Annotated in this window: 46 protein-coding genes and 2 pseudogenes (1 of these 48 running past the window's edge); 27 read left to right on the top strand and 21 right to left on the bottom strand. The window is 73.6% G+C overall.

Going from position 1 to position 57,671, the window contains the following annotated elements; translation table 11 throughout:
• Both FB457_RS16435 and FB457_RS16430 read left to right on the top strand, forming a co-directional pair.
• Positions 1-196: the 3' portion of a hypothetical protein gene (locus FB457_RS16435; RefSeq protein WP_047016910.1), read on the top strand. Its footprint begins 11 nt before the window's first position; 196 of the gene's 207 nt are visible here — the last part of the coding sequence; its start codon lies beyond the left edge, outside the window; the stop codon is at positions 194-196.
• Positions 197-2,114: 1,918 nt separating this feature from the next.
• Positions 2,115-3,815, top strand: a pseudogene (locus FB457_RS16430) (ATP-binding SpoIIE family protein phosphatase); the annotation flags it as partial.
• Between the two features lie 84 nt (positions 3,816-3,899).
• Here the strand turns inward: FB457_RS16430 and FB457_RS16425 are convergent.
• Both FB457_RS16425 and soxR read right to left on the bottom strand, forming a co-directional pair.
• Complete coding sequence (locus FB457_RS16425; RefSeq protein ID WP_052770362.1) at positions 3,900-5,213, bottom strand: PP2C family protein-serine/threonine phosphatase; 1,314 nt, start codon at positions 5,211-5,213, stop codon at positions 3,900-3,902.
• Between the two features lie 255 nt (positions 5,214-5,468).
• Positions 5,469-5,981, bottom strand: coding sequence for a redox-sensitive transcriptional activator SoxR (gene soxR / locus FB457_RS16420; RefSeq protein ID WP_047016909.1), 513 nt, complete (start codon positions 5,979-5,981; stop codon positions 5,469-5,471).
• Between the two features lie 54 nt (positions 5,982-6,035).
• Between soxR and FB457_RS16415 the strand changes: the two genes are divergently transcribed.
• Entirely contained in the window at positions 6,036-7,577 is a 1,542-nt protein-coding gene (locus tag FB457_RS16415) for an MFS transporter (RefSeq protein ID WP_145782276.1), read from the top strand.
• Positions 7,578-7,670: 93 nt separating this feature from the next.
• Positions 7,671-8,207 (top strand): SRPBCC family protein, encoded by a 537-nt coding sequence (locus tag FB457_RS16410; RefSeq protein ID WP_047016907.1) that lies wholly within the window; start codon positions 7,671-7,673, stop codon positions 8,205-8,207.
• Here FB457_RS16410 and FB457_RS16405 read toward each other — a convergent pair.
• Both FB457_RS16405 and sigJ read right to left on the bottom strand, forming a co-directional pair.
• Positions 8,191-9,369, bottom strand: coding sequence for an NAD(P)/FAD-dependent oxidoreductase (locus FB457_RS16405; protein ID WP_047016906.1), 1,179 nt, complete (start codon positions 9,367-9,369; stop codon positions 8,191-8,193). The two genes, FB457_RS16410 and FB457_RS16405, sit on opposite strands and share 17 nt — an antisense overlap.
• Before the next feature lie 75 nt (positions 9,370-9,444).
• Entirely contained in the window at positions 9,445-10,326 is an 882-nt protein-coding gene (sigJ, locus tag FB457_RS16400) for an RNA polymerase sigma factor SigJ (RefSeq protein WP_047016905.1), read from the bottom strand.
• A 167-nt stretch (positions 10,327-10,493) separates the two neighbouring features.
• Between sigJ and FB457_RS16395 the strand changes: the two genes are divergently transcribed.
• On the top strand, positions 10,494-11,003 hold the full coding sequence (locus tag FB457_RS16395) for a MarR family winged helix-turn-helix transcriptional regulator (RefSeq protein WP_047016904.1): 510 nt from the start codon (positions 10,494-10,496) through the stop codon (positions 11,001-11,003).
• Between the two features lie 53 nt (positions 11,004-11,056).
• Here the strand turns inward: FB457_RS16395 and FB457_RS16390 are convergent, their stop codons facing one another.
• The gene (locus tag FB457_RS16390; RefSeq protein WP_145782275.1) at positions 11,057-11,953 is read right to left on the bottom strand and encodes an imine reductase family protein; all 897 of its coding nucleotides are present in this window, start codon (positions 11,951-11,953) and stop codon (positions 11,057-11,059) included.
• A 58-nt stretch (positions 11,954-12,011) separates the two neighbouring features.
• Here FB457_RS16390 and FB457_RS16385 point away from each other — a divergent pair, with 58 nt between their 5' ends.
• On the top strand, positions 12,012-12,362 hold the full coding sequence (locus tag FB457_RS16385; RefSeq protein WP_047016902.1) for a winged helix-turn-helix transcriptional regulator: 351 nt from the start codon (positions 12,012-12,014) through the stop codon (positions 12,360-12,362).
• Between the two features lie 157 nt (positions 12,363-12,519).
• On the opposite strand, the gene FB457_RS16380 is transcribed toward FB457_RS16385, so the two are convergent.
• On the bottom strand, positions 12,520-13,161 hold the full coding sequence (locus FB457_RS16380; protein WP_047016901.1) for a hypothetical protein: 642 nt from the start codon (positions 13,159-13,161) through the stop codon (positions 12,520-12,522).
• A gap of 47 nt (positions 13,162-13,208) precedes the next feature.
• Positions 13,209-16,223 (bottom strand): ATP-binding protein, encoded by a 3,015-nt coding sequence (locus tag FB457_RS16375; protein WP_253911318.1) that lies wholly within the window; start codon positions 16,221-16,223, stop codon positions 13,209-13,211.
• A 484-nt stretch (positions 16,224-16,707) separates the two neighbouring features.
• On the opposite strand from FB457_RS16375, the gene FB457_RS35245 reads away from it, so the two are divergent.
• Positions 16,708-16,941: an SDR family NAD(P)-dependent oxidoreductase gene (locus tag FB457_RS35245; protein ID WP_186461991.1), complete on the top strand. Its 234-nt coding sequence runs from the start codon at positions 16,708-16,710 to the stop codon at positions 16,939-16,941.
• Positions 16,942-16,967: 26 nt separating this feature from the next.
• On the opposite strand, the gene FB457_RS16365 is transcribed toward FB457_RS35245, so the two are convergent.
• Entirely contained in the window at positions 16,968-17,906 is a 939-nt protein-coding gene (locus tag FB457_RS16365; RefSeq protein WP_145782274.1) for a sigma-70 family RNA polymerase sigma factor family protein, read from the bottom strand.
• Between the two features lie 144 nt (positions 17,907-18,050).
• Positions 18,051-18,689, bottom strand: a complete 639-nt coding sequence (locus FB457_RS16360; protein WP_047016899.1) for a hemerythrin domain-containing protein — start codon at positions 18,687-18,689, stop codon at positions 18,051-18,053.
• Positions 18,690-18,873: 184 nt separating this feature from the next.
• Between FB457_RS16360 and FB457_RS16355 the strand changes: the two genes are divergently transcribed.
• From FB457_RS16355 to FB457_RS16340, 3 genes are all read left to right on the top strand, one after another.
• On the top strand, positions 18,874-20,523 hold the full coding sequence (locus FB457_RS16355; RefSeq protein ID WP_047016898.1) for an FAD-binding oxidoreductase: 1,650 nt from the start codon (positions 18,874-18,876) through the stop codon (positions 20,521-20,523).
• A 7-nt stretch (positions 20,524-20,530) separates the two neighbouring features.
• Positions 20,531-21,118, top strand: coding sequence for a short chain dehydrogenase (locus FB457_RS16350; protein WP_145782273.1), 588 nt, complete (start codon positions 20,531-20,533; stop codon positions 21,116-21,118).
• A gap of 304 nt (positions 21,119-21,422) precedes the next feature.
• On the top strand, positions 21,423-22,088 hold the full coding sequence (locus FB457_RS16340; RefSeq protein WP_145782271.1) for a hypothetical protein: 666 nt from the start codon (positions 21,423-21,425) through the stop codon (positions 22,086-22,088).
• Positions 22,089-22,160: 72 nt separating this feature from the next.
• Here the strand turns inward: FB457_RS16340 and FB457_RS16335 are convergent, their stop codons facing one another.
• Positions 22,161-23,081, bottom strand: a complete 921-nt coding sequence (locus tag FB457_RS16335; RefSeq protein WP_145782350.1) for a glycoside hydrolase family 19 protein — start codon at positions 23,079-23,081, stop codon at positions 22,161-22,163.
• 403 nt (positions 23,082-23,484) lie between these two features.
• Here FB457_RS16335 and FB457_RS16330 point away from each other — a divergent pair, with 403 nt between their 5' ends.
• Positions 23,485-24,795: an SGNH/GDSL hydrolase family protein gene (locus FB457_RS16330; RefSeq protein ID WP_253911317.1), complete on the top strand. Its 1,311-nt coding sequence runs from the start codon at positions 23,485-23,487 to the stop codon at positions 24,793-24,795.
• 151 nt (positions 24,796-24,946) lie between these two features.
• Here the strand turns inward: FB457_RS16330 and FB457_RS16325 are convergent, their stop codons facing one another.
• Positions 24,947-25,813 carry a D-alanyl-D-alanine carboxypeptidase family protein gene (locus tag FB457_RS16325; RefSeq protein WP_164492636.1) on the bottom strand — a complete coding sequence of 289 codons (867 nt, stop codon included), beginning with the start codon at positions 25,811-25,813 and terminating at the stop codon, positions 24,947-24,949.
• A gap of 453 nt (positions 25,814-26,266) precedes the next feature.
• Here FB457_RS16325 and FB457_RS16320 point away from each other — a divergent pair, with 453 nt between their 5' ends.
• On the top strand, positions 26,267-27,493 hold the full coding sequence (locus FB457_RS16320) for a lipase family protein (RefSeq protein ID WP_047016893.1): 1,227 nt from the start codon (positions 26,267-26,269) through the stop codon (positions 27,491-27,493).
• A gap of 112 nt (positions 27,494-27,605) precedes the next feature.
• On the opposite strand, the gene FB457_RS16315 is transcribed toward FB457_RS16320, so the two are convergent.
• Both FB457_RS16315 and FB457_RS16310 read right to left on the bottom strand, forming a co-directional pair.
• Positions 27,606-28,409, bottom strand: coding sequence for an SAM-dependent methyltransferase (locus FB457_RS16315; protein WP_486589049.1), 804 nt, complete (start codon positions 28,407-28,409; stop codon positions 27,606-27,608).
• A 160-nt stretch (positions 28,410-28,569) separates the two neighbouring features.
• Positions 28,570-29,892 (bottom strand): MFS transporter, encoded by a 1,323-nt coding sequence (locus FB457_RS16310; protein ID WP_145782269.1) that lies wholly within the window; start codon positions 29,890-29,892, stop codon positions 28,570-28,572.
• A gap of 201 nt (positions 29,893-30,093) precedes the next feature.
• Between FB457_RS16310 and FB457_RS16305 the strand changes: the two genes are divergently transcribed.
• Positions 30,094-30,702, top strand: a complete 609-nt coding sequence (locus FB457_RS16305; RefSeq protein ID WP_145782267.1) for a CGNR zinc finger domain-containing protein — start codon at positions 30,094-30,096, stop codon at positions 30,700-30,702.
• A gap of 113 nt (positions 30,703-30,815) precedes the next feature.
• Positions 30,816-33,440 (top strand): ATP-dependent Clp protease ATP-binding subunit, encoded by a 2,625-nt coding sequence (locus tag FB457_RS16300; RefSeq protein WP_047016889.1) that lies wholly within the window; start codon positions 30,816-30,818, stop codon positions 33,438-33,440.
• 87 nt (positions 33,441-33,527) lie between these two features.
• Here the strand turns inward: FB457_RS16300 and rho are convergent, their stop codons facing one another.
• Positions 33,528-34,802 carry a transcription termination factor Rho gene (rho, locus tag FB457_RS16295; protein ID WP_486589044.1) on the bottom strand — a complete coding sequence of 425 codons (1,275 nt, stop codon included), beginning with the start codon at positions 34,800-34,802 and terminating at the stop codon, positions 33,528-33,530.
• A gap of 325 nt (positions 34,803-35,127) precedes the next feature.
• Here rho and FB457_RS16290 point away from each other — a divergent pair, with 325 nt between their 5' ends.
• Genes FB457_RS16290 through FB457_RS16280 form a run of 3 tightly spaced genes read left to right on the top strand, consistent with a single transcriptional unit; the run spans position 35,128 to position 39,128 of the window.
• Complete coding sequence (locus FB457_RS16290; RefSeq protein ID WP_145782266.1) at positions 35,128-38,544, top strand: AAA family ATPase; 3,417 nt, start codon at positions 35,128-35,130, stop codon at positions 38,542-38,544.
• A gap of 54 nt (positions 38,545-38,598) precedes the next feature.
• Positions 38,599-38,799, top strand: a complete 201-nt coding sequence (locus FB457_RS16285) for a hypothetical protein (protein WP_027746122.1) — start codon at positions 38,599-38,601, stop codon at positions 38,797-38,799.
• A complete protein-coding gene (locus tag FB457_RS16280) occupies positions 38,796-39,128 on the top strand; it encodes a type II toxin-antitoxin system PemK/MazF family toxin (RefSeq protein WP_347611973.1) in 333 nt (110 codons plus the stop codon). The genes FB457_RS16285 and FB457_RS16280 overlap by 4 nt, the downstream gene beginning before the upstream one ends.
• Positions 39,129-39,314: 186 nt before the next feature.
• Here the strand turns inward: FB457_RS16280 and FB457_RS16275 are convergent, their stop codons facing one another.
• Positions 39,315-40,442 (bottom strand): helix-turn-helix domain-containing protein, encoded by a 1,128-nt coding sequence (locus FB457_RS16275; protein ID WP_486589043.1) that lies wholly within the window; start codon positions 40,440-40,442, stop codon positions 39,315-39,317.
• 177 nt (positions 40,443-40,619) lie between these two features.
• Here FB457_RS16275 and FB457_RS16270 point away from each other — a divergent pair, with 177 nt between their 5' ends.
• A complete protein-coding gene (locus FB457_RS16270) occupies positions 40,620-41,018 on the top strand; it encodes an ATP-binding protein (RefSeq protein ID WP_047016886.1) in 399 nt (132 codons plus the stop codon).
• Positions 41,019-41,053: 35 nt separating this feature from the next.
• Here FB457_RS16270 and FB457_RS16265 read toward each other — a convergent pair whose 3' ends face one another.
• Positions 41,054-42,394 carry an MFS transporter gene (locus FB457_RS16265; RefSeq protein WP_486589048.1) on the bottom strand — a complete coding sequence of 447 codons (1,341 nt, stop codon included), beginning with the start codon at positions 42,392-42,394 and terminating at the stop codon, positions 41,054-41,056.
• Positions 42,395-42,637: 243 nt separating this feature from the next.
• Here FB457_RS16265 and FB457_RS16260 point away from each other — a divergent pair, with 243 nt between their 5' ends.
• A complete protein-coding gene (locus FB457_RS16260) occupies positions 42,638-43,420 on the top strand; it encodes a helix-turn-helix transcriptional regulator (protein WP_047016885.1) in 783 nt (260 codons plus the stop codon).
• Positions 43,421-43,465: 45 nt separating this feature from the next.
• Here FB457_RS16260 and metG read toward each other — a convergent pair whose 3' ends face one another.
• Positions 43,466-45,082 (bottom strand): methionine--tRNA ligase, encoded by a 1,617-nt coding sequence (gene metG / locus FB457_RS16255; RefSeq protein WP_145782264.1) that lies wholly within the window; start codon positions 45,080-45,082, stop codon positions 43,466-43,468.
• Between the two features lie 183 nt (positions 45,083-45,265).
• On the opposite strand from metG, the gene FB457_RS16250 reads away from it, so the two are divergent.
• Together FB457_RS16250 and FB457_RS16245 are read left to right on the top strand one after the other, a co-directional pair.
• Positions 45,266-47,374 carry an alkaline phosphatase PhoX gene (locus FB457_RS16250; protein ID WP_145782263.1) on the top strand — a complete coding sequence of 703 codons (2,109 nt, stop codon included), beginning with the start codon at positions 45,266-45,268 and terminating at the stop codon, positions 47,372-47,374.
• Positions 47,375-47,553: 179 nt separating this feature from the next.
• Positions 47,554-47,826: a hypothetical protein gene (locus FB457_RS16245; protein ID WP_486589052.1), complete on the top strand. Its 273-nt coding sequence runs from the start codon at positions 47,554-47,556 to the stop codon at positions 47,824-47,826.
• Between the two features lie 425 nt (positions 47,827-48,251).
• On the opposite strand, the pseudogene FB457_RS16235 reads toward FB457_RS16245, so the two are convergent.
• The 4 genes and pseudogenes from FB457_RS16235 to FB457_RS16220 form a co-directional block, all read right to left on the bottom strand.
• Positions 48,252-48,830, bottom strand: a pseudogene (locus tag FB457_RS16235) (MFS transporter); the annotation flags it as partial.
• Between the two features lie 235 nt (positions 48,831-49,065).
• Complete coding sequence (locus FB457_RS16230) at positions 49,066-49,926, bottom strand: ABC transporter permease (protein ID WP_047016880.1); 861 nt, start codon at positions 49,924-49,926, stop codon at positions 49,066-49,068.
• Entirely contained in the window at positions 49,923-50,921 is a 999-nt protein-coding gene (locus FB457_RS16225; RefSeq protein ID WP_047016879.1) for an ATP-binding cassette domain-containing protein, read from the bottom strand. Before FB457_RS16225 ends, FB457_RS16230 begins: the two co-directional genes overlap by 4 nt.
• 48 nt (positions 50,922-50,969) lie before the next feature.
• Positions 50,970-51,620, bottom strand: a complete 651-nt coding sequence (locus tag FB457_RS16220; protein WP_047016878.1) for an NADPH-dependent FMN reductase — start codon at positions 51,618-51,620, stop codon at positions 50,970-50,972.
• A gap of 327 nt (positions 51,621-51,947) precedes the next feature.
• On the opposite strand from FB457_RS16220, the gene FB457_RS16215 reads away from it, so the two are divergent.
• The 6 genes from FB457_RS16215 to FB457_RS16190 form a co-directional block, all read left to right on the top strand.
• A complete protein-coding gene (locus FB457_RS16215) occupies positions 51,948-52,985 on the top strand; it encodes a PstS family phosphate ABC transporter substrate-binding protein (RefSeq protein WP_145782261.1) in 1,038 nt (345 codons plus the stop codon).
• Positions 52,986-53,212: 227 nt separating this feature from the next.
• Positions 53,213-53,929: a response regulator transcription factor gene (locus FB457_RS16210; RefSeq protein ID WP_047016876.1), complete on the top strand. Its 717-nt coding sequence runs from the start codon at positions 53,213-53,215 to the stop codon at positions 53,927-53,929.
• 73 nt (positions 53,930-54,002) lie between these two features.
• On the top strand, positions 54,003-55,142 hold the full coding sequence (gene pstS / locus FB457_RS16205) for a phosphate ABC transporter substrate-binding protein PstS (RefSeq protein WP_047016875.1): 1,140 nt from the start codon (positions 54,003-54,005) through the stop codon (positions 55,140-55,142).
• Between the two features lie 119 nt (positions 55,143-55,261).
• On the top strand, positions 55,262-56,260 hold the full coding sequence (gene pstC / locus FB457_RS16200; RefSeq protein WP_145782260.1) for a phosphate ABC transporter permease subunit PstC: 999 nt from the start codon (positions 55,262-55,264) through the stop codon (positions 56,258-56,260).
• Positions 56,257-57,324: a phosphate ABC transporter permease PstA gene (pstA, locus tag FB457_RS16195; protein WP_047016873.1), complete on the top strand. Its 1,068-nt coding sequence runs from the start codon at positions 56,257-56,259 to the stop codon at positions 57,322-57,324. Before pstC ends, pstA begins: the two co-directional genes overlap by 4 nt.
• A gap of 24 nt (positions 57,325-57,348) precedes the next feature.
• Positions 57,349-57,671 (top strand): ATP-binding cassette domain-containing protein (locus FB457_RS16190; RefSeq protein WP_145782259.1); only part of this gene is annotated, 323 nt, incomplete at its 3' end.

Below are 57,671 nucleotides of genomic sequence, written 5' to 3'. Positions count from 1 at the left end.
ACGAGACAACGACCGGCTGGCCGCGCGCCTCGTGGCGGTGGGGGCACTGGGGTTCGTCCTGGTGGTGCCACCGCTGCTGGCGCAGTTCGACCGCGTGGACCGGGTCTTCGGTGTCCCGGTCCTCTGGGCGTACCTGTATCTCGTCTGGGCGATCGTGATCGGCCTGGTCGCCCTCATCGGCACCAGATCAAGGTAGTGCTGTGCTCCGGGCCGAGGTCATCGTCGCCGCTTCGGTGGTATACCTCGGTCTGCTCTTCGCTGTGGCCTTCTACGCCGATCGGAGGGCGGACTCCGGCCGGAGCCTGATCAACAACGCCACGGTCTACGCCCTGTCCCTCGCGGTGTACGAAACCGCATGGGCGCTCTACGGCAACGTGGGCGGGGCCGCCGCGACCGGTGTCGGCTTCCTGGGCCTCTATCTGGGGCCGGTGATCATGTTCGCGCTCGGCTGGCCGGTGCTGCTCAGGATCATCCGGATCAGCCGCCGGCACCGGGTCACGTCACTGGCCGACTTCGTCTCCGCCCGCTACGGCAAGAGCGCGGTGCTGGGTGGTCTGGTCACGGTCATCGCCGTGGTGGGGATCGTTCCCTACATCTCGCTCCAGCTCAAAGCGGTCTCCGACACCTTCGAGATCATTCGCCGGTATCCCGAGATCACCGCTCCCTCGGAGATGGGCCAGGTCCCGCTCCTCCAGGACACCGGGCTGTACGCGGCGCTGCTGCTCGCCGCGTTCACCATCCTCTTCGGCACCCGCCACCTGGACACCGCGGAACGCCACGAGGGTCTGGTCGCCGCCGTCGCGTTCGAGTCCGTGGTGAAGCTCGCGGCACTCCTCACGGTCGGGATCTTCGTGACCTTCTGGATGTTCGGGGGGTTCGACGACCTGTTCTCCCAGGCGGCGGAGGCCGACCTCACCCAACTGTTCACCCTGCACGGGCACACCAGCTACGGCACCTGGGTCTGGATCATGGTGCTGTCCATGCTGTCGATCGTGCTGCTGCCCCGGCAGTGGCAGGTCACCTTTGTCGAGAACGTCGACGAGAAGCACCTCAAACGCGCGATGTGGCTGTTCCCCGTGTACCTGCTCGCGAACACCTTCTTCGTGCTTCCGCTCGCGGCGGGTGGCCTTCTGCGGCTCGGCGGGGTCACCGATGCCGACACCTATGTGCTGGCCCTCCCCATGGCCGCGGGCCAGCAGGCACTCGCGCTCTTCGTCTTCATCGGCGGCCTCAGCGCGGGCGCCGCCATGATCGCCGTCGAGAGCATCGCACTCAGCACCATGGTGTCCAACTCGCTCGTGCTGCCGCTGCTGCTGCGCGGCAAGTCCCGGCTGGCCCGCCGGGACGATCTCACCGGCCTGGTCCTGGGCATCCGCCGCACGACCGTCGTGCTGATCGTGCTGCTCGGCTTCGCGTACTTCCGGCTCGCGGGCGAGGGGCGGGCGCTGACGTCGTTCGGACTGGTGTCGTTCGCGGCCGTGGCACAGTTCGCGCCCGCGATCATCGGCGGCCTGTTCTGGAAGGCCGGCACCCGCCGGGGCGTGCTGGTGGGTCTCGTGGCGGGGTTCGTCATGTGGGCCTACACCTTGCTGCTGCCGAGCTTTGCCGAATCCGGGCTGCTGCCCGCCTCGTTCCTGGATGAGGGCCCGTTCGGCATCGGCCTGCTCCGGCCGCAGCGGTTGTTCGGCCTGGCGGGAATGGACCCGGTCGGCCACGCGATGTTCTGGAGCGCCCTGGTGAACATCGGCGGGTATGTGGCCGTCTCGCTCGCCGACCGGCCGAATGCCGCCGAACAGGCACAGGCGGTGCAGTTCGTCGACATCCTCGCCGAGCCCGCCAGCGAACGGCGCTGGCGGGCCCATGCCACCGTCGGCGCCGTGCAGACGATGCTGGAGCGCTTCCTCGGGCGGGAGGGCGCCGAGCGGACGCTGCGCGCGTACCCGGGGGAGAAGCCCGACTCGCCGAAGGCCGAGGCGCCCCCGGAGCTGATCCATCACGCGGAAGCCCAGCTCTCCGGCACGGTCGGGGCGGCGTCCGCGCGGCTCGCGGTCGACGCGGTGGTCGGGCAGGAACCCGTCCGCACCGACGAGGTGATGGAGATGATCGGCGAGGCGTCGCAGCGGGTCGAGCTGGTCCGGCAACGGCTGGAGTTCCTCTACGACGCGACCAGCAGCGTCGGCACCACCCTCGATGTGACGCATACGGCCGAGGAGTTGGCCCAGGTCTCGGTCCCGGGCTTCGCCGACCACGTCACCGTCGACCTGCCCGAGGCCGTGGTGCGCGGTGACGAACCCGGGATCGCCGGCGGCGGGGACACCGGTCCGCGGATACGGCGCACGGCCGTCAGCCATATCCATGACGACACCCCCTTCTTCCCCATCGGCGACCTGATCACCTTCGCGCCGTCCTCGCCACCCGCCCGCAGCATCGAGACCGGGCAGGCGATCCTGGTGCCCCGGCTGCGTGAGTCCCTGGGGTGGCGGGAGGTCGATCGCACACGGGCCTCACGCATCCTGGACTACGGAGTCCATTCGCTCATCACGGCGCCGCTGCGCGCCCGCGGTGTGCTGCTGGGCGTCGTCAACTTCTGGCGCTCGGAGAACCCCGAGCCCTTCGAGCAGGACGATCTCTCCCTCGCGGCCGAACTGGCCGCCCACGCCGCCGTCTCCCTCGACAACGCACGCCGCTACACCCGCGAGCACGGCATGGCCGTGGCCCTCCAGCGCAGCCTGCTCCCCCGCACCCTGCCGGAACAGAACGCCGTCGAAGTCGCCTACCGCTACCTCCCCGCACAGGAAGGCGTCGGCGGCGACTGGTTCGACGTGATCCCCCTGTCCGGCGCCCGGGTCGCCCTGGTGATGGGCGACGTCGTCGGGCACGGACTGCACGCCGCCGCCACCATGGGACGGCTGCGCACCGCCGTGCACAGCTTCTCCTCCCTCGATCCGCCACCCCACGAGCTCCTCGGCCACCTCGACGAACTGGCCACCCGCACCGACCAGGAACTGGTCGCCGCCGGCGGCGAGACCACCATCACCGGCGCCACCTGCCTGTACGCCGTCTACGACTCCGTGACCCACCGCTGCGCCATCGCCAGAGCCGGCCACCCGGCACCGGCCCTCGCCCGCCCCGACGGCACCGTGGAGTTCCTGGACGTCCCCTCGGGCCTCCCCCTCGGCATCGGCGGACTGCCCTTCGAATCCGTCGAACTGCACCTGCCCGAGGACAGCAGACTCGTCCTCTTCACCGACGGCCTCGTCGAACGCCGCGACCAGGACATCGACACCGGACTCGACATCCTGCGCCAGACCCTCGCCACCGCCGGTCACACCCCCGAGGAGACCTGCGACGCCGTACTCGACGCACTCCTCCCGCCCGTCCAGAGCGACGACATCGCCCTGCTCGTCGCCCGGACCCGCGTGCTGGGAAGCGAACAGGTCGCGCAGTGGGACGTCGAGCCCGACCCCGCGGCCGTCCACCGCGTACGCGCCGCCGTCTCCGAGCTCCTCGCGGAATGGGAGCTGGAGAACCTCCAGGAGAACACCGAGCTGATCCTCAGCGAACTGATCACCAACGCCATGCGCCACGGCGTCGGGCCCATCAAGGTACGGCTGCTGCGCGACCACACGCTCACCTGCGAGGTCTACGACCACAGCCTCACCTCGCCGCACCTGCGCTACGCCGCCACCATGGACGAAGGCGGACGAGGTCTCTTCCTCGTCGCCCAGCTCACCTCACGCTGGGGAACCCGCTACACCCAGGACGGCAAGGTCATCTGGGCCGAACAGGCCGCACCGGGGCCACACGGCACCTGACCGGCCCGGCCGTCGCCACCGCTGGGGTCCACGTGGGGATCTGCACCGGCCCGCAGCGGTGGGGAAGAACCTGCCCGGACCAGGTCAGTCTGCTGGTGATGCCGTGTTCTCGGGGCGGCCGGCTCGCGGGAGGCGCAGGGCGAGGAGGGCGACGTCGTCGGCGCTGTCGGGGGCGAGGCCGGCCAGAAGTTCGTCGCAGAAGTCGCCGGGTGTCTCGCGGGCGAGGGCTGCGGCGTGCTGGCGCAGGCGCCTGAGGCTTCGGTCGAGGGTCTCGCCCCGGCGTTCGATGAGCCCGTCGGTGTAGAGCAGGAGGGTGGACTGGGCGGGCAGCGATGCGGTGGCGCTGGGGCGGGGCAGGTCGGTGGTGGCGCCGAGGAGGTGGCTGCGCCCGCCATTGAGGTAGCGGGTGTCGCCGTCGTGGGTGACCAGGAGTGGCGGGGGGTGGCCGGCGACGGCGTAGTCGAGTTCCCAGGGGCCGGCCTCGGATCCGTGGATGACGGCGAAGATGCAGGTGGCGGTGGTCCCGGGATAGAGGGTGTGCTGGGCTACGTCCATCCGGTGCAGGATCTTCTCCGGGGGTTCCTGGCGGTCGCTGGCGATGCCGCGGAGCATGTTGCGCAGGTGGCTCATGGTGACGGCGGCTTTGAGGTCGTGGCCGGTGACGTCGCCGATGATCAGCGTGGTGCTGCCGGTGGGCAGCACGAAGCTGTCGTACCAGTCCCCGCCGACCTCGGCGGTGGTGTGCGAGGGGGAGTAACGGGCCGCCATGTGCAGGTCGTCGACGTGCGGCAGTTCGGGCAGCAGCGAACGCTGGAGGCGTTCGGCGATCCGCTGCCGCTGACGGTGCAGACGCGCGTTGTCGATGGCGAGGCCGATGCGCTGGACCACATCTTCGATGAGGGGCAGGTCGTGCTCGGTGAGCGGAGGGTGGTCTCCCGAGCGGCTGACGGTGAGGGCGCCGATGGCCTCCCGCCTGGCCCGCAGCGGGGCGATGACGGCGCTGGTGGCGCCCGCGACGATTCCGGCCTCCCCCGTCTGCGAGGTTTCCCGGCCCTCGGAGGTGAGATCGCTCCCCGTCAGCAGCAGGGGGCCGGCGCCGCGTAGCGCGCGGACCAGGGGATCGGCGGCCGGCCCCGGCGGCAGGGGCAGGAAGGCATGCTCCTCGTGCGGCTGTGGACCGCTCTCCGTACGGGAGGCGCAGAAACGCTCGATCCGGCCCTTCTCTGCCAGCAGGTCGACGGCGCACCAGTCGCCCAGCCGGCGGGCCGCGATCCGGGTGACCCGCCGCAGCCCCTCGTTCATCTCCAGGGTCCCCGCCAGCGCCGCATTGATGTCGGCCAGCACCGTCAGCCGGTCAAGCGCCTGCTGCAGGATCGCATCCACGTCGTACTCGTCCACTTCGGAGCCATTCCCCCGAGGGACCGCACAGACCGTCACCGTGCCGCGAATACCGCCGCCTGGCCCATCGCTCTCGCCCGGCAGGGGGCCGCCTGCTACTCCCTGCGGCGGCCGGGGAGCGGTTGCAGCAGTCGGCGCAGCCCGGAGCCGTTCGGCCACGCGTCCGGACCGGACGGTGCGCCGGAGGTACGGGCACGTCGGAGTGAGGGTCCCGGGCCTCCGTGCGTCCGGCCAGGACCGTACGCTGACGCGCCGTCAGTCGCCTTCGCCGTCCTCCTTGCCCGCCGGCGGGACCCGGGTCTCCTGGGCCAGCCGGCGGGTGAGGAGCCGGCGCGGGCCGGGTCCCGTGTCGCCGAGGCGGTCGTCACGGTTGCGGAGCAGGCAGCGCTCCAGCGACAGGCAGCCGCAGCCGATGCAGTCGGTCAGCCGGTCCCGCAGCCGCACCATCTGGTCGATGCGGATGTCGAGTTCGTCGCGCCACGCCGCCGACAGCCGCGCCCAGTCCTCCTGCGTCGGCGTGCGCTCGTCGGGGAGCGTCCGCAGCGCCTCGGCGACCGTGCGCAGCGGGATGCCGACCCGCTGCGCGGTGCGGATGAACGCCACCCGGCGCAGCGTGTCCCGGGTGTAGCGGCGCTGGTTGCCGGGGGTGCGGCGGCTGCGGATGAGGCCCTTGCCCTCGTAGAAGTGCAGGGCGGTGACGGCGACGCCGGAGCGGGCGGCGAGCTGGCCGACCGTGAGCTCCTTCGCGTCGAAGGGTGGCTTGTCCATTCCGGCAGGCTAGCCCTTGACCTCGATTATGGTCGAGGTCTGAGACTGGCCGCCATGACCACTTCCCGCGCCCCGGCACCGGGGCAGGAGCAGGGCCGGCGGCGGCGCCGGCTCGGGCTCGCCGTGCTCGCGCTGCCCGCACTGCTCGCCTCCCTCGAACTGACCGTCACCAACCTCGCGCTGCCCGCCATCGGCCGCGACCTCGGCGCCGGCAGCACCCAACTGCTGTGGACCGTCGACATCTACGCCTTCCTCCTCGCCGGCTCCCTCATCACCATGGGCGTGCTCGGCGATCGCGTCGGCCGCCGCCGGCTGCTGCTCTACGGGGCCGCCGGCTACGGCGCCGCCTCGCTGCTCGCCGCGTACGCCGTGAACGCGGAGATGCTCATCGCCGCCCGCGCCCTCATGGGCGTCGCGGGCGCCACCCTCATGCCGTCGACGCTGGCGCTGGCGGCGGCGCTCTTCCCCGGGCCGCGGGAGCGGACGACGGCCATCGGCGTCATCGTGGCCAGCGTCTCGGGCGGCACGGCGATCGGGCCGCTGGTGGGCGGCTGGCTGCTGGAGCGGTTCTGGTGGGGTTCCGCGTTCCTCCTCGGCGTGCCCGTCATGGCGGTGCTGCTGGTGCTGCTGCCCGTGCTGCTGCCGGAGTCGCGCGGCCCGGCGGGGCGGCGGGTGGACGTGCTCAGCTCGCTGCTGTCGCTGGCCGCGGTGCTGCCGGTGGTGTACGGGCTGAAGCAGATCGCCGCCGAGGGCGCGGGCGCGGTGCCGGTCGCGGCGGTGGCGGCGGGGGTGCTGGTGGCGGTGGCGTTCGTACGCCGCCAGCGGGCGCTCGCCGACCCGTTCGTGGATCTGCGCCTCTTCGCGGACCGTACGCTCGCCACCGCCGCGGCGACCCTGGCCGCCGGGATCTTCGTGCTCTGGGGCTCCAACTACGCGCTCGCGCAGTACCTCCAGCTCGTGGAGGGTCTTTCGCCGCTGGACGCGGGGCTGTGGACGGCGCCGTCCGCGCTCGGCGTGATCGCCGGCTCCACGCTGGCGCCGAGGCTGGCCCGCCGGTACGAGCCCGCGCGGATCATCGCCGCCGGGCTGGCGCTCTCCGCCGCCGGATACGGGGTGCTGACGCAGGCCGGCGGCGCGCACGCGCTGCCGGTGCTGGTCACCGGCGCGGTGATCGTGTCGGCGGGACTCGGGCCGATGATGGCGCTGGCCACCGACATGGTCGTCGGCGCGGCCCCGCCGGAGCGGCAGGGCGCGGCGGCGGCGATCTCGTCCACGGCACCGCAGTTGGGCGGCGCGCTGGGCATCGCGCTGCTGGGCAGCGTGATCACGGCGGTGTACCGGGGGCGTACGGACGGGGCGGTCCCCGAGGGCGTACCGGCGGACGCGGCCGGGGCGTTCGAGGACGACCTGAGCGCGACGGTCACCGCGGCGGAGCGGCTGCCGGGGCCGGCGGGCGACGCACTGCTGGGCGCGGCGCGGGGGGCGTTCGAGACGGGGTTCCAGGTGGCGGCGGGCGTGTGCGCGGCGCTGACGGTGGCGACGGCGGTGCTGGTGGCGCGGGCCGGCGTGCGGGGGAAACGACGCGTAAGTCCGTAACCATGCGTTACGCTCGCAGCCCGCCCGCGCGGGGGAACGCCGCGCGGAGCGCGCGACCCGGGGGCCGCACTCGACACCGTACGGAGGACCACCGTGACCGTCGGCGACAACGCAACCGAAGCCCCCCGCGAAGCCCCCCGCCCCACCGGCGTACTCAGGCGCACCGCGGAGGGGCACGACCTCGTGCTCAGCCGCACGTTCCGCGCCCCCGCCGCCGACGTCTGGTCCTGGCTCACCGAGCCGGAGCGCACCGTCCGCTGGTTCGGCCAGTGGGAGGGCGACGCCGCGCCCGGCCGTACGGTCCGGGTGCGGATGGCGTACGAGGACGGTGCGCCCTGGTCCGACCTGCGCATCGACGCCTGTGAAGCGCCGCACCGCCTGGCCGTGTCCATGGTCGACGAGGCGGGCGACTGGCGCATGGAGGCGCTGCTCGCGGAGGCCGGCGGCGGGACGCGGCTGGAGCTGATCCACCACCTCGCGTCCGTCGAGGGCGTCGGCGAGGTCGGCCCCGGCTGGGAGTACTACCTGGACCTGCTCGTCGCCGCGCGCGACGGCGCCGCGGACACCGCGGCGCCGTCGTTCGACGACTACTACCCGGCGCAGCGGGACTACTTCACCTCGCTGACCTGACCGCCGCGGGTGCCTCCGGCTCGTCCTCCCGCGGGAAGAACGGCAGGTCGATGCAGACGCGGTCGGCCGCCGCCAGGATCTCCCCGGCGTCGTCGACCGGCGGGTGGATGTACCCGTTGATCTGCTCCTTGACGAACGCGCCGTCCGCGCCGGTCGCCATGACCGCGCGGTCCCAGCCCCGGGTGAACACCCCGCCGGCGCCGCCCAGATAGAGGCAGGTGACGTACGGGGCGGGGGTGAACGGCCGCGGCGGTACACCCAGCAGGTCCGCCGCCGCGTTGTACCCGGCGACCTTGCCCAGCGGCGTCGCGTGCTGGCACGCCTGCATCACGGTGTGCTCCGCGTCGTACGGCGCCGCCGCCGTGTCCCCGGCCGCGAACACCTCGGGCAGCGCCCGCAGCCACTCGTCGACCGGCACCCGGCCGAGGTGGTCGAGTTCGCCGGGGTCGGCCACGAGCTGCCGGGTCAGCTCCTGGGCACGGAGCCCGGTCGACCACACCACGGCGTCCGCGTCGACCCGTTCGCCGCCGGAGAGCACCGCGTAGCCGTCGCCGACCTCCGTCACCGAGGTGCCGAGCCGCCGCTCGACGCCCAGTTCGTCCAGCGCCGCCTCGATCGCCGCGCGCGGCCCGGGGCCCAGGGGCTCGCCGACCGTCTCCGCGGTGTCCACGAGGAGCACCCGGCCGCGCGCCGCCAGTTCCGTCGCCGCCTCCAGGCCGACGAACCCGGCGCCGACGACCACGGCCGCGTAGCCGTCGCGGCCGCGCAGGTGGCCGGTGAGGCGGCGGGCGCCGGCGAGGGTGTCGATGTCGAAGAGCCGCTCGGCGCCGGGCAGCCCCGCGGGCGGCACCAGCCGGCTGCCGGACGCCAGCACCAGCCGGTCGTAGCCGATCTCCGTGCCGTCCGCCACGACGACGCGGCGTTCGGTGTCGATGGTGCTGACCGTCGCGCGTACGTGCGCGACGCCGATCGGGCCCAGGATCCGGTCCAGCGCCACCGTCGCGCGGTCGGGCTCCGGTTCGTACAGCCGCGGGCGCAGCACCAGGCGGTCACCGGGCGCGATGAGCGTGATGCGCAGATCCGCGTCCCCGCGGGCGAGCGCGGCGCCCGCCGCGCTCCACACGCCGGCGAAGCCCCCGCCGATGATCACGACATGGTTCATCGTGTGGTCCTTCCTCAGCTTGCTCGGTACGGACCCTCACGGGGAGAGGATCCGCAGGGAGACAGGACAGAGGGCTCAGATGTGACCGAGGGCGGCGACGGGGCCGAGCTTGTCGGGGTTGGCGAGCCGGCGGATCGCGGTGAGACGGCCGTCGGCGACCTCCACGGTGTCGAGCCAGACGGGCCGGCCGTCGCGGTACGTGGCGAGCGCGGGCTGCCCGTTGACCTCGACGAGGCGGACGGCGTCGGGGCGCGCGATCCGTACCGAACGGACCGCGAGCAGCGCGATCGTCTCCGCGCCGCGCACCGGCCGGCGCGCGGCGGTCGCCTTGCCGCCGCCGTCGCCGACGTACACGGCGTCGGGGTGCAGCAGCGCGACGAGCCCGGCCATGTCACCGGCCTCGGCGGCGGCCTTGAACGCCCGCAGGACGCGCTCGGTCTCGGCCCGGGAGGCGTCCGGCCGCCGCCCGTCGGCCCGCACCCGGGCGCGCGCCCGGGAGGCGAGCTTGCGGGCGGCGGCGGGGGTGGCGCCGAGCACGTCGGCGACGCGGGCGAAGGGGAAGCCGAAGACGTCGTGCAGCACGAACGCGACCCGCTCGGCGGGCGTCAGCCGCTCCATCAGCACGAGCATCGCGGTGCCGACGGACTCGTCCACGAGCACCTGCGCGGCGGCGTCGGGCCCGGTCGGCAGCGGCTCGGGCAGCCAGGGCCCGACGTACGCCTCGCGCCGGACGCGGGCGGACTGCAGCACGTTGTACGAGGTCCGCGCGGCGACGGTGACCAGCCAGGCGCGCAGGTCGCGCACCTGGGCCAGATCCGCCTCGGCGGCGCGCAGCCACACGTCCTGCGTCACGTCCTCGGCCTCGGCGACGGACCCGAGAATCCGGTAGGCGGCGCCGAACACGGCGGGCCGGTGCGCCCGCCAGTCCGCGTCGCTCAACGCCCGGGTGGCCTCCACGGGTCACGGCCTCCTCACACCGGCGCCTGCCTGCGTCTGCAGTGTATGCAGACGCAGGCAGGCGCTCGTGCGCCGGGGACGGCCGCCGGCTGCGGGGTCAGTCCCCGGAACCGGCGATGGCGGTGACGCGGATCTCCACCCACATGTCGGCGAGGACGGGAAGGTCCATGAGCAGCACGGAAGGGCCCATGAGGAACACGGGCGAGGACGGGGACGACGCGGAGCTGCGATGGCTCGACGAGCAGGAGAAGGCGGCGTGGACGGGGCTGATCTCGCTCGTGCTGCTGCTGCCCGGCAAGCTGGAGCCGCCGCTGCGGCAGGAACACGGCCTGACCCTGTTCGAGTACCTCGTGCTCAGCCATCTCTCCGAGGCCCCGCGGCGCAAGCTGCGGATGGGAGAGCTGGCCTTCCTCGCCAGCGGGCCGCTCTCCCGCCTGTCCAACGTCGTCAAACGCTGTGAGCAGCGCGGCTGGATCGTACGATCACCCGACCCGGCCGACGGCCGCTACACCCTCGCGGAACTCACCGACGCCGGTTTCGGCATCGTGCAGCAGGCGGCGCCCACGCACCTGCGCTCCGTACGCCGCGTCGTCCTCGACTCGCTCAACGCGGCCGACCAGAAGGCCCTCACCCGCATCGCGGAGAAACTCCGCATCGTCCCCGACGGCTTGGGCTGAACAGCCGGGGGCGGCCCCCCGCAGGCGGCGGCTCCCGGGGGCCGCCCCCGGCGTCAGCCCGCCGCCCGGTTCAGCCGGCCCGCGACCAGCTCCGTGAGGCGGACGAACCCGTCCGTCCCGTACCCGAGCCCGATGACCCGCTGCGCCTGCCCCGCCGCCGCCCGCATCACCCCGGCGTCGATGCCGTGGCTCTCGGAGGTCGCGATGATGTGCTTCATCGACGACGCGGACGACGTGATCGGGTTGGTCTCCCCGGAGTAGTCCTCCGCCGCCACTCCCGCGGCCATCCCCTCGATGGCCTCCGGCAGGATCGCGCCGATGCCCTTCGCGAACGGCGCGAGCTCGGCCGGGCCGACCCCCTCCGCCCGCGCGACGGCCAGCGCGTGCGCGCAGCCCGCCATCGTGGTCCAGAAGATGTCCAGCAGCGCCACGTCGTACGCTGCGGCCCGGCCGAAGTCCTCGCCGAGGTGCGTGTGGGCGCCGCCCAGCGCGGCGAGCACCGGCTGGTGCTCGTCGTAGAGGTCCTTCGGGCCGCTGTAGATGAACACCCCGTGCGGTGTGCCGATGGTGGACGTCGGCGTCATGATCGCCCCGTCGAGATAGCGGATCCCCTGGTCCGCGGCCCAGGCCGCCGCGTCGCGGGCCCGCGTGGGGGTGTCGGCGCTGAGGTTCGCGACCGTACGCCCCTTCAGCGCCGCGGCGACGTCCTCGCGCCGGAGCACCGCGTCGGAGGCGTCGTAGTCCACGACGCACACCACGGTCAGGTCGCTCGCCGCCACCGCCTCCGCGGCCGACGCCGCGGGCAGCGCGCCCCGCCCGACCAGTTCGGTGTCCCGGCCCGGCGTCCGGTTCCAGACCGTCGTGCGTACCCCGGCGGCGACGAACGCGCCGGCCAGTGCCCGTCCCATCGGGCCCAGCCCGAGGACCGTGACGGCAGACTCTGCGGACATGACTAACCTCCATAAGTGACGACAGGGAAAAGAGACACGTGGTGACCATGGGGGTGCCATGACGCGCAAGCTCGCTCAGAACACGAACGTCTGCGGAGTGACCGCCGCGATCGCCGTGATCGACGGCAAGTGGAAGACGACCCTGCTCTGGCTGCTGGAGACCCGCCCCCACCGCCCCGGCGAACTGGTCCGCCGGCTGCCCGGTCTCACCGAGAAGGTGCTGACGCAGGCGCTGCGCGAGATGGAGGGCGACGGTCTGGTGCACCGCGAGGTGCACGAGGGGCTGCCGCTGAAGACGGTCTACTCCCTCACCGACTTCGGCCGCGACCTCTCCGTGGCGCTGGCCCCGCTCTCCGACTGGGGCCACCGCCGCCTGGACAACCTCACCGGAGCCGCGGCGGCTCCCTGATCACCTCCGTTTCGCGTCTGCCTCCAGCGTCGCGCCCCGGTGGCGACGTGCCAAGTACCCACAAAAAGGTGGGTACGGCCGTACGGGGCGGACGCCACCGCGCGACACCGCGGGGGCGTCCGCCTTCCGGACACCCCCGCGGGCCGCGCGCGGCGGGTCAGTCGATGCGGACGGGGCCGCTCTTGGCGCCGTTGCCCCCGAAGTTGCATATCGACGGCGCCATCACGTGCGCCGGGCTGGACCAGCCGGCGCACTGGTACGTGGAGTGGCCGTACCAGTCGTGGCCGAACTCGTGCGCCGCCAGCAGCGCGTCGTCGTTCACGCCGCCCATGAAGAGCGCGATGCGCTGGCCCGCGCCCCAGTTGCAGCCGACGATGTTGCCGCCGCCACCGCAGTCGGTGATGTAGCTGTTGCGGCACTCGACCGGGGTGCCGCTGCCGGACGTGCGGTCCAGGTTGGCCCAGGCCGCGGCGCCCTGCGCGATGGCGCCGGCGTAGGCGTTGCAGGACGAGGTGAGGTAGTAGCTGCGGTCGGTGGGCACCGGCCAGGCGTTGGCTCCGAAGTCGCGGCCCTGCGGGCCCTCGGCCGCCAGCGCCTCGAACTCCTTCGCGGTGATGCCGTGGCCCTCGCCGGGCTTGCCCTCTGCTGCGTGGCCGGCGTGGTCGTGCGCGGACGCCTCGACGGCCGCGGCGCCGCGGGCCTCGGGCGCGGGCGCCGCCTGCGCGCCGGGGCCGACGACCGCGGCGGCCAGCGCGGCCACGGCCACGAGTACCGATCTCAGGAGTACCTTGCTCCGCATGGCGCTCTCCTCTGCTGGTGGGGGATTCGGGGCGGCGCGCCGCCCGTTCACAGAGATCGCATGTCCGCGGCCGCAGAACAATCCGGGAAACGGTACGTAGGCGGTACGTATTCATTGCCCGCGCCCGGCCGCGGCGCGGTGTCCGGCCGCCCCGCGGCGTCACCCCGTCCCGCGGCCCGCGCCACCTCCGACCGCGTGCCGACGTGCAGCTTCCGCAGCAGCTTCGCCACGTGCTGCTCGACGGTGCGCGGGGAGAGGTACAGCACGTCGGCGATCTCCCGGTTGGTGTGGCCGAGCGCCACGAGCCGGGCCACTTCGCGCTCGCGCGGCGAGAGTTGGTCGCCGTAGCCGCGGCGGCCCCGGCGGGAGGGGAGCGGGACGTTGTGGCCGCGGAGCACGCGGCGGCAGCGGGCGGCGTCGCGGATGGCGCCGAGGTCGGTGAACTGCTGGGCGAGCGCGGCGAGTTCGCGGGCCGGTTCGGGGCCGGTGGCCGCCGGGAGGCGGCAGCGGGCCGCCGCCTCGCCCGCGCGGGCCGCCGAGTACGGCTGCGGCAGGGCCGCGTACGCCCGTTGCGCCGCCGTGAAGAGCCCCGCCGCCTCCTCCGCCCGCCCCCGTCCCGCCGCCACGATCCCCCGGCACGCCCGCAGCGCCGCTGCCGCCAGCGGCGCGTCCCGGCCCGCGACGCCCGCCGCCAGCTCTGCCGTGACCTCCTCCGCCGCCCGCAGCTCCCCGGCCCGTACGAGCGCCGTGACCGCCGGCGGCGCCAGGTCGCCCGCCCACGGCCAGATGTCCTTGCGCCGGATCCGCGCGAGCCCCCGCTCCGCCTCCGCACGCGCCCGCTCCAGGTCGCCGCGGGCGGCGAGCAGCCGGGTCATGGCACCGGCGGCGGTGGCGAGCACCGGCGCGGGCGCGTTGCGCGGGTCGGCGAGACCGGCCGCCGCCAGCTCCGCCGCCGCCTCGTCCCACTCCCCCAGCGCCGACGCCAGCAGCCCCAGCACCAGGTGCGCGTCGGCGGCGATGCTGGAGACCCCCTGCACCGCGTCGAGGGTGTGCCGGCAGCGCTCCGCGAGCCCGCGCCAGCGGCCCGCGTACCACTCCAGGCGCAGCGCCGTGCCCTCCACGATGCCTTCGAGGAACGCCGCTCCGCACTCCGCCGCCAGCCGCCGCCCCTCGCCGCGGTAGCGCTGCGCCGCCTGGTAGTGGCCGAGGCAGGTGGCGGCGTCGGCGAAGTTGCCGCAGGCGCGGGCGACCTGGCGGCGGTGGGTGCCGGGTCCCGGACCCGCGATGAGGCCGTCGGCCTCGGCCCGGACGGCGGGGTCGCCGAGGCTCATGCGCAGGGCCAGATGGTTGCCGCGTACGGCGGTACGGACCGCGGGGTCGGACTCGTGCGCCACCAGCGCCTCCGCCCGCGCGATCCACGCCTCGTAGACCTGCCGCGGGTGGTCGCCCCAACTCGGCATCGCCAGCGCCGCCATGCCGCGGGCGGCGAGCGCGGGCCGGGCGTGCAGCTCCGCCACGGCGACCTCGGTGTTGACGCGGCCCTCCTCGTGGCGTCCCGCCTGGTTGTAGAGGAGCAGGCCGAGGTTGAGGCGGATCTCGCCGCGTACGCCCTCGGGGATGTGGCCGTCGCGGACGATGTCGTGGAGCAGCGCGGTGGCCCGGTGGTGGGTGAGCCCGACGACGGCGTCGCGGCTGAGGTCGACGGCGATACGGGCGCACTCGGGGCGGCCCAGCCGCCCGTCCGACAGCAGTTCCTCCAGCACCCCCACGGCGAGCGCCAGATCGCCCATCTCGCGCGCGGAACCGGCGGCGGCCTCGGCGTAGCGCTGCCACTGGGCCAGCTCGCCGCCGTGGTGCGCGTGGTACGCGAGCTGGATGAGGGGCTGCGGGTCCTCGGCGGCCAGGGCGCGCATCGCCTGCCGGTGGAGGCGGCGCCGGTCGGGGCCGAGGAGACCGGCGTAGACGGCCTGCTGGGCGAGGGCGTGGCGGAAGCCGTAGCGGTCCTCGCCCCACTCGTGCAGCACGCCGGCGCGGAGCGCCTCGCGTACGGCCGCGGAGTCGGCGGGCGCGGCGGGCTGCCCCGGGGTGCCGCGGACGACGGCGGCGATCAGCACCTCCCCGGCGGGCACGCGGAGGACGGAGGCGGCCCGTACCGCGTCGGCTGCGGCGGGGGAGAGCACGCTCATCCGGTCGGCGACGGCTTCCTGGAGGCGGGTGGGGACGGGCATGCGGGCGAAGGCGGCGTGTGGAGCGCCGTGTTCGGGGCCACCGTGCGGGGCGCCGTGTTCGGCAGCCGGCAGGGCCCGTACGACCTCCTCGACGACGAAGGGGATGCCGGCGGTGCGGCGGTGCAGCTCGGCGGTGAAGGAGTCGGACGACTCCGCCGTCCCGGTCAGGGCGGTGAACATGCCGCGTACGCCGTGGACGTCGAGGGGCCGCAGGGGGATGACGACGGCGGTGGTGCCGGGCGGCTGCCGGTACGCGCGGCCCAGCGGGAGCCCGCTGCCGGGCAGGTCCTCGCGGCGGTAACTGAGCACGGCGGACAGCCCGTCGGGCGGATCGTCGACGAGGAAGCGCAGCAGGTCCCGGGTGCCGTCGTCGGTCCAGTGCAGATCCTCGACCACCATCACGGTCTCGCCGGCGGCGTCCAGCAGCGCCCGTACGGCACGGAAGAGCCGGTGCCGCCGGGCCCGCAAGTCGCTGAGCAACTCGGGCGCGGGCGGCAGCCGGTCGGCCAGCTCGGGCAGATACGCGCGCAGGGCACCGCACACGGGGCTCAGCGCGGTGGGCAGGCCGCCGGCGAGGTGCCGCAGCAGATCGAACACCGGCCCGTACGGAAACGGCTCCCGCAGCGGCCGGCACCCCCCGAGCAGCACCCGCCGCCCCCGCACGGCGGGATCCCGTAACGCCTCCCGGATCAGCCGCGTCTTCCCGATCCCGGCCTCGCCCTCGACCATCGCCACGGACGGCGCCCGCGTGACGGCATCCACGAGCGCGCCCAACTCCCGCGCCCGGCCGACCAGTACGGGCGCTTCCGCGGGGCGCGGAACGGTCACGGTCATGAACGCCTCCGGCCGGTGGGGTCCAGCGACACGCGGCGCGGGGGTGTGCGCGGCGCGTCGCGGCGGCAACAGCGTGAAGGTAAGCGTCAGCGCACACCCCGGGCAAGACCGGCCCGGGATGTCACATCACGGGCCCCGCGGCTGTCATAGAGGAAGGCAGCGGGTTCGCACGCGACCGAGGGGGGACGTCATGGAGCATCCGGCGCGCTCGCCCGGCGCCGGCGCGGACCCCTTCGCCCACGAGACAGTGGGTGGCGTGAGCCCACCGCCGGGGCCCCACGCCACCCACTCCCCACCCCCACCCCGGTCGCTCTGACCGGGCCCAGGACCGAGTGGCGCGGCACCTTCCCCCGGGGTGCCGTGCCACTCTTCTCATCCGAGGGACCGCCGGGCGCCCTCCCGCAGCCGCGCGGCGAGCCCCCGGGCGGGGGTGGCGTACGCCACAGGGGTGGAGTGTCACGCATCGGGGGCCGGCGGCCTCTTCATGGAAACCGGGTCGCATCCGCGTGGCCCGGTGCGGGAGAGGAGTCCGGTCGTGGCGGAGCGTGCGGGGCAGGGGAAGGTGGCTCTGGTCACCGGGGGGAACAAGGGGATCGGGCGGGCCGTCGCCGAGTTGCTGGCCGCCCAGGGCGCCGCCGTCGTCGTGCGCCTGGCGACCCTCGGCGACGACGGCCCGACCGGCGGGTTCTTCAGCGAGGACGGGCCGCTTCCCTGGTAGCCCCGGGCGCCGCCGGCCCGCGGCCGTCAGTAGACGATGCTGAGCGCCGAGAGGTCCGTCTCCAGCTCGGTGGCCGTGACCTCGCCGTCCTCGACCGTGAACCGGAAGGCCACCCGGGGGTGGCCGTTCTGGACCCAGACCAGGCCCGCGGCGCCGTCGATGAGGGCGGGGACCGGGGTCCAGGTGCGTGCCGTGCAGACGCGGGTGACGGACTCCGTGCCGCGGACCTCCGTGGTGCCGATGACGGCGTCGCCGCCGCGGTGTTCCGCCGGGGCGGGGTGCGGGGCGGCCTCGCCCGCGGGGCCGGGGGAGGCGGGCGGGGTGTCGGCCGCGGGGCGGCGGTCGGGGTGGTTGGGGTCCAGGGCCGTCAGCATGGCCCGGAAGTCGCCCCCGCGGGACGCCGCGAGGAACGCGCCCGCGATGTCCGCGCCGGTCGTCGCCCCGGCGTCCGTCCCGGAGCCCGTCGGACCCCTGTCGTAGCCGGTCCCGCCGTATCCCGCCGCCGCGCCGGGACGGCGGGCGCTGCCCGCCAGTTCGCGGTTCGCCAGCGCCGCCACTGCGGCGATCTCCTCGAACGGCGCCGCGAACATGTCCTGGAGCACGTACGCCAGCCGCTCGGGCGGCAGCAGCGTCTCGCACACGACCAGCAGCGTCACGCGTACGGACCGGGGGAGGTCCGCCGGCGGTCCGCTCACTTCGGGCATCTCCACGACGGGCCCCGACCGGAGCACATGCAGCGTGACCTGCGCGACGGTCGTGCGCATGCAGCCGTCGAGGCCGTCCGCCGCCACGCCCGGCATGCCCGCCGCGCCCGCCACACCGGCGGCACCGGGCGCGCGGCGGCCCAGCCTCGTCCACTCCTCCCGGCCCGCCTCCTCGGCGGGGCCGAGCAGCCGGTACGCCAACGGGCGCAGGCCGGGGCGGCCGGTCTCGAAACGTTCGGCCAGCCAGTCGTGTTCGTCCATCCTGTCGAGTCCTCTCGGCGACACCTTCTTCCTGATGACAGTCGAGAGCGGGCCGATGTGACCGCGGAGGAGAAATGCCGGAAAGGCGGACGTACAGGCCGGAATGAGCCATTCCGTCCCGTACGCCCGCCACGGGGAACGCCGTCAGCCGCGCGTGCCCCACCAGTCGCGCGCCACGTACGCCGGCCGCCACTCGTCGCGGTACGCCGCGCGCACCGGCTCCGGCAGGATCGCCAGCGTCGCCGCCAGGGTCTCGTCGTCCGCGCCCTCCAGCATCCACGCCGTCAGCACCGGCCCGTCGGCGCCGCCCTTGGCCGCGTGCACGCCGCCGAAGTGCAGCAACTGCGCCGGGGTCAGCGTCCGTTCGATCAGCGGCAGGGTGACGTCCTCCTCGTGCGTGAGGTGCGCGTTGAGCTTCACGGCCAGTTCGTCCGCCAGCCCCGCCAGCCGCTCCGGGCCCGTCTCGCGGTCCGCCAGGGCGGCGTCGACCGCGTCGAGGAGGGGGTCGATCTGCGCGTGCTCGTCCTCCATGGCGTCGACGACGGCAAGGTCGTCGGGACGGTTCTCCAGGGCTTCGCGGAGCGGGGGCCACAGGGCCTCGTCCTCGGCCGTGTGGTGGATGTGCAGGACCTTCTTGAAGAGTTCCCAGCCGGCCGCGGCGGCGAGGATGCGCCGCGGTTCGTCGTCGGTGCGTACGGTCGCCTTCGCGATGTGCTCCAGGTCGCGGCGGAGCGCGTGGTGCATCGCGTACATCAGCGTGAAGTCGATGGTGTCGTCGCTCATTCTCAGTTCTCCCTTGCTCTCCCCTACTGACGGGACAGCCCCGCGGAATGTGAGGCGGCGCGGAGAGGTCGGCCGGAAAGGGGTGCCGGGTGCACCGCGGGGCGGGGTGCTAGGCCCATGTCCCCCCGGGCGGCGGGTCCTTAGCGTCGGAAGCCCCCCGACCCGGCGCAAGGAGAGCACCCGTATGTCCGCATCCACCCGCCGCGGCCTGCTGCGCGCAGGCGCCGTCGCGGCCGTGGCCGCACCGGCCGCCGCGTACACCGCACCCCGGGCGCACGCCGCACCGCAAGCCGCCGCCGAAGGCGCCGCCGGCACCGCAGCCGGCGCCGCCTTCGGCCCCGTGACCGTACGCCCCGACGACCCCCGCTACGCCTCCCTCCGGCTCCGCGGCTACAACCACCGCCACGCCTCCCACCCCTCCCGGATCCGCCTCGTCGGCACCACCGCCGACGTCGTGCGCGCCGTCTCCGACGCGTTACGGACCGGGGGCCGCCTCGCCGTGCGCAGCGGCGGGCACTGCTTCGAGGACTTCGTCGACCACCCCGGCACCGACGTGATCATCGACATGAGCGGCATGCGCGCCGTCGGCTACGACCCCGCGCGCCGCGCCTTCGCCGTCGAGGCCGGCGCCACCCTCGCCGAGGCGTACCGGCGGCTCTTCCTCGGCTGGGGCGTCACCGTTCCCGGCGGCACCTGCCCCGGCGTGGGCGCCGGGGGGCACGTCGCGGGCGGCGGGTACGGCGCGCTCTGCCGGCTGTACGGGCTGACGGTGGACCACCTGTACGCCGTCGAGGTCGTCGTGGCCGACCGGTCGGGCCGGGCGCGCAGCGTCGTCGCCACCCGGGAGCCGTCGGACCCGCACCGCGACCTGTGGTGGGCGCACACCGGGGGCGGGGGCGGCAGCTTCGGCGTCGTCACCCGCTACTGGTTCCGCTCCCCGGACGCGGCCCCGGGCGCAGAGCCCGGGGACCTGCTGCCGCGACCGCCCGCGACCGTCCTCACGTACTCCCTCATCTGGCACTGGGCCGACCTGGACGAGGACGCCTTCGCCACCCTCATGCGCAACTACGCCCGCTGGGGCGAGCGCAACTCCGCCCCCGGCTCCCCCGCCGCCGCGCTCTACGGCGAGTTCGCCATGACCACCTCGCCGGGCGGCACCCTCGGCATCGCCGGCCAGGTCGCCGCCGGCGACACCGCCGCGCGCCGGCTGCTGGACGACCTCCAGGGCGCGCTCACCGGCGGCCGGGGCGTACCGCCGCCCGCGCGGCAGGCCGAGACGCTGCCGTGGCTCTCCGCGACGCTGGCGCACAGCGGCGCCGACGCCGTCCCCTTCGCCGCCCGCATGAAGATCAAGTCGGGCTACCGCCGCCGCGGCTTCTCCGCCGCCCAGCTCACCACCCTCTACCGGAGCCTCACCGACCCCGCGTACGACAACCCCTTCGGCAGCGTCTTCCTCAACACCTACGGCGGGCAGGTCAATGCCGTCTCCCCCGGCGCGACCGCGATGCCGCACCGCGACTCCGTCTTCCTCGCCGGCTTCCTCACCGGCTGGACGGGCGAGGACGAGGACGAGCGGCAACTGCGGTGGCTGCGCGAGCTGTACGGCAAGCTGTACGCGCGGTCGGGCGGCGTACCGGCGGGCCCGGACGACAGCGGGACGTTCATCAACTACCCGGACAACGACCTCGCGGACCCCGCCCACAACACCTCCGGCACGCCCTGGCACACGCTCTACTTCGGCGAGGACGGCTACGCGCGGCTCCAGCGCGCGAAGGAGCGCTGGGACCCGCGGAACGTCTTCCACCACGGGCTGTCCGTACGGCCGCTGACATGATCGGCGCATGAAGGTACTTGTGATCGGTGCGACCGGAACGGTCGGCAAGGCTGTCGTCAGCGTGCTGGAGGAGGCTTCCCACGACGTCGTGAAGGCGTCGCGCAGCGGTCCCGTGCGGGTGGATCTGGAGGATCCCGCCACACTGGACGGGCTCTTCGACACCGTGCCGGACCTCGACGCGCTGGTGTGCTGTGCGGCCAGTGGCCCGCTGGTGGACCTGGGTGCGGTGACCGACGACGAGTTCGCCGCGGGGGTACGGGGCAAGCTCCTCGGCCAGGTCGCCCTCGCCCGGCGGGCCGTGCACCGGCTCCCGGACGGCGGCTCCGTCACGCTGACCGGCGGCACGTTCGCCGCGCCGCTGGCCGGCGGGTCGCTGGGAGCCCTGGTCAACTCCGGCCTGGAGGGCTTCGTCCGCAACGCGGCCGCCGAGATGCCGCGCGACCTGCGGATCAACCTCGTCAGCCCGGGGTGGGTCGCGGAGACGCTGGCGGGCCTGGGCATGGACCCGGCCGGCGGCACGCCCGCCGCGGAGGTGGCGCGCGCGTACGCGGAGGCCGTGGCGGGCACCGCGCAGGGCCTGACCATCCGCCCGTGACGGGGGGCGGACGGGCGGCGGCCCGGGAGCCGGGGCCGGGCACGCACGGCACCCGGCTCCCGGCGCTCGTACGATCGTTTCCATGCTGACGCCGCCCGCTTCCGTCCTGGCGGCTCTCCGAACTCGACGGATACGTCAGCTGGTTCACCGCGACGCACACGGGCACGGCGGACGACCACACGGCGCTGGCCGACCTGCACGAGGAGCTTGCGGGATGAGTCCCCGGCCGTGACCGGGATACTGCGGAGAAAGCTCCCCGTCTCCGTGACGCGGAGCGTGGGGACCGCAGGGCGACGGGCGGTTGATGACCATGATGCGCGCCACCGGGACGGCCGCGATGCCGGCGTCGGACGTCGTGTACGTGGAGGGCTGGATCCCCGCGGTGCTCGTCCTCGCCTTCGTCTTCGCGTACGTCGCGTACACGGACGGCGGGTGGAACGTCGCCGCCGGGGTGGCCGTCCTCGTGGTCTCGGGCCTGTTCGCGTTCCTCATGTGGGAGTCGCTGACGGACTATCCGCTGACGTACAGGAACGGCGACCGCCCGGCGCTGAACGTGGACGGGACGGGCCTGTACCAGGTCTGGGACCTGGCGCCCGGAGCGGGGGTGAGCACCGTCCTGGAGGCCGACGGCGGCTCCGCCGCCGGGAAGCTCGCCGGCGACGTGAGCGTCGGCCACGGCTGCGAGGAGGCGCGCGTCCGCTGGCGCATCCGCGCGGGCGACCCGGCCGACGAGGCGTCCGCCGGCATCTCCCGCGCCGACGCGCCTTTGGCGTCGGGGACGTTGAGCGAAGGCGAGCGGCGCGGGCTCGGCGACGTGCCACTGCGGCCGCAGCCGCCGGACGCGGTGCTGCTGACCGCGGTGCGGGTGGACGACGCGACCTGTGACACCACGCTGACCTGGGAGAACCCCGGCTTCGAGGGCCCGGGACACGGCAAGTTCCGCTTCGTCTTCCCGGTGCCGAGCGAGTGACAGGGGAACGGCGCGCGAACGGCGGGCCCGCCCGGGAGGCGGGCCCGCCGTCTTGCGGGACGGGGGGGCCGGTCAGCAGCTCAGGCGGTCGCCCGGGGTGACGCCAAGGATCTGGGTGAAGCGCTGGTAGTTGTTGATGCGGCTCTGGACCTGCGCGGGGTTGCCCCCGTTGCACTCCAGGGCCCCGTTGATCGAGCGGATCGACTCACCGAAGCCGGCGCCGGTGGTCATCGCCGTGTGCCCGGACATGGTGCCGGGGCCGCTCTGCGTCATCCAGTACCAGAGGCCGGTCTGCCAGGCCACGGCCGGTTCCCGCTCCACCCGCCAGGGGTTGGTGAGCAGGTCGAGGCCGAGCGCGTCGCCCGCGGCCTTGTAGTTGAAGTTCCAGCTGAGCTGGATGGGCCCGCGGCCGTAGTACGCGGCCTGGCCCGCGGGACAGCCGTAGGGCTGCGTCGCGTCGCAGTAGTGGGGGTAGTTGGCCTGGTTCTGCTCGACGATGTGCACGAGGCCGCCGGTCTCGTGGCTGACGTTGGCGAGGAAGGCGGCGGCTTCGCGGGCCTTGGTGGTGTTGTCGCCGGTGTTGGCGAAGGCGGGGTAGGACCGCATGGCGGTGGTGAGGCCCGCGTACGTGTAGAAGGGGTTCCGGTTCGGGAACATCTGGTTGAACTGGGCCTCCGTCACGAAACCCCCGGGGCCGGGACCGGGGTCGCTGCCGCCGCAGGTGCCCTGGTCGGCCCAGACGCCCCACTGACCGGTGGTGCCGGGGGTCTCGCCCTGGGTCCACCACTTGGCCTGCCAGTTGTGGCCGTTGTGGGAGACGACGTTGCCCTGGGTGTAGACGGCGCCGCTGTTCCACGCGGCCGCGCAGGCGGCGGCGCTGGCGGTGGTGGCGGTGGCGAGGGGGACGAGCACGGCGATGAAGGCCACCGCGGCGAAGGCGGCGACAAGGCCCCGGATCCGTCTGCCGAGTCTGCGGTGCAGGGGTACGTGCACGTGTGTGGCTGACACGTCATCACATCCTGTCAGTGGGGGTGTACGTGGCATGGGGGAGCAAAGCCCATTGGTCTGGACCTGTCAAGGTCTAGACCAACAAATACCCCGAGGATCAGCACACCGGTCTACGGCCCCTCACCAGCAAGGGCTTTCTATGGCGGTGCCTGGCGGCACGTTCGGGCCCGCCAGGCACCGTTGACCACCGCTCTGAGCAGCCGTACTTTCTGTCCGTTTGGTTTCTCAGCCGGTCGGACAGCCGGACCGACCGCCGTTCGGCGGCGGGTTCCCCGGCCGGACCCCGACCGCCGAGCCGGGAGGTACGCACGTGCCCCAAGAAGCCACCCCGCCAGCCGGTCCCCTACCCGCACGCGGTCCCAGCAGACGCAGCCTCGGCCGCGCGGCCGTGGCCGTCGCCGCCACCCCCGTCCTCGCCGGTACGTGGCAGGCGCTCACCGCCTCCGCCGCCGCGGCGGCGGACGGCGCGGCGGACGGCGCGCAGAGCCGGGCCTGGACCGGCACCTGGGCCTGCGCCGAGACGACGGTGCCCGCGGCCGACGCCACCGCCTTCGCCGACCAGACCCTGCGCCAGGTCGTCCACACCAGCACCGGCGGGCGCGCGCTCCGTATCCGCCTCACCAACAGGTACGGCACGGAACCCCTCGTCGTCGGCGAGGTCCGCGTCGCCCTCCCGGTCCCCGGCGACGGCACCGCCGTCGTCCCCGGCACCGACCGCGCGGTGCGCTTCGGCGGCCGTACGTCGGTGACGCTGGCGCCCGGCACCCGGCGGTGGAGCGACCCGGTGTCGCTGGACGTGCCGACCGCCGCGGACCTCGCCGTCAGCGTCTACCTGCCGCAGCCGACGCCGGCCGACACCGTGCACAGGTCGGCCTTCCAGCGGAACTACGTCGCCGCGGGGAACGTCGCCGCCAAGCCGGCCGTCGACGCCCAGCGCACCGTCACGAGCTGGTACTTCCTCGCCGGCGTCGCCGTCGCCGGCGCCGCCCCGGACACGGACGCGGGTGCCGGCACCGGCTCCCGCCAGGCGATCGTCGCCTTCGGCGACTCCATCACCGACGGCTCCGCCACCACCGTCGGCGCCAACCGCCGCTGGCCCGACGTCCTCGCCCGCCGCCTCCGCGACGAGGCCGGCCGCACCGGCACCGGCGTACTCAACGCCGGCATCGGCGGCAACCGCCTCCTCCGCGACCCCAACCCGCCGCCCGGCTCCAACGCCGAGAGGTACGCCCCGTACTTCGGCGAGGCGGGCGTCCGCCGCTTCGCGCACGACGTACTCGACCAGCCGGCCGCGCGGCACGTCGTCGTGCTCCTCGGCATCAACGACCTCGGCCACCCGGGCCGCGACGCCCCCCGGGACGAGGAGGTCACCGCCGCCGACCTCATCAACGGCCACCGCAGCCTCATCCGCCAGGCGCACGCCCGCGGGCTGCGCATCCACGGCGCGACGGTGCTGCCGGTGGAGGGCGACGACCTCGGCTTCTACACCCCGGAGCGGGAAGAGGTCCGGCAGACGGTGAACGACTGGATCCGCACCGCGGGCGAATACGACGGCACCGTCGACTTCGACGCGGCCACCCGTGACCCGGCCCAGCCGCGCCGCCTGCTCCCGGCGTACGACAGCGGCGACGGACTGCACCCGAACGACGCGGGGATGGCGGCGATGGCGGCGGCGGTCCCGCTGGACCTCTTCACCTGAGCGGACCCTGCGAGCACCCCCCTGAGCAGCACGAGGGCCGGCCGGCGTCACCGCCGGCCGGCCCTGGGCCCTGTCTGACAATCCCGCCTGCGCCGCGAGGGCGGACGGCGCTATGTGTCAGACAGGGCCTCGTTCCGTACGGGCCCGCGGATCAGTCCCGCTGCGCGCCCTCAGGAAGCTGGCGGAGCTGCATCGTGCTCGCGGTGCGCGTGCCGAAGCCGTAGTCCAGGAGCTTGGCCGCGTCCTTGTAGCGGTCGCTGGCGTTGAGGACCACACCGATGTACGTCTTGCCGTCGCGCTTGGCGGTGAAGACGAGGCACGGCCCCGCCGGCGTGGTGGTGCCGGTCTTCATGCCGTTGGCGCCGCTGTACGAGCCGAGGAGCTGGTTGGTGTTGTACCAGGTGTAGGTGCGGCGGTTGCCGTTGGTGGCGGTGCCGTAGCGCACGGCTTTCGTCTTGGAGATGATCTCGCGGAACTTGCTGGAGTAGCGGTACGCGCTCTTCGCCAGCTTCGCCATGTCGCGCGGCGTCGAGTAGTTGTCCCCGGTGGAGGAGACGCCGTCGAACGAGTCGAAGTGGGTGTTCGTCATCCCGAGGAAGTCGGCCTTGGCGTTCATCTTCTTGATGAACGACTTCACCCGCGCCGAGGTCGTGCTGCCCGAGCCGTAGGTGTCGGCCAGCGCGTACGCGGCGTCGCAGCCGGACGGGAGCATCATCGCGTACAGCAGGGTGCCGACGGAGACCTTGTCGCCGGCCTTCAGATCGGCGGTGCTGGCGCCCCTGTTGACGACGTAGTCGCGGTACGCCTGCTTGATGGTGACCTTCTTGTCGAGGTTCAGGTCCGGGTGGCTGAACACCACCCGCGCGGTCATGATCTTCGTGGTGCTGGCGATCTGCCGCTTGGTGTCGGACCCCTTGCCGAAGACCTTCGCGCCCGTCGACCCGTCCATCAGGAAGGCGCCCTTGGCGGAGACCGTGGGCGCGGCGGCGGCCTCGGCGGCGCTCGCCGGGGACGCCATCGGCGCCACGGCCAGCAGGGCGCCCGCGGCCACGGCCCCGGCCGTCGCCTTGCGGAACCGGGTACCCGTGCGGCGCGGGCGGACGCTGTGTTCTGTTGTTGTCAAGGCAGTTGCTCCGATGCTCCGAATGTCGGTGAGCGGCGCGCTTGCACGCTGCGCGCGGCGCCGGCGTGAAGGTCACGGCGGGCGCGGCGGCGGCGCCGCTCTACTCCTGACTCACGAGAGGGCCCGATGGATGTACGACGGTAGGCGTGATTTCCGTGCGTCCGGAAGGGGGCGGACGAATTCTCCCCTGGCGCCGCCGCGTTCTTCGCCCGGGGTCGACGGCGGGGGCGTACGGGCGGATTCGCCTCGCGGGCGCCCGGAGGGTTGACATGTACGCGGAGGGCGCGCTTTCTTACTGACAAGTCAGTAACTTCTGTTGGCAGAGTCGCCCACCGAGGAGTTGCCCGCATGCATGGCCGTACCCTCCGGCGTGCCTTCGGCACGCTCGCCGGCACCACCGCGGCGGCGGTAGCCGCCACCGTCGCGCTCCCGCTCACCACCGCCTCGGCGGCCGAGCGGCCGCCCTTCTACGAGCCGCCCGCCACGCTCCCCGCGGCCGACGGCGACGTCATCCGCGCCGAACCGTCCGTCTACTACCTCGACCCGCTCAAGACCCTCAAGGTCGACGCGAACGTCCAGCGCGTCATGTACCGCTCCACCGACGGCCAGGGCGCGCCCATCGCCGTCACCGGCACCGTCATCACCCCCAAGTCCGCCTGGTCAGGGCCCGGCGAGCGGCCCGTCATCGGGTACGCCGCCGGCACCCAGGGCCTCGGCGACCAGTGCGCGCCCTCGCGCCAGCTCGCCAACGGCACCGAGTACGAGGGCCTGTTCGTCAAGGGCCTCCTCGCCCGCGGCTACGGCGTCGCCATGACCGACTACGAAGGTCTCGGCACCCCCGGCCTGCACACGTACATGAACCGCGCCGTCCAGGGCCATGCCGTCCTCGACTCCGTACGCGCCGCGCAGCGCCTGCCCGCCGCCGGGCTCCCGGACGACGGGCCCGTCGCCGTCTACGGCTACTCCCAGGGCGGCGGCGCGGCCGCCTCCGCCGCCGAACTCGCCCGCTCCTACGCCCCGGACCTCGACGTCAGGGGCGTCGCGGCGGGCGCGGTCCCCGCGGACCTGGCCGCGGTCGGCCGCAACCTCGACGGCTCGCTGTACGCCGCGTTCCTCGGCTTCGCCGTCGCCGGACTCGCCGAGGGCTCGGACGTCGACCTCGGCCCGTACCTCAACGACCGCGGCCGGCAGGTCATGGCCGAGGCGGCGGAGACGTGCACGGCCGAGGCCGTGCTGCGCTACCCCTTCCTGCAGTCGAAGACGCTCACCGCAGACGGCCGGCCGATCACCGACCACATGGACGCGTCGCCGTGGCGCGAGGTGGTGGCGGAGCAGCGGATCGGCGCACGGAAGCCGGAGGTTCCGGTCTTCGTCTCGCACAGCATGCTGGACGACGTGATCCCGTACGGGGTCGGGAAGAAGCTGGTCGCGGAGTGGTGCGCGAAGGGCGCCACGGTGGACTTCTCGACGAACGTCGCGCCGACGCACGTGGGCGGCGCGGTGGCGTCGTACCCGGCGGCGTACGGCTGGCTGGAGGGCCGCCTGGCCGGCAAGCCGGCGCCGGACAACTGCTGAGCCCCCGAGGCGCCCCGGGCCCCGCGGCCCCCGGGGGCCGCGGCAGGTCCGCCGTCGTGGGGCGCCCCGGGTGGGCGTCCCACGACGGGGGCGGCAGCGCCGGGGCCCGGTGTCAGGGCTTGCGCGCCACGCCGCCGTACGCGGCCACCTCCGGCCGCTTCTCCGCCGCGGGGTCCGGCCGCCAGTCGGCGATCTTGCCGAATCCCGGCTCGACGAACTCCAGGCCCTCGAAGCACGCGCTGATCTCGGCCTGGGTCCGCGGGTAGTACGGATCCGGGCTGCCCTTGGCGTACTCCTCGCACAGGGCCACGTACGGCTTGCTGTCGACGGTGCCGTCCCACAGGATCAGGTAGCTGCCGGCCGGCACCGCGTCCGTCACCGTCCGCACGATGCGCCGCATGTCGGCGTAGCTGCGGGCGTGGCCGAGGACCCCCATGAACATCACGGCGACCGGCTCGCCGAAGTCCAGCGTCTTCCGCGCCTCTTCGACGATCCGCTCCGGGTCGTGGAAGTCGCAGTCGACGTACGCGACGGTGCCCTCCGCGCTCACCGGCTGGAGCAGCGCCGCCGCGTGCCGCAGCACCGACGGGTCGTTGTCGACGTACACCACCCGCGACTCCGGCGCGATCCGCTGGGCGACCTCGTGGGTGTTCTCGGACGCCGGCAGCCCCGTGCCGACGTCGAGGAACTGCCGCACGCCCGCCTCCCGCGCCAGGTGGGCCACCGCCCGGATCAGGAAGCCGCGCGACGCCTTGGCCATCGTGCCGATGTCCGGATCGATCGCCAGGCCCTGCTCGCCGACCGCCTTGTCGACCGGGTAGTTGTCCTTGCCGCCCATCCAGAAGTTCCAGATCCGCGGCGACGACGGCACGCTGGAATCGATCACCGGGGGTTTCGAGGGCTGCGACACGGCCAACTCCTTCTGCTCCGACAGGCGGCACCGGGGCACGTCCGCCCCGGGCGCCGCCACGGAGACGCCGTGGGCCCCGCGGCCGGGCCCCGGAGGGGCCCCTTCGACCACGCACCCTACCGGCCAACTCACGGACAGTGACCGCAAGTTGAGCGAAGTCGCCCGCTCAGGACCCCGACGGTTCCGGGAGTTGCCCCGGGCCTACGGAACTGTCGATTCCGCGCAGGAGCACGGCGCCCGCGAGCTGGAACGCGGCGAGCGCGGCGAGGAGCTGGGCCGGCGAGAGCGCGGAGGCCGCGGCGGCGGTGAGCGCGGCCCCGGCGGAGGCGGCGGTGGTCTTGAGCCCGGCGCCGAGGGTGAAGACCTGGGTACGCACGGCGGGCGGCGCGTGGTCGGCGCGGATCCGCAGGGTGGCGGCGAGCAGCGGCCCGTCGCAGAGCCCGGCGAGGCAGAAGAGCACCACGCAGAGCGGATACGGGGCGGAGGCGGCGGCGCCGAGGAGGGCCGCCCCCGTACCGACGAGGCAGACGGCGGCGAGCCGCACGTCGGAGACCCCCGGCCCGCGCCGCGCGGCACCCAGCGCCCCGGCGAGCGCCCCGGCGGCCAGCACGGTGAGCAGCACGCCCCCACCGCCGGGGTAGCCGCGCTCGTCGGCGAGGAGCACGGCGGCGGGCGCGAGTCCGCCGATGCCGACGAAGGCGAGGGAGGTGGCGGCGGTGATCCCCCGGAGCGCGGGTATCTCCCACAGCACCCGCAGCCCGCCGAGCAGTTCGCGCCAGAGCGAGGAGGGGCCCCGGGGGTGGCGGCGAAGGTTCCGGTCGGCGGTGGGGCGGGGGCCGTCCCCCGCACCCTCCGTCTCCCCGGCGTCCGGCGCCGTGCCCGTCCGCGTGCCGGCGTCCGGTGCGGTCTCCGGCACCCCTGCGGCCGGTCGCGGCGCCCGGAGGGTCGTGGCCAGGCCCGCGGCGCCCGCCGCCGACACGGCGAGGGTCCCCATCGCCGGGCCCGTACCCCACACGCCCGCCGTCGCCGTCACCGCGGCGGGGGCGGCGATGCCCGCCGCGTTGTACGTGGCCGCGTCCAGGGCGTACGCGCGGGCGCGGGCGCCGGTGTCGGGGACCAGGCCCGCGAGCAGGCTCGACAGCCCGCCGGTGACCATCGGTCCGCAGCAGCCGCCCAGCGCCGCCACCGCCAGCACCACCGGCACGGGGGCGCGGCCGAGCGTGAGGGCGACGCCCGCGATCGCGGCGGCGAAGAGGCCGAGCGCGGCGACGTGGAACGCCGCACCCGCGCCCCGCGCCCGCGCGGCGAGCGCCCCGGTCAGCGGGGCGGCGACGGCGTGCGGCGCCATCCACGCCGCGAGCACCGCCGCGCCCTGCGCGGCGCTGCCGGTCCGGTGGAGCGCGAGCAGCGTGACGGAGACGGCCATCCCGTCGTCGGCGAGCCGGGCGCAGGTGGCCGTGGCCAGATACCCCCGCAGCACCCGCCCCATCGCCCCGCCTCCTGTCCGGCCGCCCGGCCCCGCCGTTCGAGAGCACTGCTCTCGCCCGAGAGCGGCGCTCGCGACACGGAGCACCGTCCGTCCCAGAGCACGGCGCGCATCGCAGAGCACTGCCCCGTAACGGCTTATCGCATCAAGACGTTACACTACCTTCGGCACGCCACCCCGCCCAGCCCGAGCCCAGGAGCCCCGATGCCCCCGTCCCCACCCCCCGGCCACGGCTTCCGGCCCGCGCAGCGGCTCCTCGACATCGCCAACGCCGTCCGCCGCGACCCCCGTATCCCCCGCGCCGACCTCGCCAGGATCCTCGCCGCCCACGGCGAGACGCCCGCCGACCTCGCGCCCGGCGCCTTCTCCGGCGCCGACGCCGACGCGCTGCGCGGTGCCGCCCGGCGCATGACCGCCGTGCTCACCGAGCCCGACCCCGACCGCGCCGCCGCCGCGCTCAACGAGGTGTTCGCGGAGTGCGGCGCCCGCCCGCGGCTCTCCCGGCACGGCGACCACCCCTGGCACCTGCACGTGGACCGCGGCGACGACGCCGGCTGGGCCGACTGGTTCCTCGCCTCCGGCGCCCTCGCGCTGGCGCAGATCCTCACCGAGTACGGGCAGCCGGCCTGGGGCGAGTGCGCCGCCCCCGACTGCACCGTCCTCTACCTCGGCACCGGCCCCGGCAGCGCCCGCCGCTACTGCTCCCCGGCCTGCGCCTCCCGTACGCGCGTCGCCGCCCACCGCCGCCGGCGCGCGGAACAGGCGGCCGGCCGCACCGGGCCGGCCGGGCAGCCGGAGCCGACCGGCACCTGACCCCCTCGCCCACCGCCTCCACCCTGTTCGTCCCGTTTGCGCGCGTCCGCCGCTCTTGTTTCAGTGAGGTGAGGCCCAGGCTCCATCCCACCCACCGCCGCGGAGACTCCCCTATGTCCCTCTCCCCCCTCGGCTCCTACGGCTCCTCCGACCCGTTCTCCGAGCTGCTCAACCGCTTCTTCGGCATGTCCCCCGCCACCTCGCCGCCCGCCGTCCAGCGCGTGCCCATCGGGCGGCTCCTCACCGACTCCGCGCGCGAGCTGATCGGCCGCGCCCAGCGCCGCGCCGAGGAGGACGGCAGCGTCGACCTCGACACCGAGCACCTGCTCTGGGCCTGCACCCAGGTGGACCCCGCGCGCTCCGTCCTCGCCCACGCCGGGGCCGACCCCGACGAGCTGGCCAGGGCCGTCGCCGAGGCGCTGCCGGGGGAGGGGAGCGCCGCGTCGGCGGAGCCGGAGCTGACGCCCGCGGCGAAGCGGGTGCTCCGCGGCGCGGTGGCCCGCTCGCAGGCCAACGGCACCTCGTACATCGGCCCCGAGCACATCCTCGGCGCCCTCCTCGACGACCCGGACGCCGGCGCCGCCCGGCTGCTCGGCGCGTACGGCACGGACACCGACCGGCTCCGTACCGGCGCGGAAGCCGCCACCGCCCACCGCGCCGCGGGCCCCGCCACGGCCGCGGGCCGCGCCGCCGCCCCGGGCGGTGCGCAGCCGCAGAGCGAGACCCCGACGCTTGACGAGTACGGCCGCGACATCACCGCCGAGGCGCGCGCCGGCCGGCTCGACCCCGTCGTGGGCCGCGCCGAGGAGATCGAGCAGACCGTCGAGATCCTCTCCCGCCGCACCAAGAACAACCCGGTCCTCATCGGCGAGCCCGGCGTCGGCAAGACCGCCATCGTCGAGGGCCTGGCGCAGCGCATCGAGTCGGGCGACGTGCCGCAGACGCTCGCCGGCAAGCGCGTCGTCGGCCTGGACCTGGCCGGTCTTGTCGCGGGCTCGAAGTACCGCGGCGAGTTCGAGGAGCGGCTGAAGAAGGTCATCGAGGAGGTGAAGAACACCGAGAGCAGCACGATCCTCTTCATCGACGAGCTGCACACCGTCGTCGGCGCGGGATCCGGCGGCGAGGGCGCCATGGACGCGGGCAACATGCTCAAGCCCGCGCTCGCCCGCGGCGAGCTGCACGTCGTCGGCGCGACGACGATCGACGAGTACCGCAAGCACGTCGAGAAGGACGCCGCGCTGGAGCGCCGCTTCCAGCCGGTGCTGGTGCCGGAGCCGACCGTCGCGGAGACCGTGCAGATCCTCGAAGGGCTGCGGGACTCGTACGAGGCACACCACCAGGTCCGCTTCACCGACGAGGCGCTGGCCGCCGCAGCCGAGCTGTCCGACCGCTACGTCTCCGACCGCTTCCTGCCCGACAAGGCCATCGACCTCGTCGACCAGGCGGGCGCGCGCGTCCGGCTGCGCTCGATGGGCCGCAGCACCGAGGTGGCCGACCGCGAGGACCGGCTGGCGAAGCTGCGCCGGGAGAAGGACGAGGCGGTCGCGGCGGAGAGGTACGAGAAGGCGTCGCAGCTCAAGGAGCGGATCGCCGAGACGGAGGCGGAGCTGGCGGGCGTCGAGGAGCGGCGCGAGGGCGTGATGGAGGTGACCGCGGACGACATCGCCGGGGTGCTGTCGCGCTCGACCGGTATCCCCGTCGCGCAGTTGACGGAGAGTGAGAAGGACAAGCTGCTGAAGCTGGAGGACGCCCTGCACGACCGGGTCGTCGGGCAGGACGAGGCGGTGGTGGCGGTCGCCGAGGCGGTACGCCGCGGGCGGGCCGGCATGAGCGACCCGGACCGGCCGACCGGTTCGTTCCTCTTCCTCGGCCCGACCGGCGTGGGCAAGACGGAGCTGGCGAAGGTGCTGGCGGACCTGCTCTTCGGCGACGAGAACCGGATGATCCGCTTCGATATGAGCGAGTTCCAGGAGCGGCACACGGTCTCGCGGCTGCTGGGCGCCCCGCCCGGCTACGTCGGCTACGACGAGGCCGGGCAGTTGACGGAGAAGGTGCGCAGGCGCCCGTACAGCGTGCTGCTCTTCGACGAGATCGAGAAGGCGCACCCGGACGTCTTCTCCGCACTGCTCCAGGTGCTGGAGGACGGGCGGCTGACGGACGCGCAGGGGCGGACGGTCGACTTCCGCAACACCGTCGTCATCATGACCTCGAACATCGGCGCCCAGCGGCTCCTCGCCCACAAGGGCCGTGTCGACGAGATCCGCGACGAGCTGATGGAGGACCTGCGCGGGCGCTTCCTGCCCGAGTTCCTCAACCGCATCGACGAGGTCATCATCTTCCACGGGCTGACGGCCGACGACCTCGCCTCGGTGGTGGACCTGCTGCTGGACCGCAGCCGGCGGCGGCTGCGCGCCCAGGAGGTCGACCTGGAGGTGACGGAGGCGGCGAAGAAGCGCCTCGTCGCGCTTGGGCACCAGCCGGAGTTCGGCGCCCGGCCGCTGCGCCGCACGCTCCAGCGGGAGCTGGACAACCGGATCGCGAACCTGCTGCTCGACGGCTCGGTACGGCCCGGTGACACGGTGCTGGCGGACGTGGACGGGGAGAGCGGCGAACTGGTGTGCACGCTGGCCCGGCCGCGGAGCTCGAAGGCGGAGAAGGCGGAGAAGGCGGAGAAGGCGGAAGGGGCCGGGGCGGAGCGCGAGGAGGGCGGGCCGACGGGGCTGCGGGACGCGGCGTAGGCGGGTTCCGGCGGCGCGGGGCAGGGCGTTCGTGCCGTACGCGCCGGGCGCCCGCCCGGCTCCGTACGCCCGCGCTCCCCGCCCGCGTCACGCCGGTGTCGTACGCCCCAGGTGCAGCAGGAACTCCGCGTTGCCGCCGCTCGCCTTCATCCGCTCCAGCAGCAGCTCCATGCTCTGCACGGCGTCGCGGTCGCCGAGCACCCGGCGGAGCCGGTGCAGCAGGGCGACCTCACCGGGGGCGGCGAGCAGTTCCTCGCGCCGGGTGCCGGAGGCGTGGACGTCGACGGCGGGGAAGATGCGCCGCTCGGCGAGGGTGCGGCTGAGACGCAGCTCCATGTTGCCGGTGCCCTTCAGCTCCTCGAAGTAGTAGTCGTCCCCGCGGGAGCCGGTCTCGACCAGCGCGGAGGCGAGGATCGTCAGGGAGCCGCCGTCCTCGATGTTGCGGGCGGCGCCGAAGAGCTTCTTGGGGATCAGCAGCGCGGAGGCGTCCACGCCGCCGGTGAGGGTGCGGCCGCCGGCGCCCGCGCTGTTGTTGGCGGCGCGGCAGAGCCGGGTGAGCGAGTCCAGCAGGATCACGACGTCCTGCCCGCCCTCGACCATCCGCTTGGCGCGCTCGATGGCCATCTCGGCGACGGCGACGTGCTCGCGGGCGGGGCGGTCGAACGTGGAGGAGATCACCTCGGCGCGTACGGAGCGCTGCATGTCGGTGACCTCCTCGGGGCGTTCGTCGAGGAGGACGACCATCAGGTGGCACTCGGGGTGGTTGACGGCGATGGCGTCGGCGAGGTGCTGGAGCAGGATCGTCTTGCCGGTCTTGGGCGGGGCGACGATCAGCCCGCGCTGGCCCTTGCCGACGGGGGCGAGGAGGTCGACGACGCGGTTGGTGAGCCGGCCAGCGGGGGTCTCCAGGCGGAGCCGCTCGGTGGGGTGGAGGGGGACGAGGTCGGCGAAGCGGGGGCGGCGGGCGGCGGCCTCGGGGTCGAGACCGGCGACGCGGTCGACGCGGGCGAGGGCGAGGACCTTCGACCGCCGGTCGGCCGCGGCCCCGCGGTCGCGCTCGCGGCGCTTGCCCGAGCCGGACCCGGAGGCCGTTCCCGGCCCGGGGCCCGAGCCGGACTTCGGCGCCTGGCCGCCCGCCGGCAGGACGCCGCCTTCCACGAGGTCGCCCTTGCGGAGGCCGAAGCGGCGGACGAGGTTCGCGGGCACCTGCACGTCGTCGTCGCCCGGCTGGAGGCTGCCGACGCGGAGGAAGCCGTGGTTGCCCACGGGCTCGAACACCCCGGCGACCGCGGCGAGTTCCGACGTGGCCCGGACGACGCCTGCCGCCTGGGTTTCTGCTGTGGTGGGTGTCGTAGTAGTCATGCACGGTCCTTTCACGGACGGTGTCGCGGTTCCAAAGGGTGTGGGATGGGCGGCAGAGGCGCGGCTTGGGCACGCGCGGCCGCGTAGAGGGGTGAAACAACCTCGCTCGGCGTCAGTCAGCGACGCGACGGAGAACCGGAGCGCGGTGGCGAAGAAGCACGGGCGCCGACTGCGGGCGCGACTCAGTGCTGTTGCCAGAGTATCATCCCCGGCCCCCGGGCCATTCCCTTTCGCCGCTACGGGCCCGCTGAACAGGGCTTTGGCATCACATCCCGGCGCACAGGGCTGCGCCGGTGTCAGAGGGGCATGTCACAGTGCTAGGGACATGACTGCTGCACTCATCGGACGAGACCACCCCGCGGGCGTGCTGCGCGCCGAGGCCGACCGGGCGGCGGACAGCCACGGGGGCCTCGTGCTGGTCACGGGCGAGCCGGGCATCGGCAAGACGTCGCTGGTCACCGCCGCGGTTGCGGAGGCGAGACGGCGGGGCACGCTGGTGCTCGGCGGCTCGTGCTGGGCCTCCGACAGCGCCCCGGGGTACTGGCCGTGGGTCCAGGTCGTGCGGGGGCTGCGGCGCGGTGTGCCGGCGGAGGAGTGGGCGGCGGCCCGCGAGGCGGCGGGCAGCGGGCTCGACGTGCTGCTCGGCGAGGAGCCGGCCGCGGGCGGACGGCTGGAGCACGGGGCGCCGGCCGAGCGCGTACGGGACGACCGCGGCCCGCACCACGAACACGACCGGGACGGGGCGCACGACCGCGCGGGGGCGCATGACCGGGACGGGGCGCACGACCGCTCCGCAGCACACCCCCACGACGCGGCGCGCCACCACGACGCGGCGCGCGGCACCGACCCCGCCGTCGTCACCGGCCCCCCGGCAGGACCCGGCACCGACCCGGCCGCCGCCGGGACGTACGCCGACAGCTTCCACCTCGCCGACGCCGTGACCACCGCCCTGGTCGCCGTCTCGCACCACCGCCCCGTCATCGTCGTCCTCGACGACCTGCACTGGGCGGACCCCGCCTCCCTGCGCCTGCTGGAGTTCGCCGCGCAGCACACCTGGTTCGAGCGGCTGCTGCTCATCGGCACGTACCGGGACGCCGAGGTCGACACCCCCGGCCACCCGCTGCGCGAGCAGATCGCGCCGCTGGTCGCCAAGGCCACCACCCTCACGCTCACCGGCCTGGACCGCGCGGGTACGGCCCGGCTCATGGCCCGTACCGCAGGCCGGGATCCGGACGAGGCGCTGGCCGCCGAGGTGCACCGGCGCACGGGCGGCAACCCCTTCTTCATCGAGCAGACCGCCCGCCTCTGGGCCGGCGGCGCCTCCGCGGAGGCCGTGGCGCCCGGGGTGCGGGACGCGCTCCAGCGCCGGCTGCAACTGCTGCCGGCGCCGGTCGCCGAGCTGCTGGTCGCCGCCGCGGTGCTCGGCCGCGAGTTCCACCGCCAGGTGCTTGCCGCCGCGGTCGGCAGGCCGCCCGGGTACGTCGACCGGCTGCTGGAGACCGCGGTCGCCGCCCGGCTCGTCGTGGGCCGGGGCGCGGGCCTCTTCGCCTTCGCGCACGACCTGGTGCGCGAGACGCTGTACGAGGACCTGGACCCCGCCGAGGCCCGCCGCCGGCACGCCGCGGTCGTACGCGCCCTGGACGCCTCGCCCGCGCTGAGCGAGAAGGTCTTCCCCGCGGACCGCGCCCGGCACGCCTGGGAGGCGGGCGACGAGCTGCCCGCCGAGCAGGCCGTGGGGCTCCTGCGGGACGCCGGGCAGGACGCCGGCAGCCGGCTGGCGTTCGAGGAGGTCGTCTCGCACCTGCGGCGGGCGTACGAGCGGTCCGCCGCCGCGTCGCCGCGCTGCCGGGTGCTCACGGCCCTCGACCTGGGCGGCACCCTGCTGCACGCGGGCAAGACGGCCGACGCCTGGCCGCTCTTCGAGGGCGCCGTGCGCACGGCGCGGGAGCAGGACGACCCCGAGATGCTGGCCCGCGTCGCCCTCGGCGTCTTCAGCGCCGAGGGCTACTGCGCGACGATCCCCCAGGACCAGGCCGAGGCCAACCGCCTGCTGCTGCGCGAGGCGCACCGCGCGCTGGCCCGCAGCTCCCACCCGGCGTCCGCGGGGCCGGACGAGGACGAGCTGACGGCCGGCCAGATGGCCGCGGAGCTGAGCATCACCCTGTCGGTCAGCGCCCGCCGCGGCCAGGACGACGAGGAGCTGGGCTTCGGCCTGTGGACCAGGCACAACGCGATCTGGGGCCTGGGCACGGCCGCCGAGCGGGTGGCGCTGACGGAGGAGCTGATCACGCTCGCCGAGCGGGCGGGCAACCCCGCGGGGCGGCACATGGCCGTGGCGATGCGCTGGGTGGCGCTGCTGGAGCTGGGCGACCCGCGCTTCGCGCCCACGTACCGCGGCTACGTCGAGGCCGCCGAGCGCAGCGACGTGCCCAGCATCCGCCACACCCTGGTGATCGACCAGAGCCTGGTGGAGGCGCTGCGCGGCGACTTCGACGCCGCCGAGCGGCACATCGCGCAGGTCGTGGAGATGGGCCGGGACACGGAGCACGAGCACTGGATCGAGATGCTCGACCACCACTGGTGGACGATCCGGATGCTCCAGGGCCGGTACGCGGAGGCGGCCGAGGCGGCGGGCAGGCTCACCGTCGCCGGGCACGGCTTCCCCGCCGGGCTGCAGGCGCTGGCGGAGCTGCGCCGCGGCGATCCGGAGCCCACGCTGCGGCTGGTCGCCGAGGGCCCGCCGACCGACGAGCAGCAGAACCGCGGCTTCTTCCCGCTGTGGCTGCGGCTCCAGGCGGAGACGGCGGCCGCGACCCGGGACCCGGAGCTGGCCGCGTCGGTGCGGGACGCGCTGTCGCCGTACCGCGGGCAGTGGCTGGTGGCGGTCTACGGCTGGGACGTGAGCGGCCCCGTCGACTACTGGCTGGCGCTGGTCGATGCGGCGGAGGGCCGCTGGGCCCCGGCCGCGGCCGGCTTCCGCGCGGCCCGCCGCTCGGCGGACCTGATGCAGGCCCGCCCCTGGTCAGTGCTGGCCCGCCACGGCCTGGCGGGGGTGCTGCGGGAGCAGGGCGACCCGGCGGCGGAGCGACTGGCGCGGGAGACGGCGGCGGAAGCGGCCCGCCTCGGCATGCGGCTGGAGGCGGAACGGCCCAGGACCCCGCCCGCGGAACCGGCGGCGGAGCCGCCGCCACCGGCCGCGGAGTTCCGCTACGACGGCCGGGTGTGGACCCTGACGTACGCGGGCCGGACCGTGCACCTCCCCGACGCCAAGGGCCTGCGCGACCTGCACACCCTCCTCTCCGCCCCCGGCACGGACCTCCCCGCCGTCCGCCTCCTCAACCCGGAGGGCGGCGAGGAACTGGCCGCCGCCCACCGCCTGGGCGGCGACCCGGTCCTCGACGCCGAGGCCAAGTCCCGGTACCGCCGCCGCCTCGAACTCCTCGACGAGGAGATCGACCACGCCACCGCCACCGGCGACGACACCCGCGCCGCCGCGTACGACCGCGAACGCGCGGCTCTCCTCGACGAACTCCGCGCCGCGGCCGGCCTCGCCGGCCGCACCCGCCGCCTCGGCGACGAGGCGGAACGCGCCCGCAAGGCGGTGGGCGCCCGCATCCGTGACGCCCTCCGCAAGATCGCCAAGGACCACCCGGCCCTGGCCGAGCACCTCAAACAGTCCCTCTCCACCGGCACCACCTGCACCTACCACCCCCAGAACCCGCCCCCCATCTGGCGCCTGTGACCCGTCGTTCCACAATTGCGCGACAGTTGTTTCACATCGGGGTATGCTGATGACATGGCAGCAACCATCGGATTCCGTCCCACGGACGAGGACGAGCGCATCATAAGAGCCGCCATGCGGGAGGGTGAGCGGACGAGCGACGTGATCCGGCGGGCCCTGCGGCTGCTGGAACACGAGGTCTGGCTTGCCCAGGCCCGCGAGGACGCGGAACGGCTGAAGGACGAAGACCTGTCCGCCGAGGAGGATGCCTGGTGATCCGCGGTGCGATGTACCGCGTCGACCTGGGCGACGCCAAGCGGGGGCACGAACAGCGAGGCCGCCGCTACGGCCTCGTCCTCAGCCCGAGTGCCATGCCGTGGAGCGTGGCAACGATCATCCCCACCTCGACCAGCGCGCAGTCGGCCGCCTTCCGGCCCGAACTGGAGGTCGCGGGCACGCGTACGAGGTTGCTGGTCGACCAGATCCGCACGGTCGACGTGGCATACGTCCGGGGCGACCCGGTCCACTACCTCGACCACGCCGAACTGGCAGAGGTGGAACACGCGGTAGCCCGCTACCTCGGCCTCTCTTCCTGGCACACATAACCCGGCTCGGGGGCTCCCTGGTCTTGCCTATGCTGCAAGTACGAAAGCCGGAGGAGGTGCCGGGCCATGGTGAACGCGCTGGTTCAGTAGCGACATGACATTGAGGTCCCGGACGGCCTGTCACGGAGCTGGCGGATCGCCGCCAGCTCAGTGACATCGGACACCGACGACTACCGCCGCGGGCTGCTACCCGACTGCGGCAGCGTGCAGTTCGCGGACCACGTCACCCAAGACGGTGGCGGCATCGCCGAGCACTTCCCGGTCGACCTTCGCCGTGTGGTCAGTCCATGGCTGGGCGTTGACGAGTACTCGGACCGTGCCGGGCCGGCAGTGGTCGATGAGCCCGGCGGCGGGGAAGACCGTGTGGTCGACCTCGAACGGACCGACGAAGCACGCCCAGGCGGGCACCTCAGGGTCTGTGTCGGCTCGCCCCTGATGGCTCACCGCGCGGCTCAGGGCCCGCCGCGCACCGGACAGGGCCCCCGCATGGGTGGCCACGTTGGCGTCCCGCAAGGCGATGACCAGGTGCACCGTGTGACCGGCGCCCGCGCGGACGGCGAGCCGGTGGGCCTTCTCGACCGCACCTGCGGCCTCCCACGTCCGTTCGGCCTTGAGCGAAAGCAGTACGAGAATCTCCAGAACGGAGACCTGCAACAGCGGGTCGTCGACGAGCTGTGCCGCTGCCAGGGCCTCCAGACAGGAGGCACGGCCGTGGTCGATGCGTCCGCCGTCGTAGCCGTACCAAGCACGGTGACCGTGCAACTCGGCGAGCATCGTCTGCAGTTCGCGGCCGACCCTTCCCGTGTAGGAGGCGGCCCCGAGCGCGCCGGTGATCTCGCCCTCGATACGCCGGGCCTCGGTCATGGCAGGAACACTGCCCGAGGTGTGATCCGTCTCGTACAGGCCGTCCAGCCGCGCGCGCAGCCGGACCAGATCGGCCGCGCCGATCCGCGGACCGCACAGGGCAGGCGTCAGGGCCACCGCGGTGAGTGACCCGGCGTCGGCGACGAACGTTCTCCGCTTCACCTGTTCAGGGTGGCTGATCGGCCCCGCGACCGTCACACGGTGCGGGGGCACGGCAAACCCCATCTCGGCGAGCGGTACGCCGAACATGGCTTCGAGAACGGCCTGTTGACCGGGATGCGGCAGGGGCGGAGGGTCCTCGCGCTCCCAGCGCCTCGCCTGCCGCACGCTTACCGCCGCCCGGACACCCAAGCGCGCCGCTTCCGCGGTGAACGCCGCGACGAACGACGCCTGCGTATACCCGGCAGCCTGCCGTAACCGCGCCAGACGGTTCACGCCCAACTGCGCCATGAGCTCTCCTCACCGCCCGTGAACAACGTCCCACCGTAGGGACTTCGCCTCGACGGCGGCGGCGAAAACGTCCGCCCGGATGTCCGGTCCCTCGTCCTCCGCCACGCTGCCCGAAGGGCTGAACTGGCCGGAGAGGAGCAGGTACCAAAACCCAGCTCCATCCGGAACGAGGTACACATGTCCACGCAGTCGCGCATGTTCGCCCGGAGTGCCCGTTCGGTGGGCAAGGCGCGCGAGTTCGTCGCCGCCGTCCTGGACGCGGGGGACCGGGCGGACGACATCCGCCTGTGTGTCTCCGAACTGGCCACCAACGCGCTGCGCCACACCCCCGCCGGCCGCCTCTTCCTCGTACGCGTCGTCGTGCAGGAACACCTCGTTCACGTCGAGGTGCACGACGCCGGGGACGGCGAGCCCCACGTATGCGCGCCCGCGGAAACCGACGACGACGGCCGCGGACTGCTCCTGGTCGCCGCCCTCGCCGACGACTGGGGCACCTCCGACCGCAACGGCCCCGGCAAGGCCGTCTGGGCGACCTTCAATCTCCCCGGTGCGCCCCCGGCGACGGCCGTCCCCTGACGCGGATACAGGGCCGGCACCCCACCCCCCTTCCGTCATGCCTTGACGGCCGGGCCGCGGAGTAGCGCGGCTATGAGGATTGCGCCGAGGGTGAGGAGGGCGGCGGCCGTGGTGAGTGCGGTGGAGAAGCCCTCCGTTGCCGCGTGCAGGGGGTCGTGGCCCGCGGTCAGGTCGTCGCGGCGCCGGGTGGCCAGGCCGACGAAGACCGCCACCCCCACGGCGCCCCCGACCTGCTGGACGGAGGTCAGGACCGCCGAGCCGAGGCCGGCGTTCTCGCCGGTGGTGCCCGTGAGGGCCGCGACGGTGAGAGCGGGCAGGCTCAGGCCGCATCCGAGGCTCGTGAGGAGCATGCCGGGCAGCACGCCGGACCCGTAGCCGTCGCTCGGTGCCACGCCCGCAAGCAGCAGCAGCCCGGCCGCGGTGATCAGGAACGACAGCACGAGAGCCGGTCGTGCGCCGAGCCTCGTCACGGCTCGGGAGGAGAGCCACATGCCGATCAGGATGCCGCCGCCGTACGGCAGGTAGGCGAGGCCGGCCGCGAGCGGGCGGTAGCCCAGCACGGTCTGCAGGTGCACCATCAGCAGGAAGGCCATCGCGTACATGGCCGCGGAGAACAGCAGGGTCGCCCCGTTGGCCACGGCGCGGAAGCGGAAGGCGAGGAACGACAGCGGCACCAGCGGCTCGGCGGTGCGTGCTTCGACCGCGAGGAACGCGGCGGCCAGGAGGGCGGCGAGGACCAGGGGCCCGGCGGTCCCGGGGTCGCCCCAGCCCGACTCGGCGCTCCGCAGCAGCCCGTAGACCAGGGACACGAGGGCGCCGGTGCCCAGGACCGCGCCGGGGACGTCGAGGCGGGCCGCGCGTGCGGCGCGGCTCTCGGGCTCCAGGCGCGGGAGCAGCACGACGGCCGCCAGCGCCACCGGCAGGTTGATGAGGAAGATCCAGCGCCAGGACGCGAGGCCGGTCAGCGCGCCGGAGATCACCAGGCCCGCCGTGCCGCCCAGGCCCGCGATCCCGCCCCAGATGCCGAACGCCCGGGCGCGCTCCCTGGTCCCCGGGTACAGGAGCGCGATCAGCGCCAGTGCGGCGGGGCTGGCCATGGCCGCTCCCGCGCCCTGCGCGAACCGCCCGGCCACCAGGTGCCAGGGCTCCTGCGCGAGCCCGCAGAGCAGACTCGCCGCACCGAACACGGTCACGCCGGTGAGGAAGATGCGCCGGCGGCCCAGCAGGTCGGCCATGCGGCCGAAGAGCAGCAGCAGTCCGCCGAAGGCGAGGAAGTAGGCGTTGACGACCCACGCCAGCCCCGGGGTGCTGAAGCCGAGGTCGTCGCGCACGGTGGGGAGCGCGACGCTCACCACGTTGTCGTCCACGACGAGCATGAACTGCACGAAGCAGAGGACCACCAGGGCCGGCCCGCGCCGCCCGCCGGCCCCCGGCCCGGCCGCTGCCGACGCCGCCGTCACGGCGGGCGTCCCGTGCTGCGGGGCGGGGCCGGTCACGCTGCGGTCGCGCCCGGGGCGCGGAGGATCGGTGGGCATACGACGACGCTAGGCGCCCGGCGCCCTGGCCGCGATACGCTACTGGGCCACGTCGTATCGCGTTGGGGACATACGCTGGGAGGCATGACCGATGCCGTCTTCGGAGCCGTCCCGGCCGGGGTGGGCGCCATCGTCGTCGGGACCTTCCCGCTGGCGTCCGGGCAGTGGTTCGTCCCGCACAGCCACCCGCAGCACCAGGTGGCCTGGGCGCGGCGCGGAGTGCTGGGCGTCGCCGTCGGCGACTCGTACTGGGTCCTGCCTCGCACCCGGGCGCTGTGGCTGCCCGCGGGGGTCGTCCACAGGACGGGGGCGACCCGCGACGCGGTGCTGTGCAGCCTCTACTTCGCACCGGACCGATGCGACCTGGACTGGACGGAGCCCACGCCGGTCGGCGTCGACGGCCTGCTGGCCCACCTGTTCGTCCACCTGAGCGACGAGAGCCTGCCCGACGACGCGCGGCTACGGGCTGAGGCGGTCGTCCTGGGTCTCCTGCGCCCGCTGCCGGCCACCCCCATCGACGTACCGAGCCCCACCGACGACCGCGTGCGCGCGGTGGCCGACGCGCTGCTCGCCGACCCCGCGGACCCCCGGGGGCTGGAGGCTCACGCGCGGAGCGCCGGCGTGAGCCGGCGCACCCTGACCCGGTTGTTCGTCCACGACACCGGCATGACCTTCGACCGCTGGCGCACCCATCTGCGGATGCGCGCCGCCCTGCCCCTCCTCGCCGAGGGGCAGCCCGTCTCCCGGGTCGCGCACACCGTGGGATACGCGACGCCGAGCGCGTTCCTCGCGGCGTTCCGGCGAACGGTCGGCACGTCCCCGGGCCGCTACCTGGGCGGCGACGCGCCGCACGCCCCCGGCGAATGATCACGGCCGGGCCCGCCGCCCGGTGGGGCGGCGGGCCCGTACCGCTCAGGACTGCTTCGGCTCCTCCAGGCGCGGGAAGAGGATCGCACCCTTCGTCACCCGGGCGCCCGCCGGGAGGCGGCCCCAGTCGGCGGCCTCCGCGAGGCGCTGGTCGGCCAGCGGGCCCAGGGCGGGTTCCGCGCCCAGGGACGACCAGAGCTGCTGGGACGTGCGCGGCATCACCGGGTGCAGCAGGACCGCGACCGCGCGGAGGGCCTCCGCCGCGGTGTAGAGGATCGTCGCCAGGCGGGCCTGGGCCTCGGGGGAGGTGTCCTTCGCGACCTTCCAGGGCTCCTGTTCCGTCAGGTACAGGTTGACCTTCTTGATGAAGTCGAAGACCGCCGCGATGCCGCCCGCGAAGTCGAGTTCGTCGCCGATCCGCCGGTCCGCCTCCGCCGCCGCGTGCGCCAGGCCGTCGACGATCACCTGTTCCGCGGGGCCCGCGGCCGGGGCCGCCGGGAGGTCGCCGTCGAAGTACTTGACGGTCATCGCGCCCACGCGCGACGCCAGGTTGCCGTAGTCGTTGGCCAGTTCGCTGGTGTAGCGGTGGGTGAAGTCCTCCCAGGAGAACGAGCCGTCCTGGCCGTACTGGATGGCCCGCAGGAAGTACCAGCGGTACGCGTCGACGCCGAAGTGGTCCGTGAGGTCCTGCGGCTTGATGCCGGTCAGGTTGGACTTCGACATCTTCTCGCCGCCGACCATCAGCCAGCCGTTGGCGAAGACCTTGCCCGGCAGCGGCAGCCCGTTGGCCATCAGCATCGCCGGCCAGATCACCGCGTGGAAGCGGAGGATGTCCTTGCCGACGAGGTGGACGTCCGCCGGACAGGTGCCGGCGAACTTCTGCTCGTCCGCGCCGTAGCCCACGGCGGTCGCGTAGTTGAGGAGGGCGTCGATCCACACGTAGATCACGTGCTTGTCGTCCCACGGGACCCGCACGCCCCAGTCGAAGGTGGAGCGGGAGATCGACAGGTCGTTGAGGCCCTGCCGGACGAAGTTCACGACCTCGTTACGGGCCGACTCGGGCTGGACGAAGCCGGGGTTGGCCTCGTAGAACTCCAGCAGCTTCGGACCGTACTCCGAGAGCTTGAAGAAGTAGTTCTCCTCCTTCAGCATCTCCACCGGCGTCTTGTGGATGGGGCAGAGCTTCAGGCCCGCGTACTCTCCCTCGCCGTCGAGCAGCTCGCCGGGGGTCTTGTACTCCTCGCAGCCGACGCAGTACGGGCCCTCGTAGCCGCCCTGGTAGATCTCGCCCTTGTCGTACAGGTCCTGGACGAACTCCTGCACCCGGTCCGTGTGCCGCTTCTCCGTGGTGCGGATGAAGTCGTCGTTCGCGATCTCCAGGTGCTCCCAGAGGGGCTTCCACGCCTCCTCCACGAGCTTGTCGCACCACTCCTGCGGGGTGACGCCGTGCGCCTCCGCGGTGCGCATGATCTTCTGACCGTGCTCGTCCGTGCCGGTGAGGTACCACACCTTCTCACCGCGCTGGCGGTGCCAGCGGGTGAGCACGTCGCCTGCGACGGTCGTATAGGCGTGGCCCAGGTGCGGAGCGTCGTTCACGTAGTAGATGGGGGTCGAGACGTAGTACGCCTTCGTCCCCTGCTGCTCTTCTCCAGTGGCCGCCATGGTCGAAATCCTAACGGCCTAGGCCATCGCACTCATCCGGTTACCCACGGTGACCAACCGCTCATCGTAGGCCGCCCGCGCACCTCACCGGCGCGGGTTCACCTTGTGTTCAGGTCCGCTTCTCCCCTCGGCGGGACTACGCGCCTAGCGTCCGGCGCGAACTCACAGAATCCGGAGGGGATCGTGCGCAGACTTCTGCCGCTCATCGGCTCGCCGCACCCGGGCGGGCGCTCGGCCATGACCTGTCGCTACCGCTGTGGCGACGCCTGCTTCCACGAGGTGCCGAACACCAGCGACAACGAGTACGCCGGCGACATCGTCGCCCGCGCCGTCTCCCGCCGCGGGGCGCTGCGCGCCGGTGCCGCGGTGACCGTGGTGGCGGCGGGCGCGCAGCTCGTCGGCGCCGGCCCGGCGTCGGCGGCGCCGGCCTCGCCCACCTCGCCGGCCGGCACCTTCGGCCGCGGTCCCGGCAGCGGCGGGGCCGGCGGCGGCGCCGCCCGCGGCCTGCGCTTCGACGCGGTCGCGCCCAACACCGACGACACCGTCACCGTCGCCGACGGCTACGAGCAGAACGTCGTCATCGCCTGGGGCGACCCCGTCCTGCGCGGCGCCCCCGCCTTCGACCCGGCCCGCCAGTCGGCCGCCGCCCAGGCCGGCCAGTTCGGCTACAACGTCGACTTCCTCGCCCTGCTGCCGCTGCGCGGCGAGCGCGGCCGGGAACTGCTGGTGGCGAACCACGAGTACACCGACGAGCAGCTCATGTTCCCCGGGTACGACCCGGAGAACGTCACCCGCGAGCAGGCCGAGATCGGCTGGGCCGCGCACGGCATGTCCGTCGTGGCCGTCCAGGAGGACGGCGGCCGGGGCACGGGCGGCGGCACCCTCCGCGCCGTACCGCGGCACCCGCTGAACCGCCGGATCACCGCCACCACCGCGTTCGAGCTGCGCGGCCCGGCCGCGGGCGGCGACCTGCTCAAGACCTCCGCGGACCCGACCGGCCGGCGCGTGCTCGGCACCCTCAACAACTGCGCGGGCGGCACCACCCCGTGGGGCACGGTGCTCTCCGGCGAGGAGAACTTCAACCAGTACTTCGCCAACGCCGGGGCCGTCACCGACCCCGTCGCCCGGCAGCGCCTCGCGCGCTACGGCCTCCCCACCGGCGCCTCCGGGCGCAAGTGGGAGCAGTTCGACGACCGCTTCGACATCGCCAAGGAGCCCCACGAGCCGAACCGTTTCGGCTGGGTCGTGGAGATCGACCCGTACGACCCGGACTCGACCCCCGTCAAGCACACCGCGCTCGGCCGCTTCAAGCACGAGGGCGCCAGCATCCGGCTGACGCGCGACGGCCGCGCGGTCGCGTACTCCGGTGACGACGAGCGCTTCGACTACCTCTACAAGTTCGTCTCCGACAAGCGCATGATGCGCGGCAACAGCCGCTGGGCGCGCGCCCACAACATGACGCTCCTCGACGAGGGCACGCTGTACGTCGCCAAGCTCACCGGCGACAGCCCGGCCGGCGAGATCGACGGCAGTGGCAAGCTGCCCGCGGACGGCGAGTTCGACGGCTCCGGCGAGTGGATCAAGCTGGCCAGCGGGAACCGCAGCTTCGTCCCCGGCATGACGGCCGAGGAGGTCTACGTCTTCACCCGCCTCGCCGCCGACAGGGCCGGCGCGACGAAGATGGACCGCCCGGAGGACGTGGAGCCGAGCCCGAACAGCGGCAAGGTGTACGTCGCGCTGACGAACAACACCAACCGCGGCACCGGCACCAACGCCAAGGCCGACGAGGCCAATCCGCGCAATGCCAACAAGCACGGGCACGTCCTGGAGCTGACGGAGAAGCGCGACGACCCGGCGGCCACCGGCTTCGGCTGGCGGCTCTTCCTGGTCTGCGGCGACCCGGCGGACCCGTCGACGTACTTCGCGGGCTTCCCGAAGGACAAGGTCAGCCCCATCTCCTGCCCGGACAACGTGGCGTTCGACCCGTACGGCAACCTGTGGATCTCCACCGACGGCAACGCGCTCGGCAACCACGACGGGCTGTTCGGCGTGGCGACCACGGGCCGCTACGAGGGCCAGGTGAAGCAGTTCCTCAGCATGCCCACCGGCGCGGAGACCTGCGGCCCCGTGGTGCAGGAGGACCGCGTGCTCGTCGCGGTGCAGCACCCGGGCGAGGTCGACGGCGCGTCGTACGAGAACCCGGGCTCGGCGTGGCCTGACGGCCCCGGCAAGCCCAACCGCCCGGCGGTCGTCAACGTCTGGCGCACCGGGGGCGGGCGCATCGGGGCCTGACGCTTCTCCCGCAGCGACCCCGATACCCCCTCCGGTCCCGTAGCGGAACCTCCGGTTCGACGGGTCCGGCGGCCCCGCGCGCACGTGTCGGCGTGCCGCGGGGCCGTCGGCCCGGGTTCCCTGGTCGAGCATATTAGGTTAGCCTCACCTAAGTCGACCGCCCGAGGGGGAACCCAGCCTTGGCCACCACCGCACCGACCACCCCGCTCTCCCGCCGCACCCTGCCCACCTCAGCCGGCACCCTCGGCCCCAGCGAGCCGATCGACGGCAGACCCGACCCGCAGGCGGGCGACCTGGACCTGGCGGAGCTGGAGAGCCTCGGCGGGGCGTGGGGCGAGTTCAGCGTCGAGAAGTCCGCCTCGCTCGGCCCCGAGCTGCTGATCAGCAACATGTTCCCGCCGCCCGACCTGTGGTTCGCCGACGCCCTCGAGAACGCCGGCAAGCTCGGCTGAGGGGGCGGGGCATGGCATTCTTCGACGACGGACGCGCGGAGGCAGGCAGCGGCACCGCCGCGCCGGCGCCCGCGGAGCGGGTGCGCACGATCCTGGCGACCGCGGGCTCGCTGACGCTGGAGACCGACGGCTTCCGCTGCGACCTGGTGGGCCTGCACACGACGGCCCCGGGCCCCGGTGGCCGGCTGCTGCGGCTGCGCCCGCCGGCGGAGAGCGCGCTCGCGGCGCGGGTGGTCTGCGCCCCGGCGGGCGACCTTCCGGTGCGGCTGCATCTGACGGACATCGCGCCGGTGGGGGTACGGGACCGGGTACGGGCCCGGGTGACGCTGACCGGCTGGCTGGCGCCGGAGACCGGGCGGTCCGCGGGCGCACAGGCGGGGGCCGAAGAGGCGGACGCGGACCGGCTGGTGGCGCGCCGCCGCCCGGGACCCCTTCCTCGCCCCCGCCACCGGCGACGCGACCAGCGCGAGCGTGCCGCAGAGGATGAGGGCCGCGCTCGCCGCCAGGCCCACCGGCGCCGGCGCCGCGGTCACGATCGCGCCGACCAGCAACGGCCCCGTCACGAGCAGCAGTTCCTCGGCGACCGAGTCCAGGCTGTACGCGCGCGAGAGCAGCCCCGGCGGCACCAGGTCGCTCCACAGCACCCGCATCACGGGACCCAGCGGCGGCGTCAGCGCCCCGGCCGCCGCCGCCAGCGCGGTCAGCCCCGCGGCGCCCGTGCCGCCGTCCGCGGTGACGACGGCCAGCGCCGCCAGCAGCAGCGCGTACGCGGCGGCCATCGGCGGCAGCGCACGGCGGGGGCCGTGCCGGTCGATGACGCCGGCGCGTACCGGCGACAGGGTCACGCTGGTCGCCCCGAAGCACGCCAGGGCGGCCCCGGCCGCGGTGTACGACCCGGTGGCGGCCTTGACGGAGAGCAGCAGCGACAGCGACACCATCCCGTACGACAGCCGCCCCAGCAGGGCGGCGCCGAAGGTGCGGGAGGCATGGGGGATGCGCAGCAGAGCCGCGTAAGAAAGCGCGGACATGGTGAGGTTCCTCGGTGAAAGGAGCGCGGAACCACAGCGCTCGAAGGCGTGCACGGGCGGCATACGGCCACGCCGGACGGGCGCGGCGGCACCGGCTCCTATGCACGGGGGAGGAACATGCGACGGAACTTAGCAGAGGGGAAGGCGGACATGACCGGGCCCGCCCCTTTCCAGCCGGAAGGGGACGGGCCCGGTCGCGCGCGGCGTCGCGCTACTTCCTGGCGTAGAGGCGCATCGTGATCGGGCCGAAGATCGCCACGATCGCGCCCGCCCAGCCCAGCGTCCACGCGATGTCCGCGCCCGGCCAGTCGCCGTGCATCAGGTCGCGGACCGCGGCGGCGAGGTGCGTCACCGGGTTGTTGTTGACGAACGCCTGGAGCCAGCCCGGCATCGTCTCCGGCTCGACGAAGATGTCGCTGAGGAAGGTCGTCGGGAAGAGGACCATCATGCTGACGCCCATGACCGACTTCTCCGTGCGGAGCAGCAGGCCGAACATCGTCCAGATCCACGAGAACGCGAACGAGAAGACGATCAGCAGCGCCACCCCCGCGAGCACGCCCACCACGCCGCCGTCCGGGCGGAAGCCCATGATGAGGCCGACACCGACCATCACCACCGACGCTATGAGGTAGCGCAGCATGTCGCCCAGCAGGTAGCCGACCATCACCGCGGGGCGCCAGATCGGCAGCGAGCGGAAGCGGTCGAAGACTCCCTTCTCGATGTCGGTGTTGACGGAGACGCCGGTGTACATCGTGATCATGACGATGCTCATCACCAGGATGCCCGGCAGCAGGTACTGCAGGTAGTCCGAGGTGGAGCCGGCCAGCGCACCCCCGAAGAGGTACGTGTACATCAGCACCATCATGATCGGGAAAGCGGTGACGTCGAAGAGCTGCTCCGGCACGTGCTTGATCTTCAGCACGGCGCGCCAGCCGAACGTCACGGAGGCGGACCACGCACTGGGCTGCGGCGGCCGCTCCTTGGAGACCAGCAGCTCCGCCAGGCTCTCGGTGGTGACCGGCGCCAGGTCCTCCGTACGGCCCTGGGTCCGGGTCTCGGTCGCGGTGCTCATGCTGCTGCCTCCTGGGTCTCGGCACCGGCCGGGCGGTCGGTGAGGGCGAGGAAGACCTCGTCCAGGCTGGGCTGGCCCAGCGAGAAGTTGTCGACGGTGATGTCCGCGCGGGCGAGCTCCGCCAGCGCGGCGGCGGCCTGGGCGGCGGCGGCGCTGCCGTCGCCGTTGCCGACGCGGGCCGTGAGCGCGACGGGGTCGGGCTCCAGCTGCACCTGGGCGCCGGCGAGCGCCGTCTCCAGCAGGGCGACCGCCTCCGCGCGCTGCGCGGCGTCGCGCAGCCGGAGGTGGACCGAGCCGGCGCCGACGGACGCCTTCAGCTCGCCCTTGGTGCCCTCGGCGATGACCTTGCCGTGGTCGATGACGGCGATCCGGGAGGCGAGCTGGTCCGCCTCGTCCAGGTACTGGGTGGTGAGCAGGACGGTGGTGCCCTGGGCGACGACCGCGCGGACGATGTCCCAGACCTGGTTGCGGCTGCGCGGGTCGAGGCCGGTGGTCGGCTCGTCGAGGAAGAGCAGGTCGGGGGTGTTGAGGATGGACGCGGCGATGTCGATGCGCCGCCGCATGCCGCCCGAGTAGTTCTTCACCTGCTTGGCCGCGGCCTCACTGAGGCCGAACGCCTCCAGCAACTGCGCGGCGCGCACGCGCGCGGCTGCGGGCCTGTGCCCGAGGAGGCGGCCGAGCAGCACCAGGTTCTCGGTGCCGGTCAGGTCCTCGTCCACGGAGGCGTACTGGCCGGTGAGGCTCACCCGGGAGCGTACGGCGTTCGCGTCGCGGACGACGTCCTTGCCGAAGATCCGGGCCTCGCCGCCGTCGGGGCGCAGCAGGGTGGCGAGCATCTTCACGGTGGTGGTCTTCCCGGCGCCGTTGGGGCCGAGAACGCCGTAGACGGTGCCGCGGGGGACGGCGAGGTCGACGCCGTCCACCGCGCGGGTCTCGCCGAACACCTTCACAAGCCCCGACGTCTCGATCGCCAGGCCGGACGGGTCGTTAGTCATGTGCTTCTTCTCCAGATTCTCCAACATCAGGTATGTGTGCGGCTTGTGCTACGCCACGTACGGCCGCGTCGCGCGGGCCTCTCTCAGTGCGAGACCCCACCAGGTGAGCTGGTCCAGCAGGGCGCCCGCGGCGCGTACCAGCCCGTCCGAATAGAGGGACCCGCCGGCCGGGAATTTCTCATCGGTGAAGCGCAGGTCGATTCCGACCGAGTCCCGCACCGTGACCGTGTGCAGCTCGGTGAAGACCGACCTCAGGTGCTCCACCGCGCGCACGCCGTCGCAGCCGAAGCCGTACGAGACGAAGCCGACGGGCTTCGCGTGCCACTCGTCGTAGCCGGTGTCGATGGCGTGCTTGAGCTGCGCGGGGAAGCTGCGGTTGCACTCGGGGGTGACCACGACGAAGCCCTCGGCCGACGCCAGCTCCGCGGTGAACGAGGCCATCTGCTCGGTCGGGTGCGCGGGGTAGCGCAGCGGGAGGTCGTAGTCGGCGAGGTCCAGCACGCGCAGAGTCATGTCGCCGCGGGCGCCCGCCAGCTCGTCGAGCCAGTGGGCGACGGCGGGCGGGCGGCAGTCGGGCTCCTCCTGGCCGCCGAGTATGCACGCGATCCGCAGCAGGGCGCCCGCGCCGGCCGCGCCCGGGGGGCCGGACGCCGCCGCGGCGCCGGGCGTCTCGCGTACGCCGGACTCGCCGTTCCGCATCGCGCACCCCCCGGTCTCGGCCGCCCCGGGCGGTGTGCCCGGGCCTTCACCCTTCAGGCGCCAGAACCCGGCAGGCGCCCGCTAGATCCGATCTAGCGGGCCTCGCGCATCGACGCGCGCCGGGCCGGCGCGGGCCGCGTACACCCCTCCCGCCTGCGCGTTCGCCTCGTGGTCCGCGCTTTCATCACAGCCGCATAACGGCATCACGTCTGGTCGTCCACTGTTCACCCCTTGCTCACCGAAGCCGCCCCGCATGGCCGACTGCCGCCACTTCGATACAGGACCCGAGGTATGTCCGAATCGATCAGCGAGGAGCAGTGAAAGCCCGTGAGCCCGACAAAGACGAAGCGCACCGCCGCCCGCCTGGGCGTCCTCCTCCTCGCCCCGGCCGCCGTCGCCTCCCTCGTGTCCTGCGGCGCCGAGAGCGAGGCCGGCCCGGCCGAGGACGAGACGGCGCGGCCGGCCGGGACGGTCACGATCGACGGCTCCAGCACGGTGGAGCCGCTGACGAAGCTCGCGGGCGAGCGCTTCGGCGGGCAGGAGCCGGGGGTACGGGTCGAGGTCGGGGCGTCCGGCACCGGCGGCGGCTTCGACAAGTTCTGCGCGGGCGAAACGGATATATCAGACGCATCCCGGCCGATCAACGACTTCGAGAAGGAGACCTGCGCCAACTGGGACGTGCCGTACCGCGAGCTGACGATCGCCAACGACGCGCTCACCGTCGTGGTCCCGCGCGCCAACGACTGGATCGACTGCATCACCACCGACCAGCTCAAGCGCATCTGGGAGCCCGGCTCCGCGCTGGCGAGCTGGCGGGAGGTCGACCCCACGTTCCCGGACGAGCCGCTGCAGCTCTTCGGGCCCGACACCGACTCGGGCACGTTCGACTACTTCACCGAGGCCATCAACGGGGAGGAGAAGGCGTCCCGCGCCGACTTCACCCCGAGCAGCGACGACAACACGCTCGTCAAGGGCGTCGCGGAGCACTCCGGCGGGCTCGGTTACTTCGGCTTCACCTACTTCGACGAGAACCGCGACAAGCTGCGCGCCCTGGAGATCGACGCCGGTGGCGGCTGCGTCGCGCCCAGCACGGCGTCGGTCCAGGACGGCTCGTACAAGCCGCTGGCCCGGCCGCTGTTCCTCTACCCCTCGGCGAAGGCGCTGGAGCGCCCCGAGGTGGAGGCGTTCGTCGAGTTCTACGTGGACAGCCACACGGACTTCGCCTCGGAGGCCGGCTACATCCCGCTCAGCGACGTGCAGGAGAAGGAGCTGGAGCGCGATCTGGCGCGGCTGAAGGAGCACAGCGGCCGGCCGGGCGGCGCGGGCGACACCGGCGGGGACTCGGGCGGCTCGGGCGGGCTGTGAGGTGCCCCGGTCACGTGCCCGTACGGCGGTCCGGCGGGCTGCCGGAAAGGTGAGCCGCGACACGTGCAGTGGGGCTCAGGGTGCCCTGGATCACGCCGTTCATAACGGGCGGATAACGGCATCATGCACTCCTGTTCCGATGTTCACCTTCAGTTAACCGCCACCACCGGCCGCGTCCGCAGACGCCGATTTCCATGAGAGGCGACGAAGGGGGTGGTGACCGACCGATGGACACACCGGCGATACCCGGCCAGCGACACGGACATGTCCTGCTGCTCGCCGATCCGGACGAACAGGTGGCGCACGATCTTGCGGAGCACCTGGCGGGCCATCAGGTGAAGGTCGTCTTCTGCTCCGACGGAGCGGAGGCGCTGCTCCAGGTCGGCCTGCAGTCCCCCGACGCTCTGCTCGTCAGCGCCAAACTGCCGCTCGTGCCCGGCGCCCGGGTGGTGGAGGTGCTGCGGCGGCGCAGCACCACGCCGGTCATCATCGGCGTCGGCCCCGACGACGCGGAGGACGCCGTGGAGGCGCTCACCGCCGGGGCCAGCGCCTGCGTCGCCCGGCCCTACCGGCCGTACGAGGTCCTGAAGATGCTCGGCGTCGCCAGCCCGGCGACGTACGACGTGGACCAGACGGTGGCCTCAGGCCCGTACAGCGTCAACCCCGCCACCTTCGAGGCCCGCGTCGACGGCCGGCTGGTGCAGCTTCCGCTGCGCGAGTTCAAGCTGCTGCACCTGCTGGTGGCCAACGCCGAGAAGGTCGTCACCCGGGACCAGATCAGCGCCGAGCTGTGGGGTGGCAGCGCACCGAAGTCCAACACGATCGCCGTGCACATCCGTCGGCTGCGCGACCGCATCGGGGACAACCCTCACGATCCACGGATCATCCTCACCGTCCGCAACGTCGGCTATCGCTTCGTGCCGCCGGCCCCGGACCTCCCCTAGACCCCACGACTCCGTTCGTCTCGATTGTCATCAGCCGCTCCTGGAAGTGCGGCCTCAGGAAGGAAAGTCCCCAGTGAAGTCTCAGAGCAAGATCCGGTACCGCACCGCTGCAGGCATACTCGCCCTCTCCAGCGCCCTCGTCCTCTCGGCGTGCGGCTCGGACGACAATTCGGACTCCGGCGACGACAAGGCCAAGGGCGGCGACAAGAGCGCCGCCGCCGGCGGCGAGATCACGTGCGGCGGCAGCGGCGAGCTGCTCGCCTCGGGCTCCAGCGCCCAGGACAACGCCGTACAGCAGTGGGTCGCCGACTACCAGGCCGCCTGCCCCGACGTGACGGTCAACTACAAGCCGGTCGGCTCCGGCGCCGGCATCGAGGAGTTCCTCAACGGCCAGACCGCCTTCGCCGGCTCCGACTCCGCGCTGGAGCCGGAGGAGCTGGAGAAGTCCAAGGACGTCTGCTCCGGCGGGCAGGGCATCAACCTGCCGATGGTCGGCGGCCCGGTCGCGATCGCGTACCACCTTGAGGGCGTGGACGAGCTGGTGCTCGACGCCGAGACCCTGGCGAACGTGCTCGGCGGCGAGATCACCAACTGGAACGACGAGGCCATCGCCAAGCTGAACCCCGAGGCCGAACTGCCGGACACCAAGATCCAGCCCGTGCACCGCTCGGACGAGTCCGGCACCACCGAGAACCTCGCCGCCTACCTCAACACGGCCGCCAAGGACGCCTGGCCGCACGAGCCCGACAAGAAGTGGCCGATCGAGGGCGGCCAGGCCGCCACCGGCTCGGCCGGGGTGTCCTCGCAGGTGAAGCAGACCGACGGCGCCATCTCGTACATGGAGATCTCGCACGCCGAGTCCAACGACCTGAGCACCGTGAAGCTGGACACCGGTGCCGCCGAGCCCGTCGAGGCCACCGTGGAGAACGCCTCCCAGGCCATCGCCGTCGGCAAGCGGGTCGGCAAGGCGCCCGACATGGCGCTGGAGCTGGACTACGCCACCAAGGAAGAGGGCGCGTACCCGATCACCCTCGTGACGTACGAGATCGCGTGCGACAAGGGCAACAAGCCGGAGTCCCTGGACGCGGTGAAGTCCTTCCTCTCCTACACCGCCAGCGAGGCCGGCCAGCAGTCGATCGTCGACGTCGGCTACGCCCCGCTGCCCGCGGAGATGGCCGCCGAGGTCGCCAAGACCGTCGACAGCCTGTCCTGATCCCCCCTCCCGCCGGCCGGCGAACCACACCGCCGGCCGGCGGGGGCCATCCGGTGCACCGCCGCCGGGACGCGGGCGCAGACCGCGCCGTCGCCCCACACCAGACCGGAGATTCACGTATGACTGCTCCACCCACCGACAGAGAAACCCCCGCCCCACCGCCGTCACAGGTCCTGCTGTCGAACGGCAAGGGCGGCTCCCGCCGCGGCGACAAGGTCTTCTCCGGCCTGTCGAAGGGGTCCGGGATCGTCCTGCTGCTGATCATGGCCGCGATCGCCGCGTTCCTCGCGTACCGCGCGTCCCTCGCCCTCGCGGACAACGGGGGCAACTTCCTCACCACCTTCGAGTGGGACGCGAACGCCGTCCCGCCGAAGTTCGGCATCGCCGTCCTGGCCTTCGGCACGGTCGTCTCCTCGATCGTCGCGATGGTCATCGCGGTGCCGATCGCCGTGGGCATCGCGCTCTTCATCACCCACTACGCGCCGCGGAGGCTGGCGGCGCCCCTCGCGTACGTCATCGACCTGCTGGCCGCCGTCCCGTCCATCGTCTACGGCCTGTGGGGCGCCCTGTTCCTGGTGCCGCACCTGATCGGCACGTACGAGTGGCTGGACCGCTACTTCGGCTGGACCGTCGTGCTCTCCTTCGACGGCACCGCGCCGCGCTCGCTGATGACCGCGGGCATCCTGCTGGCCGTGATGATCCTGCCGATCATCACCAACGTCAGCCGCGAGGTCTTCGCCCAGACCCCCCGCCTCCAGGAGGAGGCCGCGCTGGCGCTGGGCGCCACGCGCTGGGAGGTCATCCGCATGACGGTGCTGCCCTTCGGCCGCTCCGGCGTCATCTCCGCCTCGATGCTGGGTCTCGGCCGGGCGCTCGGCGAGACGATGGCGGTGGCCACCGTGCTGTCGCCGTCGGCGCTGCTGTCGGCGGAGATCCTCCAGGCGGGCGGCGGTACGTTCGCGCAGAACATCGCCGCGTCGTTCGGCGAGTCCGGGCAGTTCGGGCGGGACGCGCTGATCGCCTCCGGCCTGGTGCTGTTCGTCATCACGCTGCTGGTCAACGGCGCGGCCCGGCTGATCATCGCGCGCCGCAAGGAGTACTCGGGGGCCAACGCATGAGCGCGCAGACCATCGCCGACAAGCGGCCGGTCGACCGGCTCGGCATCCAGCAGCCGCGGCTGCCCCGCTTCGCGCCCCTGGGCATCGCCGGCGGCGCCGCCGCCGTGGCCGTGGCCATCGGCGTGCTCGCCGACCTCGGCAGCCGCATCCAGTGGGGCCTGATCGCGGCCATCCTCTTCGTCATCGGCCAGTTCGTCATCTCGACCGCGGTCGAGGGCGGCCGGCAGGCGAAGGACCGGCTGGCGACCTCCCTGGTGTGGGTGGCGTTCCTGCTGGCCGTCGTCCCGCTGGCGTCGCTGATCTGGGAGACCGTCAGCAAGGGCATCAAGGTCACCGACGGCTACTTCCTCACCCACTCGATGAGCGGCGTGGTCAACGTCGCGCCCGGCGGCGGCGTCTACCACGCGCTGATGGGCACCATCGAGCAGGTGCTGATCGCCACGCTGATCGCCACCCCGATCGGCCTGCTGACCGCCGTCTACCTGGTGGAGTACGGCCGCGGAGCGCTGGCGAAGGCGGTCACCTTCTTCGTCGACGTCATGACGGGCATCCCGTCGATCGTCGCCGGCCTCTTCGTCCTCAGCCTGTGGATCATGATCCTGGACTTCGGCTACTCCGGCTTCGCCGGTGCGCTGGCCCTGGCGATCCTGATGATGCCCGTGGTGGTCCGCTCCACCGAGGAGATGCTGAAGCTCGTCCCGAACGAGCTGCGCGAGGCGTCGTACGCCCTGGGCGTACCGAAGTGGAAGACGATCCTCAAGGTCGTCCTCCCCACCTCCCTCGGCGGCATCACCACCGGCGTCATGCTGGCCGTCGCCCGCATCACCGGCGAGACCGCCCCCGTGCTGCTGCTCGTCTTCGGCAGCCCCGCGATCAACAACAACCCCTTCGACGGCGGCCAGGCGTCCCTGCCGCTGTACATCTACCAGCAGTGGGGGGCGGGTACGTCGGCGTCGTTCGACCGCGCCTGGGCCGCCGCCCTCGTCCTCATCGTCTTCGTGATGATCCTCAACCTGCTGGCCCGCGGCATAGCCCGCTGGAAGGCCCCGAAAACCGGCCGCTGACGGCCAGAGGAGAAGTGATCTGACATGGCCAAGCGCATCGACATCAGCGGCCTCACCGCCTACTACGGCGACTTCAAGGCGATCGAGGACATCTCGATGGCCGTCGAGCCGAAGTCCGTGACGGCCTTCATCGGCCCGTCCGGCTGCGGCAAGTCCACCTTCCTGCGCACCATCAACCGCATGCACGAGGTCATCCCGGGCGCGCGGGTGGAGGGGAAGGTGATGCTGGACGACGAGAACCTCTACGGCTCCGGCGTCGACCCCGTCTCCGTACGGCGCGTGGTGGGCATGGTCTTCCAGCGGCCCAACCCGTTCCCGACGATGAGCGTGTACGAGAACGTGGCCGC

Source organism: Streptomyces sp. CNZ287, from assembly GCF_007827615.1.
This window is presented reverse-complemented; position numbering and strand designations above follow the sequence as displayed.

Bases quoted from the DNA above. Each gene is read 5' to 3' on its own strand.
- FB457_RS16365 (WP_145782274.1), bottom strand. From the start codon at position 17,906: ATGGACGAACACGACTGGCTGGCCGAACGTTTCGAGACCGGCCGCCCC.
- FB457_RS16230 (WP_047016880.1), bottom strand. From the start codon at position 49,926: ATGAGCACCGCGACCGAGACCCGGACCCAGGGCCGTACGGAGGACCTG.
- FB457_RS16210 (WP_047016876.1), top strand. From the start codon at position 53,213: ATGGACACACCGGCGATACCCGGCCAGCGACACGGACATGTCCTGCTG.
- FB457_RS16395 (WP_047016904.1), top strand. From the start codon at position 10,494: ATGAGCAGCACGGAAGGGCCCATGAGGAACACGGGCGAGGACGGGGAC.
- FB457_RS16380 (WP_047016901.1), bottom strand. From the start codon at position 13,161: ATGCGGAGCAAGGTACTCCTGAGATCGGTACTCGTGGCCGTGGCCGCG.
- FB457_RS16320 (WP_047016893.1), top strand. From the start codon at position 26,267: ATGCATGGCCGTACCCTCCGGCGTGCCTTCGGCACGCTCGCCGGCACC.
- FB457_RS16405 (WP_047016906.1), bottom strand. From the start codon at position 9,369: ATGAACCATGTCGTGATCATCGGCGGGGGCTTCGCCGGCGTGTGGAGC.
- pstC (WP_145782260.1), top strand. From the start codon at position 55,262: ATGACTGCTCCACCCACCGACAGAGAAACCCCCGCCCCACCGCCGTCA.
- rho (WP_486589044.1), bottom strand. From the start codon at position 34,802: ATGACTACTACGACACCCACCACAGCAGAAACCCAGGCGGCAGGCGTC.
- FB457_RS16310 (WP_145782269.1), bottom strand. From the start codon at position 29,892: ATGGGGCGGGTGCTGCGGGGGTATCTGGCCACGGCCACCTGCGCCCGG.
- FB457_RS16350 (WP_145782273.1), top strand. From the start codon at position 20,531: ATGAAGGTACTTGTGATCGGTGCGACCGGAACGGTCGGCAAGGCTGTC.
- pstA (WP_047016873.1), top strand. From the start codon at position 56,257: ATGAGCGCGCAGACCATCGCCGACAAGCGGCCGGTCGACCGGCTCGGC.
- FB457_RS16300 (WP_047016889.1), top strand. From the start codon at position 30,816: ATGTCCCTCTCCCCCCTCGGCTCCTACGGCTCCTCCGACCCGTTCTCC.
- FB457_RS16375 (WP_253911318.1), bottom strand. From the start codon at position 16,223: ATGACCGTGACCGTTCCGCGCCCCGCGGAAGCGCCCGTACTGGTCGGC.
- FB457_RS16270 (WP_047016886.1), top strand. From the start codon at position 40,620: ATGTCCACGCAGTCGCGCATGTTCGCCCGGAGTGCCCGTTCGGTGGGC.
- FB457_RS16225 (WP_047016879.1), bottom strand. From the start codon at position 50,921: ATGACTAACGACCCGTCCGGCCTGGCGATCGAGACGTCGGGGCTTGTG.
- FB457_RS16360 (WP_047016899.1), bottom strand. From the start codon at position 18,689: ATGAGCGACGACACCATCGACTTCACGCTGATGTACGCGATGCACCAC.
- FB457_RS16355 (WP_047016898.1), top strand. From the start codon at position 18,874: ATGTCCGCATCCACCCGCCGCGGCCTGCTGCGCGCAGGCGCCGTCGCG.
- soxR (WP_047016909.1), bottom strand. From the start codon at position 5,981: ATGGACAAGCCACCCTTCGACGCGAAGGAGCTCACGGTCGGCCAGCTC.
- FB457_RS16340 (WP_145782271.1), top strand. From the start codon at position 21,423: ATGACCATGATGCGCGCCACCGGGACGGCCGCGATGCCGGCGTCGGAC.
- FB457_RS16305 (WP_145782267.1), top strand. From the start codon at position 30,094: ATGCCCCCGTCCCCACCCCCCGGCCACGGCTTCCGGCCCGCGCAGCGG.
- FB457_RS16325 (WP_164492636.1), bottom strand. From the start codon at position 25,813: ATGGCGTCCCCGGCGAGCGCCGCCGAGGCCGCCGCCGCGCCCACGGTC.
- FB457_RS16290 (WP_145782266.1), top strand. From the start codon at position 35,128: ATGACTGCTGCACTCATCGGACGAGACCACCCCGCGGGCGTGCTGCGC.
- FB457_RS35245 (WP_186461991.1), top strand. From the start codon at position 16,708: ATGGAAACCGGGTCGCATCCGCGTGGCCCGGTGCGGGAGAGGAGTCCG.
- FB457_RS16415 (WP_145782276.1), top strand. From the start codon at position 6,036: ATGACCACTTCCCGCGCCCCGGCACCGGGGCAGGAGCAGGGCCGGCGG.
- FB457_RS16385 (WP_047016902.1), top strand. From the start codon at position 12,012: ATGACGCGCAAGCTCGCTCAGAACACGAACGTCTGCGGAGTGACCGCC.
- FB457_RS16260 (WP_047016885.1), top strand. From the start codon at position 42,638: ATGACCGATGCCGTCTTCGGAGCCGTCCCGGCCGGGGTGGGCGCCATC.
- FB457_RS16285 (WP_027746122.1), top strand. From the start codon at position 38,599: ATGGCAGCAACCATCGGATTCCGTCCCACGGACGAGGACGAGCGCATC.
- FB457_RS16390 (WP_145782275.1), bottom strand. From the start codon at position 11,953: ATGTCCGCAGAGTCTGCCGTCACGGTCCTCGGGCTGGGCCCGATGGGA.
- FB457_RS16275 (WP_486589043.1), bottom strand. From the start codon at position 40,442: ATGGCGCAGTTGGGCGTGAACCGTCTGGCGCGGTTACGGCAGGCTGCC.
- FB457_RS16220 (WP_047016878.1), bottom strand. From the start codon at position 51,620: ATGCGGAACGGCGAGTCCGGCGTACGCGAGACGCCCGGCGCCGCGGCG.
- FB457_RS16265 (WP_486589048.1), bottom strand. From the start codon at position 42,394: ATGCTCGTCGTGGACGACAACGTGGTGAGCGTCGCGCTCCCCACCGTG.
- metG (WP_145782264.1), bottom strand. From the start codon at position 45,082: ATGGCGGCCACTGGAGAAGAGCAGCAGGGGACGAAGGCGTACTACGTC.